This is a genomic window from Pigmentiphaga daeguensis (assembly GCF_039523035.1).
Taxonomy (GTDB): Bacteria; Pseudomonadota; Gammaproteobacteria; order Burkholderiales; family Burkholderiaceae_B; genus Pigmentiphaga; species Pigmentiphaga daeguensis.
On sequence record NZ_BAAAEN010000030.1, the window covers coordinates 1 to 55,421 of the forward strand.

A 55,421-nucleotide genomic window follows, 5' to 3' on the forward strand; every position below is an offset into this window, starting at 1 on the left:
ACTGGTACATGGACGGCAAGATCAAGATCGACGAGCTCATCACCCACACCCTGCCCCTCGAACGCATCAACGAGGGATTCGACCTCATGAAGAGCGGGCAGTCGATACGCTCGGTCGTGCTGTACTAGAGCCGCGATGCCGGGGGCGCCGCCAGCCACGGCGTCCCCAGGCTGCCCACGTCATCGCATCCAAGCAGCGCCAGGACACGGTCGATGTCCTGGCGGACCAGGTCCAGCGCGGCCGCCACGCCCGCTTCTCCGGCCGCGGCCAGCCCGTACATGGGCAGGCGTCCCATCAGCACGCCACGCGCGCCCGAGGCCAGCGCCTTGACCACGTCGCCCCCACGGCGGATGCCGCCGTCCAGCAGCACGGGCCGATCGCCCGCGGCTTGCGCCACCGCGGGCAGCGCCTCCAGGCTGGCCGGCGCGCCATCGAGCTGGCGTCCGCCGTGGTTGGACACGATCATGCCGTCGACTCCCTCGGCGCAGGCACGGCGCGCGTCATCGGCGTGCAGAATGCCCTTGAGCCACAACGCGTGCGGCCAACGCCTGCGCAGCCGGCGCAAGGCCTCCCAGTCGAAGCCCGCGTCCATGCGCCGCTGCAGCAGCGCTGCCTGCGCCTGGGCGTTTCCCGCCGCGGCCGAGGCCAGGTTGGCCAGTTGCGGCACGCCATACCGCGCGACCTGCATCAGCCAACGGGGATGCGTCGCCACGTCCCATAACGTACGCGCCCGCCACCGCATGGGCAGGGAAAAACCATGACGCAGGTCGCGTTCGCGCCGGCCGCTGACCGGCACGTCGGTGGTCAGCACCAGATGCCGGTACCCCGCGGCCAGCGCCCGCTCGACCAGGCTGTCGGCCAGACCGCGTTCGATCACGTACAACTGGAACCACGGGTTGCCGCCCGCCCGCGCGACCGCTTCCAGGGTGCTGCAGGATGCCGTCGACAGCACGTACGGCACGCCGGCGCGCGCGGCGGCCCGGGCGGCCGCGACGTCGCCATCGGGCCAGAACAGCCCGGCCAGGCCGATGGGGGCAATGCCGACCGGCGACGACCACGTCTGGTCCAGGATCCGCACGGACTGGCTCCGCTCGCCGACGTCCCGCAAGGCCCTGGGCAACAGGAACACGGACTCGAAGGCCCGGCGGTTCGCACGCAGGGTCAGTTCCTCTTCGGCGCCACCATCCAGGTAGTCGAACACCATGCGCGGCAACCGGCGCCGGGCCAGGTGCCGCAGATCGCCGGCGTTCAAGGCGCGGGCCAGCGCCCGCACGGCCGTGCTCATTCGCCCGGCTTGAATTCGATGCGCCGGCCGACGTCGGACCAGTGGCGCAATTCGCTGGCGACGAAGGCGGGAAAATCCCTGGCGCCAGGGCCGTCCACGGTAGCACCGTAGTCTTTCCACAAGGCCTGGATCCTGTCCGTAGCCAAGGCCTGCGAAATCAGTCCACGCATGCGCTCGACCACCTCGGGGGCTACTTTGGGGCCGAAGATGCCGTACCAGGTCGTCACGGAAAGATCCGGCACGCCGGCCTCGGCCAGCGTGGGAACCGACGGCAGCGCGGGAGAACGCTGGGCCGACGTGACCGCCAGCGCGCGCAGGGCGCCGCCGTGGATCTGGGTCAATGCGGTGGGCATGGTCTCGAACATCAGGTCGATCTGGCCGCCCAGCAGGTCGGTCAGCGCCGGCGCGCTGCCCCGGTAGTGCACGGCCTGCATCTTGGCGCCGGTCAGCAGCTTGAAGTGCTCGGTGGACAGGTGATGCAGCCCGCCCTTGCCCCCGGTGCCGTAGTTCAATCCCTGTTCGGAATTCCGACCGGCGCGGATCAGATCGGCCAGCGTCTTGAACGGCGACTCGTTGCGCACCAGCACCACGTTGGGCACGGTGGCGATCAACCCGATGGGCGCGAGATCGGTGGCCGTGTCGTAGGGCATCTTGGGATACGCGATGGGCAGGATCACGTGGTGGATGGCGCCGAAAAGGAAGGTGTGTCCGTCGGGCACGGCCTTGGCCACATTGTTCGCGCCTATCATGCCGGCCGCGCCGCCGACGTTCTCGACGATGAAGCGGCCGCCGGAGATTTCCGACATGGCCTGAGCCAGCGGCCGCGCCAGCGTGTCCAGCGAGCCGCCGGCGCTGGCCGGCACCACGAGACGTACCGGCTTGGCGCCGGGCCAGGCACCCGCGGCGCCGGACAGCGCGGGCATGAGCAGAACCGCCAGGGCCAGCAGGCGGCGAAAGGCAATGCGCATGAGTGTCTCCTCTTGTTCTGGATCGGATGGTGCCGCGCTGGCGCTACCCCTTGCCCTTGCCCGCCGAACCGGGCAGCTTGGCGATCTCGGCGATGGCTTCGTGGTCGGGCTCGAACCCCAGGCCAGGCCCGTGGGGCAGCTCCAGCCATCCGTCGCGCGGCTCGGGAATGTTGCGATAGAGCTTCTTCATCATGTCGACGGCCACGAGGTGCCACTCGACCCGCCCGCCGTGCGCCAGGCCGGCGTGCAGGTGCATGTTGTGCAGCGGGAACGCGCCGCCGTTGGCCACCGGCACGTTGTACGCCTCGGCCATGCCCGCGATCTTGGCCGCCTGGGTATAGCCGCCGCTGATGACGACGTTGGGCTGGGCGTAGTCCACCGCCCCGGCCGCGAGCATGTCGCGGAAGCGGTAGGCCAGCCCCTCGTTCTGGCCGGCCGCCACCGCGATGCCGGTGCGGCGGCGCAGGTCGGCCATCAACCGCACGTCGTTCTGGGTCACGGGTTCTTCGAAGAAGGCGATGCCGCAGTCGCGCACGGACAGCGCGAGCTTCTCGGCATGGAAGCCATCCAGGCTGCAGTTGGCGTCGATGTAGATCGAGGGCCCGGCCCCCACGGCCTCCCGTACGGCCGCAACGCGGCGCGCGTCCTCGCGGATGACCTCGTCCAGCGGCCGGGGTTCGTCGCGCCGCTGCAGCGCGCCGTGTCCCACCACCATCTTCAGGTGCGAGAAGCCATCGGCCACACAGGCGCGCGCCGCCTCCGCCAGCGCGTCACGGTCCAGGAAGTTGAAACCGAAGGTCGTGTAGACCGGCACGCGCGATCGGGCGCCTCCCAGCAGCTTCCAGACTGGCAGTCCCAGCGCCTTGCCCTTGATGTCCCACAAGGCCACGTCCAGCGCCGCCACGGCGTGCATGCCATAGCCGGTCTGCCCGCGCGGACACAGCAGCCAGTACAACTTGTTCCAGGCCGCCTCGTGGTTCATCGGATCCAGGCCCACGAGCGCCGGCCCGGCCACCGCGTTGATGATGTGGGCCGCCACCTCCTCTTCCGTGATCGCGGTCAGGCCATGGCCGACGAGCCCATCGTCGGTCTCCACCTCGACATGGCAGGCCGACAGCGAGGTCGAACGGCGCACGCCTCCGGCCGCATAGTCCAGGGGCACGTTCAGAGGCGTGGCATGTACGCGAGCGATCTTCACCGGCATATCCTTGTGTCATGGCATGGTTGCGGCCGCGCACACGCGGCGCGACCCCAGGCATGCTGACAAAGGGCGGCGGCTCCCGCCATTGCTATTTTTTTCACGCAGGTTTCGCGTTTCGCGCATGCCTCCCGCGGACTCAGGCTGGCAACGGCTCCCGCTGCGCCGACTCGGCCAGGAACTCCGCCACCGACAGCGCCGCCGAGGAGATGTCCGGCGCGTGCCGATGGCACAGCACGAACTGACGCCGGGCCCAGGGCTCGGCGATCTCGACCTGGCGAAAAGCCTTGCTGACCGCCAGCCACCGGGCCACGCCCTGCGGCACCAGTCCCACGCCAAGCTCGGCCTGGATCATGGCCAGCATAGTGTCGAAGCTGCGGGCTCGCACTCGCACATTGAGCTTGCCGTCGCGGCTGGCCGCCAGCCGCACCAGCAGCATGGACAGCGCCGAGTCCTCGTTCAGCCCCACGAGGTCGCAGAGGAGGATGTCGTCGAAGCCTACCTGCCGGCGGCGCGCGAGCGGATGGCCGCGATGCGTGACCAGCACCAGCCGGTCCTCGCGATAGGGGCGAGTGCGCATGGTCGCCGGGGGCGCGCTGACGCCGGCCTCGTAGATGCCGACCTCGGCCGTTCCCTGCACCAGGGCCTTGATCACGCCGTAGCTGGTGCCCTCCTGCGTCTCGATGTCGATGTCCGGGAACGCCTCCTGATGGGCCCGGATATCCGCCGGCAGGAACTGCAACGCCGCCGACGTACAGGCCGCCACGCGCGCCAGGCCCTTGTGGCCTTGCGCATGGGCCACCGCGTCGTTGTGCATGCGCTCGACCGACTGCATCAGCGCGCGGGCGTGGGCAAGCAGGCCCCTGCCCGCGTCGGTGGGCACCATGCCGTGGGGCCGCCGTTGGAACAAGGCCACGCCGAACTGCGCCTCCAGTTCCGCGATGCGGCGCGAGGCGGCGGTCACGGCCAGGCACTGCCGCCCGGCGGCGCGCGAGATGCTGCCGTGCTCGACCGTGGCGATGAAAAGGCGGATGGACGTCAGATCGAAGCGAATGCGGTCCAGGGCGAGGCGCCGGAGCGCGCCGGGCTCGTCCTTCGCGATGTACCGCGCGGCGGACCCGGGCGGGGTGTGCGGAGCTTTGCTCATGGCTGGCTTGTCGATGGGCGGCGATTCCTGTTAGCCTCGCGTGCCGGGACGCGAGCCGCCGGCTCCTGCGAGCCGGGCCCTCAAGCGTACCCGAAAGACTCACCGCCCCCGCCGCCGGCCATTGCGCCGGGCGGCCGCAAGGACCCCACATGCCCGAACTGATCAGCCTGCACCAGTGCTTCGGCGGCCAGCAGCGCTTCTACCGCCACGACTCGTCCACCATCGGCCTGCCGATGCGCTTCTCGGTCTTCCTGCCCACGCATGCCGAAGCGGGGCCCGTGCCGGTGCTGTTCTACCTGGCCGGCCTGACCTGCACCGAGGAAACCTTCATGATCAAGGCCGGCGCGCAGCGGTTCGCGCAGCAGCACGGCATCATGCTGGTGACGCCGGACACCAGCCCGCGTGGCGCGGGCCTGCCGGGCGAGACCGACAGCTGGGATTTCGGCGCCGGCGCCGGTTTCTACCTGGACGCGACCCAGGCGCCCTGGAATCGCCATTACCGGATGTACAGCTACATCGTGGACGAGTTGTTCGGGCTGGTGACGTCCGAACTGCCGGGCGATCCGGCGCGCGCCGGCATCTTCGGCCACTCCATGGGCGGCCACGGCGCGCTGGTGCTGGCCCTGCGCAATCCCGGCAAGTTCCGCTCGGTATCGGCATTCGCTCCCATCGCCCATCCGGTCGACTGCCCGTGGGGCCACAAGGCCTTCGGCAACTATCTCGGCCCCGACCGCGAGACCTGGAAGCAATACGACGCCACCGAATTGATGCGTGCCGCGCGGCAACCTTTCCCGGGAGGCATCCTGGTCGACCAGGGGCTGGCGGACCAGTTCCTGGAATCGCAGTTGCGGCCCGAGGCTTTCGAAGCCGCCTGCCAGGAGGCAGGCCAGCCGCTGGAGCTGCGCCGCCACGCGGGGTACGACCACGGCTATTACTTCATCTCGACATTCATGGAGGACCACATGGCCTTCCATGCCAGGGCCCTGGGCGCCTGAGCGCCCGGCCGTCCGGCATGGACGGCCGCCCCGTCCTCAGGACGCGGCCAGGGTGGCCCCTTCCCCGAAGCACAGCAGGAAACGGGTACCCCGGTGCAGTTCGTCGGTGCTGGACGTCACGGTCAGCCGCCATCCCTGGATGTCGCACACCCGCTTGGCAATCGCCAGGCCGAGGCCGCGCTGGACGCCGGCCGCGTCCGCGACGGGCATCTGGCTGTCGCGCAGGCGGCCACTGTAGTAGCGCTCGAAGACGAATGGCAGGTCGCTGGCGGGAATGCCGGGGCCGTTGTCCGCGAGGGCCAGGCATTCGCCGGTCCAGCTCGCGGTCAGCGTGGCGGGCGCCGCGTGGTCGATGGCATTGCGCACGAGATTGCGCAGCACGATCAGGAGCCCGTAGCGATCCAGCCTGGGCACGGCGGTCTCGGGAACGTCGTTGGCCAGGACCAGTCCCGCGCGGTGGGCGCGTTCGGCCAGGCCGCTCCAGGCGTCGTCCAGGCAGGCCCTGAGCGAGACCTCGGTGCGCGGTCCGGCCTGGGCGCTGCTGATGGCGCGTGCCGTCTCCAGCGTCGACGCGATCTCGTCCACGGCATTCACGATGCGCGTCAGGCGCAGGCCCGCCTGCGCCGACGGCTCGGCTTCCAGCGCGATCAATTCGGCGTCGGTCCGGATGCTGGTCAGCGGCGTGCGGATCTCGTGGCTGAGGTTGGCCGAGAACTCGCGCTCCTGGGCAATGGACTGGTCCACCTTGTCCTGCATGCGATTGAAGGCTTCGATCAGGCGGCCCGCCTCGTCGCTGCGCACGACTTTCATGCCGGGGCTGCCTGGCGCCCACGACTCGATGCGGTCGGTCACCTCGACCATCGAGCCGACCACCCGGCCGGCCAGCGCCCGGGCGGTCCAGTATCCCAGCAGCGTGCAGGCCAGCCAGAGCCCCAGCAGGATGGCGCCGAACTCGTAGACGCGGTGCTCGTTGTCGGTCGCGTCGTAGCGCAGGTACACCCGCCCTTTCGTCGAATCCGCCACCGCCACGTGCCAGACCTGGCCCTCGGTGTTGAGCTGGTACTGGCCCGGGCCCAGCCGGGCCAGCACGCGCGGCACGTCGCCGTTCGTTCCTACCCAGGCGTGCAGGCTGGGGCCGAGCAGGATGTCGCTCCCGGTCCACACCATTTCGCCGGCCTCGAGGCGATGCACGAGACGCTCGGCCTCGGTCATCACGATCTGGTCGACGATGCGGTCTTCCTGCTGGTCCAGCACCAGATAGGCAACGACGGCCTGCACGCCCACGAACAGGGCGATGGCGAGCGTCAGCGCCCAGATGACCCGCTGCTTGAGCGTGGCGGGGCCGGCCATCAGTCGTGCCCCGGCCCGCCGGACAGGCGGTACCCCACGCCGTGCACCGTCTCCAGTCCGTCGAAGCCCGCTTCCGACAAGGCCTTGCGCAACAGGTGGATCTGGCTGCGCAAGGCGTCCTTTTCCGGCACGTCGCTGCCCCACAGGGCGCTTTCCAGGTCGGCGCGCGACACCACCCGGCCGGGGTCGCGAATCAGCACCTCGACGATGCGGCTCGCCTTGGGCGTCAGCCGCACCGGCCGCTCCGCCACGCGCACTTCGCGGGTACGGGCGTCGTAGGACAGCGCGCCGAAGCGGCGCACCGGATTGGCGACCTGGCCCGAGGCGCGGTTGAGCAAGGCCCGCACGCGCGCCTCGACCTCGGCCAGCGCATAGGGCTTGGTGACGTAGTCGTCGGCGCCATGGGAGAACGCGTCGAGCTTCTGCTGCAGCTCGTCGCGCGCCGTCAGCAGCAGCACGGGAGTGGCCTGGTGCAGTTCGGCGCGCAAGCGGTGCAGCACCGTCACCCCGTCCAGTCCCGGCAGGCCGATGTCGAGCAGGACGGCATCGAAGGCATCGGCCCCGAGCCGGTACAGCGCCGATGGGCCGTCGTAGGCGACGTCGACGACGTAGCCCTTGGCCTCGAAATAGGCGCACAGGTTGGCCGAGATCGTCATGTCGTCTTCGACGATGAGCACGCGGGGATGGGGCGTCGTCATGGAAACCGGGGAAGCGCGGGTTTCCAAGTGTAAGCCGCTTTGCCCCGGCCGATGGTAAGGTCGCGGCAAAGCCGCCATCGCAAGGAAGCTTCATCCATGACATCGCTCGTCCGCGCATCGCGCCTGCTCTGGCTGGCCTGCGCCGCGTTCGCCACGGCGGCGCAGGCCGCCGCGCCCGATCCGGGCATCGACGCCAATCCCGAGGCGCAGACCGCCTACCTGCCCAAGCAGGCCGTCATGGGCCGGCGGTTCATGGCGGTCACTGCCCACCCGCTCGCCACCCAGGCCGCCTACCGCGTGCTCGAGCGAGGCGGCAGCGCGGTCGATGCCGCCATCGCCGCGCAGATGATGCTGGGCCTGGTCGAGCCGCAGTCCTCGGGACTGGGAGGCGGCGCCTTCCTGGTCCACTACGACGCCCGCCTGGGCCGGGTCACGGTCTTCGACGGCCGCGAGACGGCACCGGCCGGGGCCACCGCCGACCGCTTCATGCAAGGCGCCCGGCCCATGCGCTTCGCCTTTGCTGTCGACAGCGGCAAGTCGGTCGGCGTGCCCGGCCTGCTGCGCGCGCTGGAACTGGCGCATCGCCGGCATGGCAAGCTGCCCTGGCAGTCGCTGTTCGACGACGCGATCGACCGCGCGCGGCGAGGATTCCCGGTTTCGCAGCGCCTGGCCGCGCTGCTGCGGGACAACGACCGGCTGGCCGTCCAGTCCGCCGCGCGCGCCTATTTCTTCCATGCGGACGGCTCGGCCCTGCGCGAAGGGGAGCAATTGCGCAATCCCGCGCTTGCCCGCACGATGACGCGCATCGCCCGCGAAGGCGCCGACGCCTTCTACCGCGGACCGCTGGCCCGCGCCATGGTCGAGGCGGTGCGCGCCCACGAACGGCCAGGGGACCTGTCCATCTCGGACCTGGCGCGCTACGAGGCGCGCGAGCGCGAGGCGCTGTGCCGCCCCTACCGCCTCTACGTGATCTGCGGCGCGCCGCCGCCGGGCTCAGGCGGACTGGCCGTGCTGCAGATGCTGGCCGTGCTGGAGGCCACGCCCATCGCGCGGGCCCAACCCGAGTCGCTGGCCGCGGTGCATTATTTTTCCGAAGCGGGGCGGCTGGCCTATGCCGATCGCGACCGCTACGTGGCCGATCCCGATTTCGTGGACGTGCCGGTAGCCGCCCTGCTGGACCCAGCGTACCTGGCCCGGCGCGCGGCGCTGATCTCGGCCGACCGCTCGATGGGCCGGGCCGAGCCGGGCGAACCCGTGCACGGCGCGCTCGCCCGCCATGGCGCCGACGACACGCCCGCGCTGCCCTCGACCACCCACCTGTCCATCGTGGACGCCCAGGGCAACGCCGTCGCCATGACGTCCACGATCGAGCAGGCCTTCGGCAGCAAGATCCTGGTGGGCGGCTTCCTGCTCAACAACGAATTGACGGACTTCGCGCTGTCGCCGCGCGACGATCGCGGCGTGCCGGTGGCGAACCGGGTCGAGCCCGGCAAGCGCCCGCGCAGCACCATGGCGCCCACCATCGTCCTGCGCGCCGGCGGCGAAACCCCGCGGCTGCGGCTGGTGGTGGGCTCGCCCGGCGGCAGCGCCATCGCCAACTACGTGGCCCAGGCGCTGCTGGCCAACCTGACCTGGGGCCTGGACATCCAGAGCGCCATCGACCTGCCCCACTACGGCAGCCGCAACCACGCCACGGAACTGGAAAGAGACCCCAGGCTGGAAAGCCTGGCTCCCGCCCTGCGCGCCATGGGGCACCCGGTGTCGGTCTCGTCCATGCCCAGCGGGCTGCACGGCATCGAGGTCCTGAGCAACGGACTGCTCAGGGCCGGCGCCGATCCGCGGCGCGAAGGCACCGCATCGGGACGCTAGGCGCTCGCCCCAAACCCGGGCACGCGGGGAACCAATTTGGTGAAAATGGCGTCCATTCTGGTCCGGTTGGCGCCGCATGGCTACATCCAGTAGTACATGTATGCCGCCGGAGCCCCCTAGGGGCGGCCATAGCCTCTAGAATCTCCGTTTCAGCATTCCAGGCCACGCCGGACGTCCAAGATCCGTGACTGACTCCTCCCTTTCTTCCCCAAGGGTGCGCTCGTTTGCCGCCCGCATGCTTCTCCCGGCCCTGGCATTGTCGGCCGGCCTCCTGGCCGCCGCTCCCGCCAGCGCTTTCGATTTCTTCGATGTCGCCCGCCGCGCCAAGGAACTCGCCGGCGAAAAATACAAGGCGCCCACGAGCCAGCTTCCCAAGGAACTGCGCGACCTCAAGTACGCCGAATACCAGCAGATCCAGCCCAAGCGCGACAAGTATCTGTGGGCCGACGGCCGCACCGCGTTCCAGATCGCCTTCCATCACCAGGGCATGGCCTTCGACCTGCCGGTCAAGATCAACGAGATCGATGCCGAAGGCGTCCGCGAGATCAAATACGATCCCGCCGACTTCGATTTCGGCCCCCGCCAGGTCGATGCCAAGCTGCTGCGCGGCCTGGGTTTCGCCGGCTTCCGCGTCCTCTATCCGCTGAACGATCCCGCCAAGCGCGACGATGAACTCGCGTCCTTCCTGGGCGCCAGCTACTTCCGCGTGGTCGGCAAGGGCCAGGTCTATGGCGTATCGGCCCGCGGCCTGGCCATCGACACCGCCGTGCCCTCGGGCGAGGAATTCCCCCGCTTCCGGGAATTCTGGATCGCGCGGCCCGCCAACAGCGACAAGCACATCGTGATCTACGCGCTGCTGGACTCGCCCCGTGCCACCGGCGCCTACCGGTTCACCATCACCCCGGGCGAGGACAGCCTGGTCGAGGTCCGTTCGCGCGTCTACCTGCGCGCCCCGGTCGCCAAGCTGGGCATCGCCAGCATGGCCAGCATGTATCTATATGGCGCGGCGCAGCCTTCCGGCACCGCCAACTACCGGCCGGAACTGCACGACTCCGACGGCCTGGCCTTCCACGCCGGCAACGGCGAATGGCTCTGGCGCCCGCTGAACAATCCCCGCCGCCTGGCCAACAGTTCGTTCATGGTCGAGAATCCGCGCGGCTTCGGCTTGCAGCAGCGGGCGCGGGATTTCCGCCAGTACGAGGACCTGGACGACCGCTACGACCTGCGTCCCACGCTCTGGGTCGAGCCCGCGGGCAACTGGGGCAAGGGCCGGGTGGAACTGGTCGAGATTCCGACCGCGGACGAAACCAACGACAACATCGTCGCGTTCTGGGTGCCCGAGCACCAGCCCAAGCCCGGCACGGCGCTGGAAATGAACTACACCCTGCGCTGGACACGCAACGAGGCGGGGCTGCAGGACCCCAAGCTGGCCCGCGTGCTGCAGACCCGGCGCTCGGTGGGCGAGACGCGCGGCACCGACCTGATCCGCCGACCCGACGGCAGCACCGCGTTCCTGATCGACTTCTCGGCCCCGGCTCCGGCCAAGCCCAAGGATCCTCCGCTGCCTGTTTCCCTGAACTTCTCCACCGGCGGCAATGCCGACGTGCTCGAGAACAGCCTGCGCCGCAATCCGGTCACCGGCGGCTGGCGCGTCACGCTGAGGATCAAGGTCAAGGATCCGACCAAGCCGGTGGAGATGCGCGCGGGCCTGGTCAACGGGCAGAACGCCGTTTCCGAGACCTGGAGCTACCAGTTGCCAGGCTATGAAACGGGTGAGTGATTCCATGTCCGCAGCGATCGACGAAGACGCCCTGCGCGCGGGCGAGGCCGATGCCCAGGAGCGCACCCTGCTCGAGGCCTACGGCCCCGAACTGGACGAATACGGTGTCGTCCGCCGCGACGAAGCCGGACGCGTGTGCGTACAGACCGCGCCAGCCATCAAACGCTCGTCCATGGTGCCCGAACCCTGGGTCACCAATCCCTTCGTGCGCGGCTGGCGCCGCGTGCAGGGCCGGATGCACAAGACGCGCGCCGAGCGGCTCGCCCGCCCGCCCGAGCCGCGCTGGAAGATCGCCGGCAGGCTGCGCCGGCTGACCCTGCTGGTGGCCGTGGTGGCGCAGACCGCCGTTGCCACCTGGTACATGAAGGCGGTCCTGCCCTACCAGGGCGGGCAGATCCTGGAAGTCGCGATCCTGCTGCTGTTCGCGCTGCTGTTCTGCTGGGTCTCGGCCGGTTTCTGGACCGCGCTGATGGGTTTCCTCCAGTTGCTGATGGGACGCGACCGCTACAGCATCTCGGCCACCGTGGCCGAAGGCGTGCCCATATCCGCCGGCACCCGTACCGCCCTGGTCATGCCCATCTGCAACGAAGACGTGGGCCGGGTATTCGCGGGGCTGCGCGCGACCTACGAATCAGTCGCGCGGGCCGGCGTCCTGGACAAGTTCGACTTCTTCATCCTGAGCGACAGCTACAAGCCGGACAACTGCGTGCAGGAACAGCGCGCCTGGGTCGAGCTGTGCAAGACGGTCGAGGGTTTCGGCCGTATCCATTACCGGCGGCGCCGGCGGCGCGTCAAGCGCAAGAGCGGCAACATCGACGATTTCTGCCGGCGCTGGGGCGGCGAGTACGACTACATGGTGGTACTGGACGCCGACAGCGTGATGAGCGGCGAATGCCTCAAGCGCCTGGTCGTGCTGATGGACGCCAATCCCGAGGCCGGCATCATCCAGAGCGCCCCGCGCGCCTCGGGCATGGACAGCCTGTACGCGCGCGTGCAGCAGTTCGCCACCCGGGTCTACGGTCCGCTCTTCACGGCCGGCCTGCATTTCTGGCAGCTGGGCGAGTCCCACTACTGGGGCCACAACGCCATCATCCGCCTGGAGCCCTTCATCCAGCACTGTGCGCTGGCGCCGCTGCCCGGCAAGGGCAGCTTCGCCGGCGCCATCCTGTCGCACGACTTCGTCGAGGCCGCGCTGATGCGGCGCGCCGGCTGGGGCGTCTGGATCGCCTACGACCTGCCTGGCAGCTACGAGGAACTGCCGCCCAACCTGCTGGATGAACTGCAGCGCGACCAGCGCTGGTGCCAGGGCAACCTGATGAACTTCCGGCTGTTCCTGATCAAGGGCCTGCACCCCGTACACCGCGCCGTATTCCTGACCGGCGTCATGTCCTACCTGTCGGCGCCGCTGTGGTTCCTGTTCCTGGCGCTGTCCACCGCGCTGCTGGCGGTCCACACGCTGACCGAGCCGCAGTATTTCGTCACGCCGCACCAGTTGTTCCCGATCTGGCCGCAGTGGCATCCGGAGGAGGCCATCGCGCTGTTCTCGACCACGGCGGTGCTGCTCTTCCTGCCCAAGATACTGAGCGTGCTGCTGGTCTGGGTGAAAGGCGCGCAGGGCTACGCGGGTTCGGGCAAGCTTTTGTGGTCCATGCTGCTGGAGGTCTTGTTCTCCATGCTGCTGGCGCCGATCCGCATGCTGTTCCATACCCGCTTCGTGGTGGCGGCGTTCCTGGGCTGGAAGGTGCAATGGAAATCGCCGGCCCGCGCCAACAACGAGACGCCCTGGCGCGAAGCCTTCCGGCGCCACGGCCTGCAGACGCTGCTGGGCGTGTGCTGGGGCCTGCTGGTCGCCTGGCTGAATCCGAACTTCCTGTGGTGGATGATCCCCATCCTGGCTTCGCTGCTGCTGGCCATCCCGCTGTCGGTGATGTCCAGCCGCGTCAGCCTGGGGCAAGGCGCCTTCGAAGACGGGTTGTTCTGCATACCCGAGGAAACGTCTCCGCCGCGCGAGCTCCATGACACCGCGCGCTACAACGAGGAAAACCAGGCCCGTCCCGCGCCCGGATTCATGGATGCGCTGACGGACCCCGCCGCCAACGCGCTGGCGCGCGCCTTCGCCACCGGCCGCCACCTGCCCGGCCACCCGCTGATCGAGGCGGCGCGCGCGCGGCTGGTCGACGAGGTACTGGAAAAGCATCCCGAACACCTGCCGGATCCCACGCGCATGCGATTGCTGGACGACCCCGAAGTCCTGGCCCGCGTGCACCGGGCGCTGGCCCGGCCGGCGGCCCAGGTCCGCGCGGCCTGACCCCCTTTCCCAGGACGCTGCCATGCAAGACGGAAAACGAAAGACGACGACGCGGCGACTGCTGGGCGCCTGCCTGGCGGCCCTCGTGGCCCTTGGCGGAGCCAGCGCCGCGATGGCACAGACCGCGGCCGACATGGACGCGCGGCTCGATACGCTATTCGGCGAACATGCGCCCTATCGCGGGTTCTTCGACAAGCTGAAACAAGCCGTCGCAACCGGGGACAAGGCGGCGGTCGCCGCGATGGTCGACTATCCTTTCCGGACCCGCGTGGAAGGCAAGGCCGTGACGATACGCGATGCGGGCCACTTCATCGCAGACTACGACAGCATCGTCACGCCCAAGGTCAAGGATGCCGTCTCGCGGCAGGCCTACCCTGAGCTCTTCGCCAACTGGCAGGGCATCTCCATCGGCTCGGGCGAAATCTGGTTCGGCGGCGTCGGCAAGCGCAACGACGTGAAGATCACGGCCATCAATCACTGAGGCACAGGGGCCGGCCCGATCCCGCGCCTACTCGCCGCCGGCTTCGCCCGGCCCCGGCAGGCCTTTCCGCCCACGGGCTTCGCGCCTGAGTTCCTTCGGCGTCGCGGCCCGCAGCCTGCGCATGACCGCCGTCATGTGGCTGTGGCTGGAAAACCCGGCGGACCGGGCGATCTCCGCCAGCGGCAGCGACGTCGTGGTGACCAGGCGCTCGGCCCGCTCCAGCCGGAGGCGCAGGAGATATTGGTGCGGCGGCTGGCCGGTCATCTGCCGGAAAGCCCGCAGGAAATGGCTGGGGGACAGGCCCGCCACCCGGGCCAGCACTTCGACGGACATGTCTTCCGCCACGTGAGCCTGGATATGGTCATGTACCCTGCGCCAGGCGGCTGGGGCCATGCCGCCCGCCGGCCTGGCCCGGCCGCGCCCGGCCAGCGATGAATGATGCCTCAGCAGGGACGTCGCGAACAGCGTGGACAGGGCATCCAGGCAGAGCGGATTGGATGCTTCGCCGCGCTCCAGTTCCGCCTTGAGCATCTTCGCCAGCGGCATCATCCTCGCATCCACGGTGCCCAGGGGCGGCGGATGCAGCTCGAAATCGGTCCGGCCAAACTCGAGGCCCGCCAACCGCGCAAGATGCCTGGGCTCCAGGGCGACCAGCAGGTTTTCCTTGTCGACCAGCCACCGCGCGGAAAAGTCCGAGCCGGTCGGAATGATTTCCAGCGCTCCCGCAGGAGCAAGGCCGGCGACTCGGCGATCACTGTTGAGCGAGACCTGGCGCCCCGGCTGCGGGGTGAACAGGACCAGCGCCATGTGCGACAGCGGGCGCAGGAAGATCTCGTTCGGGCCGACGCGGGTACGGGTAGCTGCGACCCCGCCCGATTCGTACTTCGGCCCCCAATGATCCGGAATGTCGCCAAGCAAGACCGCCATCTCCCACCCCTTGTCGCCGCCCCGCCGATCGCCCTGTCAAAAACTCATCATTCTCGTACATTCCGACTATTTTCCATCCCATTTTAACGAAGCATCAGGTAAGTGGTTGCTACCATTTCTGCCGATGGAGAAACGCGGTTCTCCAGGACATGCCGATATTCGTGGCGGCAACTAGAGAGAAAGAAAATGACGATGCGATTTCACACGGCTCGCAAGGCCGCCTGCTTGCTTGCCCTTGTCGCCCTGGGGGGATGCGCCGCCCTGGACAGGATGGAGCGCGAGAACTTCCAGCGCGCGTGCGACAACCTGGGCATCGCGCGCGGCACGCCGGCCTACGACCAGTGCATGCTGCAGCAGCAGGCGATGGAGAACGCGAACACCCAGAAAATGCTCGACCGACAGACGGAACGAGAGGCACTGAAGCACCGCCACTGACACCGACGGATCCGGGACCGGCCATGAGTGCGGCCTTGCGCTACGCTTATCGACGCAATGTCCTGACGCTCAAGGCCGCGGGCGAGGATATCGTCTTCCCCGGGCGCATCGTCCAGGTCGTCGCGTTCGAGCGGTCGCTGGCGGTGCTGGTCGAGCCCGACCGGCGGCACGGCGGCGAGAACGTGTATGGCATCGGACTCGACGGAACGATTCTGTGGCAGATCCCGCGGCTATCGTATCCGTCGCAGGCCGGCCCTTATGTCGGCATGGCACCGCGCGGCGATGACCTCGCGGCCTGGAACGCGCAGGGGACGACCCTGATCCTGCGGCCGGTCACCGGCAGGCTGCGGGACGTACAGGCATCCGCTCCGGCCGCTCCCGAGCGGCCGCGCCTGGCCGGCGCCGCGTTCGCGCGCGAGCGCGGCGCCGGCCGCAGGCTTTCCTGAACGCAGATGCGCCAGGCCGGACACGGCGTGATCAAACAGGCAGGTCGATGTCCAGCATCAGGTAGGACAGGGACTTGCCGTGCGCGTCGCGCGCCAGCGAGATCGTCACGCCGCCGCCCAGCGCCCCTTCGATGACGAAGTTCAGCGCGCGCAGGCGCGGCAGCTCGTAGCGCGTGACCGGCCCGCTGGCCAGGTGCGCATAGGCGCGCATGACGCGCTCCTCGGTCAGTTCCCGGCGCAGGATGTCCCAGGCTGCCTGGTCGTAGGCGATGACCGAGACGTTCGAGGTGTTTCCCTTGTCGCCGGCGCGCGAATGAGCCAGTTCGTGGACCTTGGTGCTCACGGGACGCTACTCCTGTTCTGTTCGTTCACGGCCGCTCCTCGATGACGACCTCGGGATGGACCAGATGGCGCGGCAGCAGCAGCGAACGCACGCCGATGACCTCGCGCAGCGCCTCCAGCGTCCCGCCGCCGCCCGCCGGACCGTTGACGTTGAGCGTGCGCATCTCGAACCCCACCGCCTGCGCGGCCTTCTTGTCCGGACTGCGCGCCGCCACGCGCAGCCGCACCTCGTAGGGCTCGGACCGTCCCGCACCCATGCCGTGCAGGCTGCTCATGCCTATGTAGTCCACCCGGATCTCCGGATACGAGAACCCCCGCAGCTTCAAGCGCTCGCGCACGATCTGCTCGGACAGACGGGCCCGGGCCACCGCGTTGGGGCCGGCATAGCCGACTTCGCCTTCGCCTATCCAGCCATCGTGGTAGCCCACCACGACCTTGTAGGTATCGGTGCGCGGGGCCGCGCGCGTGCCGCGAAAGCCCACGCGGTCGGGACCCAGTTGCTCGAACTCGGCCTCGGTGATGTCCAGCACGCAGTCCGGCGTGATGTAGCGCGCCGGATCGTGGATCTCGTACAGCGCCTGCTCGGTGCATGTCGCCACGTCGAGGCGGCCGCCCGAGCCGGCGACCTTGCCGAGCCGGACCGAGCCGTCGGCATCGACGTCGGCATAAGGAAAGCCGATGCGCGCCATGTCCGGCACGTCCTTCTTCCCCGGGTCGGCAAAACAGCCTCCGGTCAATTGCGCCGCGCACTCCAGCAAGTGGCCGGTGAAGGTGCCGGCCGCCAGGCGGGGATAGTCGTCGTAGGACCACCCCAGTCCATGCAGCATGCAGCCCACGAACATCGACGGATCGGCCACGCGCCCCGTCACCACGATCTGCGCGTCCCGGGCCAATGCCTCGCGGACGATGTCCGCGCCCAGGTAGGCGTTGGCCGCGGCCATGCGTGGCAGCAGCGACTCCACCGGCTCGCCGGTGTCGAGCAGCCGGAGCTCGGGATGCGCGCGCACGATCTCGGTCACGTCGTCGCCCACCACGGCTGCCACCACCGGCGGCGGCAGCCCCAGCGACAGCGCGTCGCGCCGGATGACGCGCGCCGCCCCCAGCGGATTGGCCGCGCCCATGTTGGTGACGATGCGGATGCCCGCCTGCATGCAAGCGGGCATCACCATGCGCAGGCGGTCCCGCATGTAGGGCGTGTAGCCGGTCTCGGGATCCTTGATCCGCGACAGCGTCTCGCGCGCGATGGTCCGTTCGGCCAGGCACTCGAAGACGAGGTAGTCCAGCTCGCCGCGCTCGGCCAGCTCCAGCGCCGGCTCGAACCGGTCGTCGGAAAATCCCGCACCGGCGCCGATGCGCACGCGCGTCTTGGTCATGGGGTCACTCCGGCTGTATGTTGGCCGCGCGGATGATGCGGGCCCATTTGTCCGACTCCGCCGCCTGGAAGGCGGCCAGCTCGGCCGGCGAGCTGGTGGAGACCTCGGTACCCGTCTTGGCCATCAACTGCGCCATCTCGGGAGAACGCACGGCGTCGATCAACAGCTTGTTGAGCGTGGCCGTGACTTCCCGGGACGCGCCGCGCGGCAGATAGGCGGCGGTCCAGTACGACATCTCGTAGCCCTTGAGGCCGGCCTCGTCCAGCGTCGGCACCTCGGGCAGCATGGACAGGCGAACCGGGCTGGTCGCGGCCAGGGCGCGCAGCTTGCCGCCCTGCACCAGCGTGATCGCCGAGGTCGTGTCGACGAACACCACGTCGATCTGCCCGCCCATGAGATCGTTCAGCGCCTGCGGATTGCTCTTGTAGGGCACGTGGGTCAGTTCGACGTTGGCCATCTGCTTGAACAATTCGCCCGCTACCTGGCTGGACGAACTGCCGCTGCCGAAGTTGAGCTTGCCTGGCTGCTTGCGCGCGAGCGCGATGAAGTCGGCCACGTTGCGCGCCGGGAAGTCGGCGCGCACCACCATGATCTGGTAGCCCTTGCGCAGCAGCGCGACCGGGGTGTAGTCCTTGACCGGGTCGTAGGGCAGGTGCTTGAACAGATGCTGGTTGGCCGCGTGCGTGGTATTGGTCGTCAGCAGCATGGTGTAGCCATCGGGCTGCGCCGTGGCGACCGCCTGGGCCGCGATGAAGCCATTGGCGCCGGGCTTGTTCTCCACCACGACGGTGACGTTGGCCGCCGCGGTCATGGCCTGGCCCAGCACCCTGGCCACCTGGTCGGTGCCGCTGCCGGCCGCGAACGGCACCACCATGCGTATCGGCTGCGAAGGATAGGACTGGGCCGAAGCAGGACCGGCCACCAGCAGGCATGCAAGCACGGCAAAGGGAATCAGGCGGGTGTTCATGGCGTCTCCGGGGTTTTTCGGGCCAGTGTAGGGAGGCGGCCATGATATGAGAAGTGCATTTATCATATTGATTTAATGCATTTTCATCATTGATCAGGCCGCATGCGATCGACCCTGACCGTGCATGAACTGGAAGCCTTCCTGGCCGTGGCCGAGCTGCGCAATTTCCGCCTGGCCGCCGAACGCGTCCATGTCTCCCAGCCGGCGCTGAGCCGGTCCGTCCAGTCCGCCGAACACAAGCTCGACGCCCGCCTGTTCGACCGCAACACGCGACGCGTGGAGCTGACCCGCGAGGGCGAGGAACTGCTGCCCATCGCCCGCCGTATCGTGGGCGAATTCCATGACTCGCTCAGTGACCTGTCCGAATTCGTGGCCGGGCGCCGGGGCCGCATCGCCATCGCCTGCCTGCCTTCCGCCGCCGCCGCGCTGCTGCCCCGGGCCATGTCGGTGTTCCAGGCGACGCATCCGCGCGTCACGATCGCGCTCGAACCCGTATCGGCGGAATTCGTGCGGACGCGGGTCCTGGACGGCAGCGCGGACTTCGCCATTTCGGTGGCGCCGCCGCGGCAGGACGGCCTGGCGTTCGAGCCGCTGATCAGCGACGAATTCGTCTGCGTGTGCAGCCGCGGCGATCCCCTGGCTTCACGCCGGCGGGTGTCGTGGTCGGTGCTGGCGGAAAGGCCGCTGGTCGCCAGCGGGCCGGCCAGCAGCATCCGCCAGATCGCCGACCGGGTCATGGCGCAATGCGGCCTGGCCGTCCAGGCGCGCTATGAATGCGCCAACATTTCGGTCGTGGGGGCGATGGTGGCGGCCGGGCTGGGAATCGCCGCCATTCCGCGGCTGGCGCTCCGGCTGATCGACATGTCGGCGCTGGCCGCCATCCCGCTGGCCAGCCCCGGCGTCTCGCGCGAGATGGGCATCCTGACGCGGAGCGGCCGGTCGCTGCCGGCCGCCGCGGGCAGCTTTCTGGAAGTACTGCGCCGGCAGGTCTGAATCCGGATCAGGCTGCGGCGGCCGGCGCGGCGGGGCTGGCCCGCGCCTGGCTACCCGCCTCCCAGAAACCCAGCCCCACCGCCAGCAGCAAGGCGTGGGTCCAGGCCAGGCCCGCCGCGCTGCCGAACACCATCGGCGCGACCAGCCCCGAGACCAGCGCGAACAGCGCCATCTGGATGAAGCCCTGCATCGAGGCCGCGAGCCCCCGCATCTCGGGGAAGATGCTGAGCGCGATCACCGTCATGCTGGGCGAGGCCAGCGACAGGCCGAAGGTATAGAACAGGAAGGGCAGCACGGCATACGGCACGGCAGCCGTGAACAGGCTCGTATAGATCACGGACAGCACGACGCCGAACCCCATGACCAGGAATCCCAGCCGGACCATGCGCTCGGCCGGGATGCGGTGCGCGTAGCGGCTCGCCATGGCCGAGCCCAGCATCAGGCCGCCGACCATGGGCACGAACAGCCAGCCGAACGCGGTCTCGGGCAGGTGCAGGATGTCCATGATGTAGGCCGCGGCCGAGCCCACGTACAAGGGCAGTCCACAGAACGCCAGGCCTATCCCCACGGACATCAGCACGAACCGGGGGCTGGTCACCGAGCGCCGGTAGTTGGCGGCGATGCTGCGCAGGTCGAACGGCGTGCGCCCGGCCGGCGGCAAGGTCTCGTGCAGCACCTGCCGGCTGACCACCCACAGGCCGGCGCCGAACAGGGCCAGCGCCCAGAACACCGAACGCCAGCCGAGCGTGGCCTGCAGCCAGCCGCCCAGGACCGGCGCCAGCGCGGGCGCCACGCCGAACACCATGGTGATCATGGCCATCATCCGCTGCGCCTCGCCGCCCTGGAACCTGTCCTGCACCATGGCGCGCGCGATGACCATGCCAGCGCCGGCGCACAGGCCCTGCAGCACCCGCACCGCGACCAGCATGCCTATGCTGGTGGACAGCGCGGCCAGGATCGAGGTCAGCGTGAACAGCACCAGCGACACCAGCATCACCGGGCGCCGGCCGAACGAATCCGACAAGGTGCCGTAGAACAGGGTCATGACGCTCATGCCGGCGATGTACAGGCTGAGGGTCTGCTGCACGGCCAGCGGCGACGCCTCGAAGGTGACGCCGATCGCGTGGAACGACGGCAAATAGGCATCGATGCCCAGCGGTCCGACCATGGTCAGCAGCGCCAGCACGATGGTCAGGGCATGTTTGGGCATGGGGGACCTATCGGAATGGCCGCCTATTCTACCTGTTTCACGCGGACCGATTAAGGGTTAACCCTTAAATTCCACGCATCACGGCAACTTTACGTCACACACCGTTACGCATCTAAGGGTTATGTTCTTACTACAGAACAACGACGCAGCCCGCCCCCGCGCCGCTGCGCAAGGCCCCCCTCGCCGGGCGGCGCCCGTGTCAAGCCCTCGCTTTGCGCTCGCGGAAGGCCCACTCTCGGAGAAATCCATGACCGATCCTTCCACCTATCCCGTCCATCGCCGGGGCCGCGTTCCGCTACTGATCTTCGGCATCGCGCTCGTCCTGATCGGCCTCGTGCTCGGCGTCGGCGGCGCGCGCCTCGTCTCGCTCGGCGGCTCCTGGTACTACCTCATCGCGGGCCTGGGGCTGGTCCTCTCCGGCCTGGGCTACGCGCGGGGTTCGCGCGCCGGGGCCTGGCTGTTCGCGCTGGTTTTCATCGGTACGCTGATCTGGTCCTTCTGGGAGGTCGGGCTCGACTTCTGGCAACTGGTGCCGCGGTTGATCGGCGTGATCGTGCTGGCGCTCGTGGCCGCGCTGCTGCACCCGCTGCTGCGTCCCGTGGGCGAGCCGGGCGGCAACAAGGGGGCCTACTCGCTGGCCATGCTGTGCGTGCTGGCGCTGGCCGGCTTCGGCTTCCTGATGTTCCAGCCCCACTTCCCCGTGAGCGCCACGGGCGACACGCCCAGCGCGGTGCCGGCCGCCGCCTCGGGCGGCGACTGGGACCACTACGGACGGGATGCGGCGGGTACCCGCTACGCCCCCTTCTCCCAGATCGACAAGAGCAATGTCGGGAACCTGCAGGTCGCCTGGACCTTCCGCACCGGCGAACCGGCGATCAACGGCGCCGAGGACCAGAACACGCCGCTCCAGGTGGGCGATACGGTGTACCTGTGCACGCCGCACAACCAGGTTTTCGCGCTGAACGCCGAGACCGGCGAGCAACGCTGGAAGTTCGATCCCAAGGCCAGCTCGCCGGTCTGGCAGCGTTGCCGCGGGGTGAGCTACTACGACGCCAGCGCCTCGATGACGGATGCCGCCGCCGACGCCAGTTGCCGCCAGCGCATCGTCCTCAGCACCATCGACGCCCGCCTGATCCAGCTCGACGCCAGGACCGGCAGGCCATGCGCGGCTTTCGGCAACCAGGGCACGGTGGACCTCAAGGCCGGCATGGGAGAGGTCAAGCCCGGCTACTACTTCCAGACCTCCGCGCCCACGGTCGCGCGCGACCTGATCATCATCGGCGGCTGGGTGTACGACAACCGCGCGGTGGACGAACCCTCGGGCGCGGTGCGCGCCTTCAGCGCGAAAAATGGCGAGCTCGTCTGGGCCTGGGACCTGGGCAACCCCGCCATCACCAAGCTGCCGCCCGACGGCGGCTCGTACACGCGTGGCACGCCCAATGTCTGGTCCACGCCCGCCTACGACGACAAGCTCGGCCTGCTGTACCTGCCTACCGGCAATTCGCCGCCGGACTTCTGGGGCGCCCACCGCAGCAAGGCGGCCGAGGAATACGCCTCGTCCGTCATCGCGCTGGACGTCGAGACCGGCCGCGAACGCTGGAAATTCCAGACCACCCACCACGACCTCTGGGACTATGACGTGGGCACGCCGCCGACGCTGTATGACCTGCCCGACGGCAAGGGCGGCACGGTCCCGGCGCTGATCCAGGCCACCAAGCGCGGCCAGATCTTCCTGCTGGACCGCCGCGACGGCACGCCGCTGGCCGACGTCAAGGAAGTGCCCGTGCCGCAGGGGGCGCAGGAAGGCGACTGGACCTCGCCCACGCAGCCCTACTCGGTCGGCATGCCCGGCATCGGGACCAAGCCCTTCACCGAAGCCAGCATGTGGGGCGCCACCTTCTTCGACCAGCTGTGGTGCCGCATCGAGTTCCGCAAGATGCGCTACGAAGGCGACTTCACCCCGCTGCGCGCCGACCGCCGCACGCTGATCTACCCGGGCTACTACGGCGGCATGAACTGGGGGGGCGTCTCGGTGGTGCCCGCGCTCGACTACCTGGTGATCAACGACATCCGCATGCCGCAGTGGGCCCGCCTGATCCCGCGCGACGAAACGCCGGACCCGACCAAGGCCGCCTCGGTCCACGAAGGCTATGCGCCGCAGGAGGGCACGCCGTACGGCATCTCGAAGAACGGCTTCATGTCGCCGCTGGGCGTGCCCTGCCACGCGCCGCCCTACGGCACCATGACCGCCATCGACCTGAAGACCCGCAAGACCGTCTGGCAGGCGCCGATGAGCACGCTGCAGGACACCGGCCCCCTGGGCATCAAGACCGGCCTGCAGATTCCCATCGGCATGCCCACGCTGGGCGGGCCGCTGACCACGGCATCGGGCCTGGTGTTCTACGCCGGCACGCAGGACTACTACCTGCGCGCCATCGACGTCCTGACCGGCAAGGAGTTGTGGAAGGGCCGGCTGCCGGTGGGCGCGCAGGCCACGCCCATGACCTACATGTCGCCCGAGAGCGGCCGGCAGTTCGTCGTGATCTCGGCCGGCGGCGCGCGGCAATCGCCGGACCGTGGGGATTACGTGATCGCTTACGCGCTGCCGAAGCAGCCGTAGCTGAGCTAGACTGCCGACGCAGGCCCGGCCCGCGCCGGGCCGGGGTTCCGCCACCGGCAGGACGCCGCGTGGCGGTCTTCGTCGATGCAGGCTCATGACTCCCTTTCACGGCAAACTCAAGATCCGGCACCTGGAAATCGTGCTGGCCATCGCCGATTCCGGCAATCTCTCCAAGGCGGCCCAGCAGTTGCACAGCACCCAGTCGGCGCTGTCGCGCGCGCTGGCCGAGATCGAGGAACTGCTGGGTGGCCGCCTGTACGAGCGCACCGGCAAGGGCATGGCCTGCACGCCGCTGGGCGAGGCCATGTGCCGCCACGGCCGCGTGTTGCTGGGCGACCTGCGCAAGGCCGAGATGGACCTGGCCGCCATCGGCCGGGGCGAACAGGGCAGCCTGGTGGTGGGCTGCTTCTCGCTGTTCTCGGGCTGGCCGCTGACCGACACGGCGCGCCGGTTCCGCGAACGGCACCCCGACATCGCGCTGACCATCACGACGGGCAACCACGACGACCTGCTGGCCGACCTCGACAGCGGCGCGCTGGACGTGTTCCTGAGCCGGGCGCGTCCGACCATGAATCCGGACATCTACCGCGCCGACCCCATCATCACCGATCCGGTGGCGCTGACCTGCGCGCCGCACCATCCGCTGGCCACCGGCCACGCCACGCTGGCCGATTGCGTGGCCTACCCGTGGATCACCGCCCTGCCCGGCAGCCGGATCCAGCGCGAGCTGGAAAGCAACCTGTCGCAGGCGGGACTGGCGCTACCGGCGACCATAGGCGCACTGTCGCTGGAGTTCGGCCGCGACTTCATCCGCGATGCCCGCCATCTCTGGATGCTGCCGGGCTGCGTCGCCGCCGCCATGCAGGCCCGCGGCGAAGTGCACGTGCTGCCGGTGGAGCTGGGCCTGTTGCCCGCTCCCATGGCGGCGATCTGGCGACGGGACCGGCCCGGCAGCCGCCACATGCGCGCCTTCGCCGACGCGCTGGCCGAGGTCGTGGAGCAAGCCGGCCTGCCCTACGGCCCCTGAGGCCGGGACGCCTTGCGCTTTTCGCATGGATTCGTCCGAATCCCGCATAGCCACGCGGTGGCCTTCGTCACTAAGATGCCCGGATCAGCACACGGGAGTCCGCCCCCCCATGGCATCCACCCTAGACGTCCAGCTTCCCCAGGGTACGGTACGCGGCCTGCGCGGCCCGGCCGTGAACCGCTACGGCGCCATTCCCTACGCGCGCCCACCGGTGGGCGCCTTGCGCTTTCGCGCGCCCGAGCCCGCCGACTGGAACGGCCTGCTCGACGCCACGGGCGTGGGCACGATCGCGCCGCAACGGCCGGCCCGGCTGCGCGACGTCATGGGCGACCTGGACGGCGAACAGTCCGAGGACTGCCTGCACCTGACGATCTGGACGCCCGCGGCAGACGGCGCCCCGCGGCCGGTGGTGGTCTGGATACACGGCGGCGCCTGGCAGAGCGGCGCCGGCGCCCTGCCCTGGTATGACGGCTCGCGCCTGGCCGAGGAAGGCGACGTGGTCGTGGTCGCCATCAACTACCGGCTGGGCGCCCCGGGCTGGCTGTGCCTGCCCGGGCTGCCGGCCAACCTGGGATTGCTGGACCAGGAAGCCGCCCTGGAGTGGGTGGTCCGCCATATCGGCGCGTTCGGCGGCGACGCCGGACGCATCACGGTGATGGGGCAGTCGGCCGGCGCGAGCTGCATCGCCGCGCTGTGCGGGCGCCAGCCGCGCTTCCACCGTGCCATCCTCCAGAGTGGCGCACTGGGCCGGGGCTTCCGCAGCCTGGAAGACGCTTACGCGCTCGGCCAATTGTTCATGGAAGCGGCCGGCGCGGCCGACCTGGAGGCGCTGCGCGCGCTGCCCATCGAACGACTGCTGGACGCCCAGCAAGCGCCTTCGGTCCTGTCCGCGCTCTCCGCCGGAAACTACGCCGGCCCCCTGTTCACCGTGGTCGCGGACGGCACGGTCGTGCCGCGCGATGCGCAGGCACGCATGGCCGACTGGGCCGGCGCCCGCGACGTGCTGGTCGGCACCACGCGCGACGAGATGGCGGCCTTCCCCGGCTACGGCACCGATGCCGATAGCCGCGCGGTAGGCGAAGCGGCATTTGGCGCCGGCTCGCGCCAGTGGGCCGACGACGCGCGGCGCGCGGGCCGCCAGGCCTGGTCGTACCGGGTCGACTTCGGCCCTACCGAGCGCTTCGGCGCCTGCCATTGCATCGAACTGCCGCTGCTGTTCGGCACGCTGGAGGCCTTCGGCCCGGCCCCCATGCTGGCCGGCGCCGATCCCGGCCACGTACGCGACCTGTCCGCGCGGATGCGCGCCGCGTGGCTGCGCTTCATACGCGGCGGCTCTCCCGGCTGGGACCCTGCCCCGGCGATGCAGATCTTCGATTGACCTCCTTCACTGCGAGACCATCACCATGACCGCTTTCCTCAGGCAGGCGCTGTGCGTCCTGTCGCTGCTGGCCGCCGGCCCCGCCCTGGCCGCCTGGCCCGACAAGCCCGTCCGCATCGTCGTGCCCAACACGCCGGGCGGCCCGGTCGACGTCACCATGCGGCTGCTGGCCACCGAGCTGTCCAGGAAATGGGGCCAGCCCGTCATCATCGAGAACAAGGCCGGCGCATCCGGCATGATCACCGGCGCGGCGGTCGCCTCGTCGCCGCCCGACGGCTACGTGCTGGGCACCATGCTCGCGGCGACCATGACCATCGTGCCCTTCGCGGTGGACAGGATGCCCTACGATCCGCGGAAGGACCTGGCCCCCGTCACGACCGTGGCGCGCACGCCCTTCATCTTCCTGGTCCCGAAGGACAGCCCCTTCAAGACCTGGAAGGATTTCGTCGACGCAGCGCGCCAGCGCGAGCTGAAACTGGGTTCCTACTCCATCGGCACGGGCTTCCACGTGGGCTGGGAACGCATCGCGCGCCAGGCCGGCATCAAGGTGCTCTACGCTCCCTCATCCTCGGCGGCCAAGACCCAGGGCGACCTGCTGGGCGGCATCCTCGACATCTCGTTCGATGCGCCTTCCAGCGCCAAGGGCCTGATCGACAGCGGCCGGCTGCGCCCCCTGGCCATCACCAGCGCGCAGCGCTTCAGCGGACTGCCCGACGTCCCCACGCTGGACGAGTCGGGCCTGAAGGGTTTCTCGACCGAACCCTGGTTCAGCCTGATGGCACGCGCCGGCACGCCCGACGACGTCATCGCGAAGATCCAGCGCGACGTCGCGGCCGTGCTGGCCACGCCGGCCATGCACAGGCAGATGGAAATGCTGGGCCAGGTGCCGGTGGCCGACACGCCGGCAGAATTGGCCGAGACCGTGCGCAAGGACCGCGCCGCCATGGAGCCGCTGGTCAAGGAGCTGGGCATACGGCTGCAGTGACGGCCGGCTGGCCCGCGGCACCGGAAGCCCGTACCATCACGGCTTTACGATGGCCGCCCGCATGACCTCGCCGCAACTCAACCGCATCCGCCTGCAACACATCCGCTGCCTGCTCGCCACCGCGCAGCACGGCAACATGCGCGCCGCGGCCGAGTTCCTGTCCATCACCCAGCCCGCCGTCAGCAAGATCATCAAGGAGCTGGAAGAGATCGTCGGCAAGCCGCTGGTGGTCCGCCAGCGCCACGGCGTCGCCCTGACGCCCGCGGGCATGGCCTTCGTGCAGCATGCGCGCCAAGGCGTGATGGCGCTGGAGATGGCGCTGGGCGAAGCCCGCGACCCCGAGGGAGACGCCGTCAAGCTGGGCGTACTGCCCTCGCTGGCGGTCGACCTGCCGCACGAGATCCTGCGCAGTTGGCGCGCGCGCGGGCGCCACGGCCCCGTGCGCCTGGAGACCGGCATGAATCCGGAGTTGCTGGCGCGGCTGCGTCAGGGCGAGCTGGACGTGGTCGTGGGCCGGCTGGCCGAGCCCGACCACATGCTGGAACTGCGCTTCGAGCCGCTGTGGAGCGAGCCGCTGGTCGTGGCCATGCGGCCGGAACACCCGCTGGCGCGCACCGAGTGGCAGGCCTGGCAGGCGCCGGCGCACCCGGTGATCCTGCCCTTGCCCGGCACCAGCATCTACCAGGCGGCCGACAGCTTCCTGGGCCAGTTGCGCTCCGGCGCCAGCCATGACCGCCTGGAAACCCTGGCCATCCCCTTGGCCCGCAATTTGGCCTTGAACAGCGATGCCCTGTGGTTCGCCTCGCTCAGCACCGTCAAGGCCGACCTCGAACAGGGCGTGCTGGTGGCGCGCCGCGTGCCCGGGGCCGCCACCGAGGCGGTCGGACTCTTCACCCAGGCGCAGCCGGGCACCAGCCGACCGCTGGCCGGGGACATGGCCGACACGGTGCGCGGCGTGGCCGTGCGCTGGCGGGCCGCGTGCGAAGACCTGGGCTGGGATCCCGCCTAAAGGCCGGCTGGGTTCCAAGATATTCCCTACCGTTATATCACGGCGGCATATTCTTCACTTGCCCCTGGACCGGGGCGTGACTACAGTTGCCCCTGCGAACATTCCCACAAACGGTACAGAGACATGAGCAATCCCCTTCTGCCTCCCTCGACGACCGGCGTCTTCGTGCAGCGCGACAGCGACGCGCACCCGCCCGCCTACACCCCCGGCTACAAGACCAGCGTGCTGCGCTCGCCGCGCAAGGCGCTGATCTCCAACGTCGGCACGCTGTCCGAGATCACCTCGCCCGTCTTCCGCCCCGAGGAACTCGGCCCCAAGGACAACGACCTGATCACCAACTTCGCCAAGGACGGCCTGCCCATCGGCGAACGCGTCATCGTCCACGGTTTCCTGCGCGACCAGTTCGGCCGCCCCGTCAAGAATGCCCTGATCGAAGTGTGGCAGGCCAACGCCAGCGGCCGCTACCGCCACAAGAACGACACCTACATCGGCAGCCTGGACCCCAACTTCGGCGGCTGTGGACGCATGCTGACCGACGAGAACGGCTACTACATGTTCCGCACCATCAAGCCCGGGCCCTACCCCTGGCGCAACCGCATCAACGACTGGCGCCCCTCGCACATCCACTTCTCCATCCTGGCCGACGGCTGGGCCCAGCGCCTGATCACGCAGCAGTACTTCGAAGGCGACCCGCTCATCCCGCACTGCCCCATCCTCAAGACCATCAGCAACGAAGAGCAGGTCCGCGGCCTGATCGCCATGCAGGACATCGGCAACTTCATCGCGCTGGACAGCCGCTGCTACCGCTTCGACATCACGGTGCGCGGCCGCACCGCCACCTGGTTTGAAAATTGATCGAGGGCAGGACCATGAGCACCCAAATCACCTTCCTTCCTGAAACCGCCTCGCAAACGGGCGGCCCGTACGTGCACATCGGCCTCGCTCCCAAGCAGGCCGGCTTCGACATCTTCGAAAACAACTTCGACAACAACCTGGTCAAGCCCGAGACCAAGGGCGAGCGCATCCGCCTCGAAGGCCAGGTGTACGACGGCAGCGGCACCGTGCTGCGCGACGTGCTGGTCGAGATCTGGCAGGCCAACGCCGCCGGCAAGTACGCCCATCCCGCCGACACGCAGGACAAGCCCATCGATCCCGCCTTCCGCGGCTGGGGCCGCACCGGCGCCGACTTCGACACCGGCTTCTACAGCTTCGAGACCATCAAGCCCGGAGCCGTCCCCGGCGCCAGGGCCGGCACGATGCAGGCCCCGCACATCTGCCTGATCCTGTTCGCCCGCGGCATCAACCTCGGCCTGCATACCCGCGTCTACTTCGAGGACGAGAAGGAAGCCAACGCCAAGGACCCCATCATCAACGGCATCGAATGGGAAGTCCGCCGCGACACGCTGATCGCCAAGCGCGAGGAGCGCGACGGCAAGGTGGTGTATCGCTTCGACATCCGTATCCAGGACACGCCGGACGGCGGCAAGGAAACGGTGTTTTTCGACGTCTGATCCAGCCGTCGCGAGTGGCCCGCCGGCAGGCGGGCCCCTGAATGCCCTCGATTCGGACGCTCTGGCGTCAAGAACGAGGGCATTTTTTGTAGCCACAAGGCTACGAAAATATGGCTTTCACAAAATTTTGTAGCCCATTGGTTACAAAATAGAATCGATGTTTGTGCCTCTGAGGCTACAGGAATGCTAGGATAGGCCAATATTGAGGCCCAGGGGCTACAAAATGACAACACTAGGAGATGTCGCAAGCATGTTGCGGTCGGCCCGCAAAGATAGCGGTCTGTCCCAGGAGGAAATGGCGCAGCGGGCCGGCGTGGCCCGCTCCACGCTGGCTCGCATGGAAACCGTCGCCCGCGGCGACATGAGCGTTTCTGCGCTAGTCCGATTGCTGGAAGCGGCCGGCTATGACCTGAAAGTGGTCAAGGCAGGCCATATCCGCACCTTGGACGATATCCTTGCGGAACAGCGCCAGCGAGGCGACTCATGAGGCTGGACGTCCACGTGCTCGGCCAACGCGTGGCCAAGCTCTTTCGCGAAGGCGACGAATACGTCTTGCAGTATGAACCCGGAACGCCGGACGACGCCTTCGTCAGCCTGGCCATGCCCGTGCGCAACGAACCCTGGCGCTGGCCGCGCGACCTGCATCCCTTCTTTCGCCAGAACTTGCCCGAGGGCCATCTGTTGAGCGTGATCCGGGAGGTCTTCGGACCACTCATGGATGGCACCGACCTGTCATTGCTGGCCATAGTCGGTGCCTCCGGAATCGGGCGCGTGGCGGTAACGGCCGAAGGTGCTGCGCCCGGTGCGGAACTCACGCCTCTGAACATCGAGGAATTACTCACCGCGGACAATACGGCTCAACACTTCGACGCCCTGGTCCGCCAGTATGCACGCAGCGCCATATCAGGCGTCGTGCCCAAGTTCCTCGCCCCGGCTTTCTCCACGAGCGGCGATGCGCCATCCCTGGGCAAGACAACGCTGCGCACGCCACGACACATCATCAAGGGCTCCGACGACGGCACTCCGTTCCTCGGATTCAACGAATTCCACAGCCTTTGGGTCCTGCGCCGCCTGAACGTCGTACCGGTCGTGCATACGCGGATGTCCGACGATGGCCGGGTCTTGATCGTCGACCGATTCGACCTGGACCAGACGGGCCGGCCCGTTCGTGGCGTCGAAGATGCCTGCAGCCTGCTCGGCCTGCCTCCCCACGAGAAATACGCGCCATCCACCGAACGCGTGCTCCACGCCACGCGCGCTTATATCCCGCCTGCCAACTCGAGATTCCAACTTCTTCACCTGGGCTGGCATCTGCTGGTGAACTATGTCGTCCGCAACGCCGACTGCCACGCCAAGAACATCGCCCTGTACTACACCTCGCGCGACGACGTGGCCTACACGCCCGTCTATGACGTGGTGACCACCCAGGCCTACCCCCAGTTCAGCAACAACGCGCCCGGCCTGTCCATCGACGGACGCAAGACCTGGACTCCAGGCAAAACGCTGGAGCGGTTCTTCGCGGCCCGGCTCGGCATACCTCCCAGCCAATACAAGGCCATGGTGGAACAACTATGCGAATCGGCCGTCGAGGTGGGCCGGGAAGTCATCGAGGCAGCCCGCAACGAACCGCGCTGGAGGTGGATCGCCAAGCAGATGGTGCACGCATGGAACGACGGCATGTGCGCGCTCCGGAGCCCGAGGATGGATGGGAAATATCGTGGCCTGGATGCCGCCATCGAGGAGGCCGGCTACGAAGCGGCCGACACGCCTCGATCCGCTGGCGAAGTCATCGGCCGCTCTGAATTGCTGGCTCGCCGCCGCACCTAGGGAAGCTGCGTCAGCCTGTCTGTGCCAGCCAGTCATGCACCAGGTCCGCGATGTCCAGACTGTTGCGGTCCATCATCAGCATGTGCGAGTTGCCCGGCATACCCAGTTCGGGCAGGGACATCAGGCGCACGTCGCCGTGGGTGGCGGCGAAGTCATGGATGCCGGCGCGCATGCGCGGCCAGCGCGGGTCGGTATCCATGTTGTCACCCATCACGACCAGCGTGGGAACGCGGTAAGGGCGATGCGGCTCCAGCGCGGGGATGCTGGCCGGCTCCAGCGCCACCACGGCCCGCACCAGGTCCGGGCGGGCGTGGGCCGCGCGCAGGCCGAACACGCCCGCTTGCGAATGGCAGACCACGATGGCCGGGCCGGTCTTCTCCAGCAAGGCCAGGTAGCCGGCCAGCACGGCCGCGTCGGTGCTGGTCCAGCGGGGCACCATCTGGCTGACCAGTCCGTCGAAGGCCTCCACCGGGAAGCGGGTGTTCGCATAAGCTTGTGAAGCGCGCCGTCCGGCTTCGCCGGGCTGGCCGATGCGGAAACGCTCGTAGATGTCCTCGGCGGTCTGGATGACGGGCGCCTCGGGCCAGACCTCGGGCACGCGCGCAAAGCCCGAGCGTCCGCGTTCGACGGCATCGCACAGGTAGCAGTCCCAGCCCCGCCGCAGGAAATAGTGCAGCCATCCCGGCCGGCCGTCCGGGGTGGTCTCCCAGGCCGCTCCCGTCATGCCTCCGCCGTGCCAGAACAGGATGGGCGCACGATCGGGCGCGGGGTCCGCCAGGAAGTATTGCGCGTACATCTGCTCGACGCGATAGTGGCCGTTGGGATCCACCCGCACGGGTTGCCCGCCTTCGGCCATCAGCAGTTCGCGCGTCGGCAGGCCCCGCAGCTCGATCTCGCGCCCGCCGACGTGGAAAGCGCCCATGTCCCGCAGCCGCAAGGGGCCGGCGCGCCCGGGCCGGACGTCGCCGGCGGCATGGTGCATGCTCATTCCGCGCGAATCTTGTTGGCCTGGATGATGGTTTTCCACTTCTCGTTCTCGCCTGCGATAAACCGGGCCAGGGCCTGCCGCGAGCCTGGCGCGACGTCCACGCCCAGTTGCTGCATGCGCGTCTGCACCTCGGGCGCCTTCAGCGCCGCCACGAAGGCCTGGTTCAGGCGGTCCAGCACCGCGTCGGGCGTGCGCGCCGGCGCCATGATGCCGAACCACGGGGTGATCAGGAAATCCGGGACGCCCGCCTCGGCGAAGGTCGGCACGTCGGGGATGGAAGGCGAACGCTTCTCGCTGGCCACCGCCAGCGCGCGCAGCTTGCCCGAGCGGATGCTGGGCAGCGACGCGGGCAGGTTGTCGAAGTACATGTCGACCTGCCCGCCAAGCAGGTCGGCCGCGACCTGGCCCGCCCCCTTGTACGGAATGTGCGTCAGCTCGATGCCGGCCTTGGTGTTGAGCAGTTCCGTCGCCAGGTGCGCCGAAGTACCGATGCCGGACGAGGCCGAGTTGAGCTTGCCCGGGTGCTCCTTGGCATAGGCGATCAGCTCGGCCACCGACTTGGCCGGCACCTTGGGATTGACGACCAGCACGCTGGGCACGGTGCCGATCATGGCGACCGGCGCGAAGTCCTTCACCACGTCATAAGGCGCCGGCGTATAGAGCGAGGGCGCGACCGCGCAGCCGAACGCGCACATCAGCAGCGTATAGCCGTTGGGTTCGGCGCGCGCCACGGCCTGGCCGCCAATGTTGCCGCTGGCGCCGACCCGGTTCTCGACGATCAGGGGCTGCCCCAGCGTCTTCGACAAGGTCTCGCCCAGCACCCGCGCCAGGATGTCCGGCGTCCCGCCGGGAGGATAGGGCACGACCACGGTAATGGGCTTGGCGGGAAAGTCGGCGGCCGCGACGGCGCCGCATGCTGCCATGGCGGCGATGCCGGCGGCCAGCGCCGCGGTCCAGCGGCGCGCGCGCGAATTCGGGGTACGGTTCATGGTGTCTCCAGGATGGGCCTTTTGGCGGCCGGATGCCGCGCACTATAGCCAGCGGCCCCGCTCGCCGGCCAATGCCGGGATCGCAAGACATCCATACCAGAATTGCTATAGTGTTTCCCGATCATGCCCACCAGACATACCCCTGCCGACCGCGCGAAACTGCCCAACCTGCGCCGGATGGACATGAACGCGCTCTTGACCTTCGACGCGCTCATGAAGACCCGCAGCGCCACCGCGGCCGCCGCGCTGCTGCACAAGACCCAGCCGGCGATCAGCCGCGAGCTGGCGCGGCTGCGGCGCACGCTGGACGATCCGCTGCTGGTGGTGACGAAAGGCCGCTTCACGCCCACCGAGCGCGCGCTGGAACTGCATGCCGTCGTGCGCGACGCGCTGGACCGCATCGAGCACGCGCTGAGCCCGCCCGAGGACTTCGATCCCGCCGGGGCCACCGGTACCGTCAACATCGGGACGGGGGCGCACATCGAACTGCTGCTGGGCGCGCCGCTGCTGCAGCGCCTGCGCGCGGCGGCGCCCCGACTGATCGTCCGCTTCCAGTCCGTGCACGGCGACTTCATACCCGACGACCTGGACGCGGAACGCATGGACATCGCCATCGGCCTCTTCAGCGAGGTTCCCCGGCGCTTCCATTCCATGCGTTTGTTCGCCGACCGCCGAGTCTGCCTGCTGTCGGCCACGCATCCCATGGCGCGGCGCAAGCGCCTGTCGCTGGACGAGCTGGACCGGCTGCAGTGGTTCGCCTTCGCGCAGATGTATGGCCGGCCCACCAACTTCGACCGGCTGCTCAAGCCGCGCCACCGCGACCTGGCGTTCTCGGCGTACCTGTCGGGCTTCGGCATCACGCCCTACGTGCTGCTAGAGACCGACTACGCGACCACCCTGCCGGCCTGCGTAGCCGAGGTGCACCAGCGGCACTTCCCGCTGGCCTCGATCGAACTGCCCGCGCCGCTGCGCGATATCGAGTTCTTCATGGTGTGGTCCAAGCGGCAGCACACCTCGCCCCTGCACACCTGGGTGCGGGGCGAGATCCTGCGGGTGCTGGAGGAAAGAACGGGCCGCGCTATTCCAGGAAATTCCCCGCCGCGAAAACGATAGGCGGTGCGTCCGGGTCGAAGCTCACGCCGATCGGGTCGCCGCCGGCCGCCACGATGTCCAGTTGCTGCTTGAACATGCGCCGCAGCAGGACCAGGCCGCGATCGGAGGTCGCCAGGTTCTCTTCCGAATGCCAGGCGATCGGCCCCTGGCTGACCTGGGCCTCGTAGTCCCCCGGCATGCGCTGGTGTTCCTCTTCGGTCAGTTCCTCCCACAGCTTGCCGTTCATGCGCGACCGCGAACGCGCGATGTCGCCCGCGCGGCGCACCCGGCCCGCCGTGTAGATCCGGAAGCTGGTGTCGTCGATGGGCAGGACCCAACCCAGCGACTCCACGGTGCCGTAGTGCGCCAGCCGGGGGCTGGGGATCACCCGCAAGGTGGGCAGCGCGGCCTCGCCCACGCGGCGCAGCGTCTTGCCGTCGTCCAGCCGCCGTACCGCCGTGGCGCTGACGCCCGCGTCCGTGTAGTCGAACGTGACCTCGGGCATCACACCCATCTGCGGCACGAATTGCGTGCCGCTGAAGCTCGAGTGCAGGATCGCGACGTGGAAGGGATCGACCACGTTCTCGAAGTGCTGCAGCCAGTTGCAGGGAATGATCTGCGGACCGCCTCCGCCTATGCTCTGGTCGTTGGCCTCGATGAACTCGCCCTGGGCCAGGTTCTCCAGCGCGGCGTAGCGCGGCAGGACCGGTTTCCTGGCAGGCGGCCCCATGTAGGCGAAGATCAGGCCGTAGCGTTCTTCGACGGGATACCAGGGCTGGCGGATGCGGTCGCGCGACAGGCCGCCCTGCGGCTCGCAGGGCTGGTCGGTGCAATGGCCCTGCACGTCGAACAGCCATCCGTGATAGCAGCAGCGTATGCCGCCGTCCTCGACGCGGCCGTAGTACAGCGAGGTGCCGCGATGGGCGCAGTGCGGATACAGCAGCCCGGGCCGCCCCTGGCGGTCGCGGAACAGGATCAGGTCCTCGCCCAGCGCGCGCACCTTGCGCGGCACCTCGCTCGCGTCGGCCGACACGCCGATGGGATGCCAGTAGCGGCGCAGCAGTTCGCCCATGGGCGTGCCCCGGCCGACCTGCGTCAGCGTGGCGTTGTAGGTGGCGGGCTTGCGCTCGTAGGCGGTGCCGGCATCCGGCAATGTCGTGGTCGTCATGTTCCCTCGTCCTCGTGTCCTGGTTTCAGTTCTTCAGCGTCACCCCGGCGGCATCCACCAGTTGCTTGAAACGGGCGTAGTCGGCGCGGGCATTGGCGATGAATTCATCTGGCCGGTTGGCCACCGGCCGGAATCCGAGATCGACGATGCGGGCGCGCACATCGTCCGTACGGGTGGCCGCCTGCAGGCTGGCCACGAGCTTGTCGCGCACCGCGGGCGGAATACCGGCGGGCGCGTAGGCGCCTATCCAGCCTTCGAGCTCGAAGCCTTTGAGCCCTTGCTCCAGAAACGTGGGAACGGCGGCGAGTATGGGCGCGCGCTGCCGCCCCGGCACGCCCAGGACCTTCATCTTCCCCGCCTGCGACATGTTGCGGGCGGTGCCCGGATTGGCCCAGGCCAGGTCCAGCCGGCCCGCTTCCATGTCCTGGTGGGCGATGGACTCGGTCTTGTAGGGCACGTGTATCAGCCCCGGGATGGCTTCGTGCCTGAGCAGCTCGCCGAACAGATGGGCGATCGTGCCGGTGCCCCAGGTGCCGTAGGTCAGGCTCGGGTGCTTCCTGGCATAGTCCTTCAGCTCGGCCAGGTTCGAGTACGGCGCCGAGGCGGCGGCCACCAGCACCGGGCCGGAGCCGATGGCGAGCTGCGACAGCGGCTGGAAATCCCTGGCCGCATCGTAGGGCAGCTTGTCGTGAAGGATGGGATTGTTGATGTGCGTCGTCTGCAAGGTGATGAGCAACGTATAGCCGTCGGGCGGCGCCTTGGCGACGGCGTCCGCGGCCAGGATGCCGCTGGCCCCCGGCTTGGGGTCCACCACCACCGGCTGGCCCCAGGCCAACCGGAGTTGTTCGGCATAGGCCCGGGCCAGCAGGTCGATCGGGCTGCCGCCCGGACCGTAAGGAATGATGCGCACCGGGCGCGAGGGAAAGCCGCCGGCGCCTGACGGCTGGGCATGCGCGGCGCCGGCCGCGAGCCAGGCCAGCGACGCGGCGGCAAGCGCTCGCAGGGCAATGCGGACGTGGGCTTGCCACGCACGGCGGATACAGGACATGGTGGTCTCCTCCGGGCCTGGAGCGCGATGGATCCGCCACGGCCCTTTATATGCAAACGCAACGATATTAAAATTAACGACATATCATTGCATTGTCAACGACATGCAAAGTCGCCCCGCCGCGCGCGGCCGCCCCTATCATTGGCGTTTCGCCTTCCCGCCCCAGCCATGCCCGCCGCAAAGAAGAAGCTCGCATCCTTCAAGACCCTGCCGGCCTTCCAGCTCGAGATGCTGGCCGCGCTCGTGGCCAGCCGCAACGAACTGCGGCACCAGCGCCGCTTCGGGCTGCGCAGCGTCGAGTGTCATGTCCTGGGCATCGTCGGCGCGCAGGCGCCCATCTCGTTGCGCCGGCTGTGCGCCGAACTCGGACTGGACAAGAGCCATGGCAGCCGCCTGGTCGCCAAGCTGGAAGAACGCGGGCTGCTGGAACGCTGCGACGACCCTGCCGACAAGCGTTCGTTCTATCTCCTCCTGACACCGCAGGGCGTGGACATGCACGCGCGCATCCATGCCGATGCGGTCGAGCGCAACGCCGAATGGCTGGAGGGGCTGTCCGCCGCCCGGCGTGGCGTGTTCCTCGAATGCGTCGCGCAATTGACTGCCCATTCCCAGGCCATGCTGGCACGGGAAGAAGCCGCGTCGGGGCAGCCGGCATCCCCGCGCCAGGAGGCCGGGGACGGCATCGAGACCCGCGGGCTCCTGCTGGTCGAACGAGCCAGGCTGCAGCAGTTGCACGAGCAATTGGCGGCGCTGCTGGCTCGCGGATAGGCCCGGCGCCATCTCGCGCATTTCGCCGGTAAATGCCGGGTATTTACGCTATTCGTTAGATTCCGCCCGGACCCCGGTAATACCGTCTCCTGGCCGGTGCCCGCCCGCGCGGGCCTGGAAGAACGGCCGCGAGCCGCCCAGAACGATGGAGACGATGATGCCCCTGAAAGTCCTTCCGGCCGCCGCGCTGCTGGCCGCCGCCTGTACCCTGCCCGCCTTCGCCCAGGCCCCCGTCAAGATCGGGTTCCTGGGCGAGTTCTCCGGCCCGCAGGCCGGCCTCGGCCAGGACATGTACGACGGCTTCATGCTGGGCATCCGGCAGGCCGGCGGCAAGCTGGGCGGCGTCCCCGTGGAGGTGCTGCGGGAGGACACGCAACTCAAGCCCGACGTGGCGGTGCAGGTGGCGCGCAAGCTGATCGAGAAGGACAAGGTGCCCATCATCGCCGGCATCACCTTCTCGAACATCATGATGTCGGTGCAGCCGCTGGCCACGCGGCGGGAGGTCTTCGTCATCGGCACCAATGCCGGACCTTCGCCGATCGCCGGCGACAAGTGCTCGCCCTACCAGTTCATCGTGTCGCGCCAGGGCGACCAGCAGGCCGAAGTGCTGGGCAAGTACGCGACGCAGCGCGGCTACAAGCGCGTGGTCATGATGGCGCCCAACTACCAGGCGGGCAAGGACGTGCTGGCCGGCTTCCGCCGCTACTTCAAGAACGAGGTCGTGGAAGAGATCCACACGCCGCTCGACCAGTTCGATTTCTCGGCCGAACTGTCGCGCGTCGCGGCCCACAAGCCCGATGCGGTCTTCGCGTTCTACCCCGGCAGCCCCGGCGTGAACTTCCTCCGCCAGTACCGCCAGCTAGGGCTGGCTGACCGCATCCCGCTGATGTCCGTCGCGGTGGTCGACGGCGTATCGCTGCCCGCGCTGCGCGAAGCGGCGCTGGGCGTGCTGCTGGGCAGCACCTGGGGCCCCGACCTGCCAGCCGAGGCAAACCGCCGCTTCGTGTCCGCGTTCGAGGCAGCCTATGGCCGCACGCCATCGGAATACGCCGCCACCAGCTACGATGCGGCCCGGCTGCTGGATGCGGCGATCGGCGCGGTCAAGGGCAACGTCGCGGACAAGCCCGCCTTCATGGCGGCGCTCAAGGCGGCCCGCTTCGACTCGGTGCGCGGCAACTTCAAGTTCGGCAACAACCATTTCCCCATCCAGGACCTGCACGTGTTCCAGGTCGTGCGCGACAGCGAGCACCAGGTCGCCCTCAAGACGGTGGAAACCCCGATGAAGGGAGTCCAGGACGCCTACCACGATGGATGTACCATGCGCTGACGGCGGACATGCCCTGAAGGCAGCTGCCGGGCCATGAACCTGAACACCCTGGACCTGAACCTGCTGCTTGTCTTCGACGCGGTGCTGCGCACCGGCAGCACCACCCTGGCCGGCGAGGAGCTGGGCCTGACGCAGTCGGCGGTCAGCAACGGACTGCGCCGGCTGCGCGCCGCCTTCGACGACCCCTTGTTCATCAAGACCGCGCAGGGCATGAGCCCGACGCCGATGGCCGAACGCCTGGCGCCGTCCCTGCGCGAGGGCCTGGACAGGATCCGGCAAGCCATCGACGACCGCGAGGATTTCGTGCCGGCCGCGTCGCAGCGCCAGTACGTCCTGTATGCCAGCGACACCGGCCAGCGCGTCTTCCTGCCCCGGCTGCTGGGTCGGCTGCGGCGCGAGGCCCCGGGCATACAACTGGTCACCTTGCAGGCCTCGCCCCGCGATGCGCCGCGGCTGATGGCCGCGGGCGAGATCGATCTCGCGCTGGGCTTCTTCCTGCATTTCCAGGCGGGTTTCTACCGCCAGAAACTGTTCAGCGACCACTACGTCTGCATGGCGGCAGCCGACCATCCCGCCATACGCGGTCCGATGACGCTGGCGCAGTACATGCACGCGCCACACGTGGTGTACCGCCCCGCCGTGGGCAGCCACGCGTTCTTCGAGGACGTCATCGACAAGCTGTTCTCCGAGCACAACCTGCGCCGCCAGGTGGTGCTGCAGGTCACTCATGGCCTGGGCCTGCCGGAAATCATCGCCGGCACCGACATGCTGGTGGCCGTTCCCGCCAGCCTGGCGCAGGCCTGCGCGGGCAGTCCCGGCGTGCGCTTCCTGCCGCTGCCGTTCGATGCGCCGCTGGTGGACATCACCCAGCAGTGGCACGAACGCTTCCACCGCGACCTGGGCCACGCCTGGCTGCGGCGGACCATTGCCGAGCTGTTCCAGGACGGCGGCGCCGCGCCCGCGTGAGCGCGGGCATTTGCGGCGGGAATCCGGGGTATTTCCACTATTCGTTGGCCGCGGCGGCGGCGCGCCGGTAGCGTGATGGCTTTCCAACGTCCACGGAAATACCGCCATGTCCGCGCCGTCCACCTCTCCCCTCATCCGCAACGCCTGGTATGCCGCCGCCACCTCGGCCGAGGTCGGCCGCACGCTGCTGGGGCGTCATCTGCTGGGAACGCCCGTCGTGCTGTACCGGACCGAGGCCGGTGAGCCCGTCGCCCTGCTCGATGCCTGCGCGCACCGGCAATTTCCCCTGTCGCGCAGCGCCCTGGTGGGCAACGACATCCGCTGCGGCTATCACGGCTTCACGTTCGACAGCAGCGGCGCATGCGTCCACATCCCCTCGTCCCCGCGCATTCCGCGCGATGCGCGCGTCCAGCGCTTCCCGCTGATCGAACGCCACGACATGCTGTGGATATGGCCGGGCGATCCCGCGCTTGCCGATTCCGCGCTGGTACCCGCCTGTCCTTGGCTGGACGGTTCGGCCAAGGTCTCGTACTACGCCCACCTGCGCGCACACTATCAGTTGCTGATCGAGAACCTGCTGGACTTCTCGCACGTGCCCTACGTCCATCACGACCAGCAGGGACACCCGGAACTGGCCCGCGTCATTCCCCGCGCGCGCGAGCACGGCGACACGGTGGTCAGCACGCGCATCATGCGCGAATCCAGCACGCCACCGCTGTGGTCGGACGTGATGGGGCTTCCCCTGGGTGCGCCCATGGACCATGACCAGCGCTTCGAATTCCGCGCGCCTTCCGCCGTCTGCATCCGCCAGGCCGTCTGGGCTTCGCAGGCCCCGGAGCAACGCTACCCCTTTTCGACTACCCATTTCATGACCCCCGACGGCTGCGGCGCCACGCACTACTGGTCGTGGGTGTCCCTGGAATGGGAAGGGGTGGATCCGGCCACGCTCGAACGCATGGACCGCGGCGCGCGGGAAGTGGCGGACCAGGACGTGGTGGCGCTGGAAGCCCAGCAGGCCTTGCACGACCGCCTGCGCGACGGCGCGGTGGCCCATGGGGTGGTCAGCGTTCCTTTCGATGCCGGTTCGCTGCTGACCCGCCAGGTGCTGGCGCGCATGGCGGAGCGGGAACGCGCGGCGGCACGAACCGGCGAAGCGCTTTCCCGCGTCAGTTCTCCTTCGTGACGACGCGTGCAGAACGGCCGGGCCGCTCAATCCATCCGGCACTCCTGCGCGAAGGAGTCGTGGCTGCGTTCGAAGATGACCCCCTTGCTGGAAAGTGCCGCCTTCCCGTCCGCCCCCTTGACCACGTCCACCCGGTAGAACGGTGAGATCGGGAACTGGTTGGTGTTGAACGCAAAGTACCCGCGCACCGACTGGAAGTCCGCCGCCTTCAACGCCGCGCGGAACGCCGCCTTGTCCTCGACATTGCCGCCGGTGCGGCGCAGCGCCGAGGCGATCAGGCGCGCGGCATCGTAGGACTGGGCCGCATACAGAGAAGGCTCGCGGCCGTACTTCTTGCGGAAGGCGCCGGCGAACTCGCGGTTCGCGGCATTGTCCAGATCCGGCGCGTAGGGCGAACTCGTGACCGCGCCCAGCGCCAGGTCGCCCAGGGCCGGCAGCGTGGAGCCATCGATGGTCGAGACCGAGATCATCGGGATCTTCGTCATCAGGCCGGCCTGCTGGTACTGCTTGGTGAAGTTCACTCCCATGCCGCCCGGGTAGAACGTATAGATCGCATCCGGCTTGGCCGCGGCCAGGTTGGAGATCTCCACCGAATAGTCCGGCTGGTTCACCCGGCTGAAGGCCTCGCCCAGGATCTCGCCCTTGTAGGTGCGCTTGAACCCTTCCATGGCGTCCTTGCCCGCCTGGTAGTTGGGCGCCAGCAGATAGACCCGCTTGAAGCCCATGCGGTTGACCAGTTCGCCGGCCGCTTCGTGCAACTGGTCGTTGTTCCACGACGTGGAGAAGAAAAAGGGCGAACAGCCCTTCCCCGTGATCGGCGTCGGGCCGGCGTTGGAGCCGACCAGGAAGACCTTCCCTGACGTGATGGGCCGATGCACGGCCATCATGACGTTCGAGAACACGATGCCGGTCACGATGGGGACCTGGTCCCGCACCAGCAGCTGGCGCGCGATCTGCACGCCCTTCTCCGGCTTCATCTCGTCGTCCTCGCGCAGGACCTTGACCTCGACGCCGCCCAGCCGGCCGTTCTCCTGGTCCACGGCCAGCATGAAGCCGTCGTACTGGTCGGCGCCCAGCGCCGCGCCCGGGCCCGAGAAGGTCGACAGGAAACCGATCTTCACCGGCGCCGCGGCGGCTGCGCCGCAGGCGAACAGCGCGGCCAGAACGAGGGATCGCGATACGTGCATGGTCATGCTCCTGCTCCTGGGGGGTGGCCGGCTTCGGCCTGGGTTTCCGCCGCGATCATCCGCTTGACCGCGCGCCGCATGTGGATACGGGCCGCGTCCGAGACGATGTCGATCAGGCCCTGTTCGCCGCGGTCGGTCAACATGGCCTGCTGGGCCTCGACGATGGCCTTGTCTTCGCGGAACGCCGTGTCGATCTCGTGGAACAGCGCATTGGTCGCGGTGGGGTCGTCCTGGCGATAACCGTTGGCCGCCGACCAGAAATAGAAGCAGGTAGTCTCGGTTTCCGGCGTCAGCCCGTGGAAGATGCGCAGCGAAAAACCCGGCTGGTTGCGGTTTTCCACCGCGCCCTTGCCGCTGTCTATGCCGCCGGTCCACTGCAGCACCGTGCCAGGGGCGATGTACTGGAACTCCATCCACCGATCGATGCGATCGGCCAGGGACACCGCCTTGGTGTAGGTAGGAGGCGGTGCGGAGTCCATCAGCCAGCGGATGAAGTGCAGGCCGTCGTCAGTGGGTGTGACGGTCATCCTGGCCTCGACGTGCGCCTTCGGATTGCCGCCGATGGTGTTCTTGTGGACGAAGGCCAGGTGGGTCAGGTCCATCAGGTTGTCCACCAGCAGCATGGAGCTGGCCTTGACGTGATAGACCTGGCACTTGTGCGGCCAGGCGGCGTGATCGTTGTGGAAGGGGTAGGAGACGATGCGGGCGGGATCGGCCTGCTCCGGCTCGCCCAGCCATATCCACACGAGCTCGTCCTGCTCGACCACCGGGAACGACTGCACCCTGGCCTTGGGCGGGATCGAGGCCTGGCCGGGAATGCGGACACAGGCGCCCGCCGCGTCGAACACCATGCCGTGATAGCCGCACTCCAGGCCCTCCGGCACGACCTGGCCGAACCGCAGGGGCGTGCCGCGGTGGCAGCACCGGTCGAGCAAGGCAGCCACCTTGCCCGTGCCCGGATCCCGGAACAGCACGACGGGAACACCGCACAGGGTGCGGGGGAAGGGCGCCGCCTCCACCTCGCTCGCCCAGGCGGCAACGTACCAGGCATTCTTGACGAACATTTCGCCTCCTTTGGCGGACGATGAGGAAACTTTTTTACGGAATCATGTTCTTTATTTTCCAATCAGCGTATACGTAAAATTTGAATAAAACAATTTTTTGCTTATTTATTACGCATAAACCCCTATTTTTGTATACGTAACGTATCCGAAGAATGAGGAACGAAGGTTCTGGACCATAATTGCCGCTTCCCTGCCTCCCGCTCTCACATGGACATCGATCCCAACCTGTCGCAAACAGAAAGAGCCGTCTACGGACTGCGCGGCCTGATCGTTCAAGGCAAGCTCAAACCCGGCGACCGGGTGCTGGAACAGGCGCTGGTCGACGCCTTCGGCGTGTCGCGCACGCCGGCCCGCGCCGCCATGCAGCGCATCAGCGAGGAAGGACTGATCTCCCTCCAGCCCTCGGGCGGCTATGTGGTGTCCAGCTTCACGGAAGACGATGTGTTCGACGCCATCTCGATCCGCGGCACGCTGGAGGGCATGGCGGCGCGCATGGCTGCCGAGAAAGGCGCGCCGGCGCGCGTCCTCAAGGCCATGCACGAATGCCTGGAAGAACTGGATGCGGTGGTGGGATCGTCCGATGTCGCCGGGCGCCAGAACGACTACGTCGTCCTGAACGACCGGCTGCATGAACTGATCTGCGGCGCCGCGCAAAGCCCCATGGTGGCCCGGGCGCTCGAGCGGCTGGTGGCCATTCCCTTCTCGGTCAACAACTCGTTCACCGACGTTCCCGCGTCGGCGAAGGCCGGCGTGCGGGACATCCTGCGCGGCGCGCAGGAGCAGCACCGCAACATCGTCGACGCTATCGAGAATCGGGAAGGCACGCGCGCACAGGCGCTGATGATCGAGCATTCGCGCTCGACGTGGAAATACCTCGACCTGATGCTGCACCTGCCGGAGCCGGGCACGCTCCCCGGCGGGCTGGAAGCGGCGCTGCGCGCCCGCCGGACCTGAAGGCGGGCGCGGCCGCGGCTGTCTACAGGGCGCGGTCGCCCAGTCCCACCTTGGCGTAGATTTCGTTGATGTGCCGCTTCACGTCCTCCGGCGTGTCGTCGGTGGCGGGCTTGTGCGCCCAGCCGGCCTTCTCGCGCGCGTAGCGGCCGATGACTTCGTCCTGGTCGGAGGTCGCGCCGCTGATGCCGTAGGCGCCCACCATCTCGTCGCCCTTGAACACGGGCGCGCAGCCGCCGGAGACGACGATCTGGCCGCCGGTGAATACCGAGGCATTGATCAGCATCTGCGGATTGCGTTCCTTGAACCATTGCTGGATGAGCAGTCCATCCTGGAAGCGCGGGCTCATGGAACGGAAGGCCGCCACGGTATAGGCCTTGGCGCGCGCCGTGTCGGGGGTGATGAAGCCCGCGTCGTCCATGCGCTCCAGCGCGATCAGGTGCCCTTCGGCGCTGACGACCGCGATCGACACCGGCACGCCCATCTCCAGCGCCTTTTCCTGCGCCGCGCGCATGAACTCCCGGCATTCGGCCAGTTGGATTCTTGCCATGCTTGTCTTGCTCCTGTGGTGATGATGAGGCCCGCGTGGGGCTATTCCAGCTTGACGCCCGCCGCCTGCATGACCTCGGCCCACTTGTCGACCTCGGCCCGGATGTAGCGGGCGGTTTCCTCGGGACCGGCCTTGACCGGTTCGATGCCTTGCGCGCGGAACTGCGCCCGCAGGTCCGGCGTATCCAGCGCGGACTGGATGGCCGCGGACAAGCGCCGCCCGACCACCTCGGGAGTGCCTGCCGGTGCCGCCAGGCCGAACCAGACCGAGGTGTCGAAGTCTTTCAACCCCAGCTCCGACAAGGTCTTCAGGTCGGGCAGCGCGGCGATGCGGTCCTTGCTGGCCGCCGCCAGCGCCACCAGCTTGCCGGACTGGATGTGCGGCAGCGCGGTGGACGCGGGCGCGAACATGATGGCGACCTGCCCGCCCAGGAGATCGGCCATGGCCGGCGAACTGCCCCGATAGGGCACGTGCAGCAACTGCACGCCCGCCTTGCTGGCGAACAGTTCTCCCGCCAGGTGCGGCGAGGTGCCGTTGCCCGACGAGGCGAAGGTGATGCCGCCGGGCCGGGCCTTGGCGGCGCGGATCAGGTCGTCCACCGACTTCAGGCCGCGGGACGGATGGGCGACCAGCACGTTGGGCACGTTGCCCACCAGCCCCACCGGCGCGAAGCTCTTGACCACGTCGACCAGGTCGGGGTTGCGCGAACTGGAGTTGATGGCGTTGGCGATGGTCACGACGAACAGCGTATAGCCGTCGGCGGGCGCATTGGCGGCGGCGCGCGCCGCGATGTCGCTGCTCGCGCCTGGCCGGTTCTCGACCACGACGCTCTGGCCCAGCTCCGCGGCCAGCTTGCCGGCGACCAGGCGCGTACCCACGTCGGTGGAACTGCCCGGCGGAAAGCCGACCAGGATCCGGATGGGCTGGGAAGGGTATTTGTCCTGCGCGCCGGCCGCCGCCGGCACGCACGCGGATGCGGCCACGCAGAACGCGGCCAGCCATGTGCGGTGATTCATCGTGTCTCCCTGGACCGGGGCCGGTCCGCCCGGCCACTCTCATGATGGATGGCCGTATTACACGATCGGCTCACTTATAATTCAAACGAATATTTCTTATCCAGAAATGAGCTGATCTCATGAATTTGACGGTGCGGCAGTTGCAGGCCTTCGTGCTGGTCTCGCGTCTCGGCAGCTTCACCAAGGCGGCCCACGCCATGCACGTCACGCAGTCGGCACTCAGCCTGCTGGTACGCGAACTCGAAACGGGACTGGGGACGCGGCTGGTCGACCGCACCACGCGCAGCGTCAGCGTCACGGCCGTGGGCCGCGAATTCCTGGCCAGCGCCGAGCGCATCCTGGACGACATCGGCCATGCCATCGCCAACGTCGACCAGTGGGTGGCTCATCAGCGCGGGCGCGTGGTCGTGGCTGCGCCGCTCGTGCTGTCCGGCACGCTGCTGCCGCCGCTGGTCGCGGACTTCCGGGCGGCCCATCCCGGCATCGAGCTCGTCCTGAAGGACTCGCTGCCGGACGAGGTGCTGCCGCAGGTCCGCAGCGGCGCGGCCGACCTGGGCATAGGAACGTTCCGGCGCACCGAGGCCGAGTTGCGGCACACGCAATTATTCGAGGAATCACTGGTCGCGATATTTCCGGTGGACCATCCGTTCGCCCGAGCACGGCGCCTGCCCTGGCGCCGGCTGGAACAGGAGCGCCTGCTGACGCTGCCGCGCGGCAGCGTATTCCGCGAGCTGGCCGAGCGGGGCTGCAATGCGGCGGGCATGGCGCTTGATCCGGCGGGGGAAGCGACCTACGTCGGCACGCTGATCGGACTGGTCTCCGCGGGACAAGGGGTGGGCATCGTGCCCGGCTACGCGACCGCGCTGGCCGACCGGCGGGTCATCGCCTGGAAGCCCTTGCAGGACCCGGTCGTGCGGCGCGAGGTGTCGATCGTGCACCGCGCCACCGTGGCGGTCTCACCCGCGGCGCAGGCCTTCATGGAGTTCGTCCTGGGACACGCCGGCATCCGGCGGCTGCGGCGCGCGTCCGCCAGGGATTGACAAGGACGCCGTTCAGTCCGTCTCGCCGTCGTCGAAGCGTGCGAGCAGCCGGGTCAGCAAGGGCTTGATCGCACGCAATTCCTCCAGGTGCGCCGCCGACAGTTCCTCCAGCAGTTGCTCGGCATGCGCGGTCAGCACGAGCCGGACCTTGCGTCCGTCCTCGGGGTCCGCCATGCGCGCGACCAGGTCCATGCGCACCAGCCGCCCGGCCAGCTCCGCGGCCGAATGCGGCTTGATCAGCAGGCGCTCGGCGATCTCCCCCACGTACAGCCCGTCGCGCCCCGGCGCGCCCTTTATCGCCAGCAGCGCCTGATGCTGCTGCGGCGCGAGGCCGATGGCATGCGCCGCGTCCTCGCTGAATGCGATGAACCGGCGCAAGGCATAGCGGAACTCGGCCAGCAGCGCATAGTCGGCCGTCGACAGGCTGGGCCGCGCGGCGCGCGACGAGGAAGCGATCTTCTTCACCCGGGGCATTCTAATATATGTCGTGGTACGATATATATGGCGATCCCGAGCCCGGGGCGCCCCTTCCCTGCCTCTTCATCATGTCTCATTCCGTACCCTCTACCCGGCTCGGCGATTTCACGACCGACCGCCGAGTCCTGCTGCTCATGGCCCTGGCCGCCGCCATCGGCCTGTGCAGCGTCGGCGCCGCATGGCTGCTGCTGCGGCTGATCACGCTGTGCACCAACCTCGCCTACTACGGCCGCCTGTCGCTCGAAGACCTGCCCATCGCCGGCACGCCGCTGGGCTGGACCACGGTGTTCGTGCCGGTGCTCGGCTGCCTCATCATCGGCTTCATGGCGCGCTACGGTTCCGAGAAGATCCGCGGCCACGGCATTCCCGAAGCCATGGAAGCCATCCTGATCGGCCGCAGCCGCATCCAGCCCAAGGTGGCGGTGCTCAAGCCGTTGTCGTCGGCGGTGTCGATCGGCACCGGCGGCCCGTTCGGCGCCGAAGGGCCGATCATCATGACGGGCGGCGCCATCGGCTCGCTGCTGGCGCAGATGGTCCACATGAGTTCGGCCGAACGCAAGACGCTGCTGGTGGCCGGCGCCGCTGCCGGAATGACGGCCATCTTCGGCACGCCGGTGGCCGCGCTGCTGCTGGCGGTGGAGCTGCTGCTGTTCGAATGGAAGCCTCGCAGCTTCCTGCCGGTGGCGGTGGCCGCCGTGGTCGCTGCCGCCGTCCGCCCGCTCGTGATGGACGGCGCGCCGCTGTTTCCCTATGCCGGCGCGGTCGACGTCTCGGCCGCGCACGTGGCCGCCTTCGCCGCGCTGGGCATCGCCGCCGGACTGGGATCGGGCGTGCTGACGACGCTGGTCTACGCCGCCGAGGACGGCTTCGCCAAGCTTCCCATCCACTGGATGTGGTGGCCCGCCATAGGCGGCGTGGTCATCGGGCTGGGCGGCCTGATCGAACCGGCCGCCCTGGGCGTGGGCTACGACAACATCCGCCACCTGCTGGCCGGCGACCTGGCGCTGCACGCGGTACTGCTCCTGCTGGCGGTCAAGGTCGTCATCTGGGCCGTGGCGTTGGGTTCGGGCACCTCAGGGGGCGTGCTGGCCCCGCTGCTGATCTTCGGCGGCGCGCTGGGCGCCCTGGCGACGCCGATCATGCCCGATGCCTCGCCCGGCTTCTGGGCCCTGCTGGGCATGGCGGCGATGATGGGCGGTACCATGCGCGCGCCGCTCACCGCCACGTTGTTCGCCGTGGAGCTGACCGGCAACTTCGGCGTGATGGTGCCCGTGCTTACCGCCTGCGCGTTCGCCTACGGCGTGACGGTGCTGCTCCTCAAGCGTTCGATCCTGACCGAGAAGATCGCCCGGCGCGGCCATCACGTCACCCGCGAATATCATGTGGACCCGTTCGATCTCGTGCGGGTGGCCGACCTGATGACACGGCAGGTGGAAACGCTGCCAGCCTCGATGACGGTCGGCGAAGCGGTGGAACACTTCACCACGCTGGAGCGCCGCCACACCAGCTACCCTGTGGTCGATGCGCAGGGCGTGGTCGTGGGCGAGGTCACCCGCGCCGACAGCCTGGCCTGGACGGTCGAGCAGGAGAACCGCGACCAGCCCATGGGCGAACTGCTGGCCGACCGGGAACTTCTGGTCGCCTATCCGGACGAACTCGCCAGCCAGTTGGCCGACCGCATGGCGCTCGCCGGCGTGGGACGGGTGCCCATCGTCGACCGCGCCAACGGGAAGCTGGTGGGGCTCGTGGGCCGCAAGGACCTGTTGCGGCTGCGAGCGCTGCGCCTGGCTGAAGAGCGCGATCGCATGGCCTATTTCCGATGGAGCGCGGACACCGGTCACCAGTCCACTCACGACATCCGATAAGACATGCCCATCTCGAAGATGGTGGCGGCGCTGGCCTGCGCCCTCTGCATCGCCGCCGCCCACGCCCAGCCCTCGCCCGCCGCCGTCCCCGTTCCTGCGCTGCCCGCCCGCGCCTGGCTGCTCCTGGATGCGACCAGCGGCCAGGTACTGGGCGCGCACGATCCGGACAAGCGCATCGAGCCGGCCTCGCTCACCAAGATGATGACGGCCTACGTCGTGTTCCAGGCCCTGCGCGACCATGCCGTCGGCCGCGACACGCGGGTCACGGTCTCGACGCGGGCCTGGAAGGTGGCGCCGGGAAGCTCCCGCATGTTCCTGGAACCCGGCAAGCAGGCCACGATAGACGAGTTGCTGTACGGGCTGCTGGTGCAATCGGGCAACGATGCCGCGATCGCGCTGGCCGAGGGCGTCGCCGGCTCGGTCGAGGCTTTCGTCGAACGCATGAACCAGGAGGCGGGGGAACTGGGCCTGGCCTCGACCCACTTCTCCAATCCGCACGGCCTGCCCGATCCGCAGACGTATTCGACCGCGCGCGACCTGTCCGTGCTGGCGGCCCGGATCGTGCGCGACTTTCCCGACCTGGCCGGTACCTACGATGCCACCCGGCAGTACACCTACAACGGCATCACGCAGCCCAATCGCAACCGCCTGCTGTGGCTGGACGCCAGCGTGGACGGCATGAAGACGGGCCATACGGAGTCGGCGGGATACAGTCTCGTGGCGACCGCGCGGCGCGCCAGCGGCAGTATCCAGCGGCGGCTGATCTCGGTCGTGGTCGGCACCGCCTCGGACCGCAACCGCACCCGGCAGAGCCGCGAACTGCTGGAGTGGGGTTTCCGCAATTTCGAAACGGTGCGGCTTTACGCGGGCGGCGACGCGGTCGGTTCGCCGCGGGTCTGGAAAGGCACGCGCTCGGCCGTGCCCATGGGGTTCCAGCGCGACACCTACATTACCGTGCGCCCGGGAGCACGGATAGAGCGCATCCTGCATCCGGCCTCGCCCCTGATCGCACCGCTGGCGGCGGGACAACGCGTGGGCGAACTCGAGGTGCGCGTCGACGGCGAACCGGCCCGTCGCCTGCCGCTGGTCGCCCTCCAGCCAGTGGCGGCGGCATCGTGGTTCGGACGCGCCTGGGACGGGCTGCGCCTGTGGCTGCACGGGCTGGGCGCCTGAGGCCCGCACGGATTTTGCAGCGGATGCCCCGCATGGTAGGCTGGGCAAAAACAAGGCAGCGGGCCTCGCGGTCCCGCTCCATGGCAGATGACATCCGTTCCAGCGCAGTCCCCTCCGTCCGATACGCCGGCCGGCCAAGCCCGGCGCGGCGGAACGATCTCGATACGCATCGGCCTGCTTGCCCTGGTCGTCGTCTGTACGCTCCCCGCCACGCTGGTGGCGGGCCTCGCGGTGTACGAGACCTACGCGCTGCGCAAGACCCGCATCTACGAAACCACCGTCCTGGCCGCCCGCAGCCTGGCCGCCGACCTGGACCAGGAAGTGGAAGGAATCGGCTCCGGCCTGCGCGTGCTGGCAAGCTCCACCGACCTGGTGCGCGCGGACCTGGCCTCGTTCCACCAGCGGGCCATCGACGCGCTCAAGTACCAGGACATCGACCGCTACGTCCTGACGGACACCCGCGGCAACGAGGTGCTGGATACCTCGGAGCCCTATCCCGGCGTCCTCCCGCCGCCCGTCAGGCTACCCGACCTGCCCCAGGTCTCCAGCGGCGGCAGCCATCCGCTCGTTGCAAGGCTGGGGCCGCCTCGGGAGGGCCGGGGCCTCACCATCATCGTCGGCGTACCCGTCCTGATCGACGGCGAAGCGCGCTATCTGCTTTTCGCCGACCTGGGTTCTGACCGCCTAAGCGCCCTGATGACCCGCCACGCCCTGGGCGAAGGCTGGGTGGCCGCCCTGCTCGACCGCGACGCGACCATCCTGGGACGGACCCGCGACGAAGCGCGTTTCGTCGGGCAGCGGGCCGTGTCCTCGCTGGCCGACGCCGTGCGCCATGAACGCGAAGGTACGCTGCAAAGCCTGACCAAGGAGGGGATTCCCGTCCTGACGGCGTTCAGCCGCCTGGCCACGACCCAATGGACCGTCGCCGTGGGGGCGCCCGCCGCGGCCTTCACCGCCGACCTATACCGGGCCATGGCCTGGGTGGCGGGCGGCGGCCTGCTGGCCATCCTGTTCGGACTGGGCCTGGCCTATCAGTTGGCGCGCCGGATCGAACAGGCGGTAGGCAACCTCGTGGAACCCGCCCTGGCGCTGGGCGCCGGCCACCGTGTCAGCGTGGCGCCACCACACTTCAAGGAAACGGCGGCCGTGGCCGATGCCATCGAGCACGCCGCCGGTACGCTCGAGCAAGCCCGCCAGCTTGCCTATTACGACCCGCTCACCCAGTTGAGCAACCGGGTCCTGTTCGCGGAACTGGCCCGGCGCGCGATCGCCGCCGCGCAACGGTCCCGGGCGTCGCTGGCCCTGGTCGCCGTGGACCTCGATCATTTCAAGACCGTCAACGACGTCCATGGCCACGGCACGGGGGATACCGTGCTGCAGATCGCCGCGCGCCGCATGGCCGACGCCGTGCGCCATTCGGACGTGGTGGCGCGCTACGGCGGCGACGAGTTCATGGTGCTGCTGGACGGCGCGGGCCCGGCCGCCGCCGAGGCCGTGGCCAACAGCCTGGTGGCGGTGCTGTCCGAACCCTATCCGGGCGTCTCGCCCCAGGTAGGCGCCTCGGCGGGCATCGCGGTCTTCCCGCACTCCGGCACCTCGCTGGAAGAACTGATCAGCCGCGCCGACGCGGCGCTGTATGCCGCCAAGTCGCGCGGCAGGAACCAGGCGGTGCTCGATCCTGAAGCCCAGGACAGCGCCCCGGAACGCTCGCTGTTCTGATCCTTCTTACATCCGGTTGCCGGCGCGGCCGCCGTCGCCTGCTACCGTTGGCGGGAAGCGCCATGCCTCGCGCGGGCGCCGGCAACCGGAGCAGCCATCATGAAGACCGCCGCCTTCGCATGCCTCGCAGCCGTGCTCATCGCCGGCTGCGGCACGCCGTCCAGGGAACACGACACGCCAGCCGCCAGCCCCGTCGTCGACGGGCACAACGCCCGCAACGCGCTGGACTGGGACGGCGTCTACGAGGGCACGCTGCCCTGCGCCGACTGCCCCGGCATCCGGACCCGGCTCACGCTGCGCCAGGATGGCCGCTACGAGCTGGAGACCCAGTATCTCGACCGCCAGCCGCGCGTCGACCGCGTCGAGGGCAGCTTCACATGGCAGCCCGACGGCACCCGCATCACCCTGGACCAGGCCGCGGGCGGCAGGCAGTACTTCGTGGCCGAGGGACGGCTCATCCAGCTCTACATGGACGGCACGCGTCCCCAGGGGCCGCTGGCCGGCAACCATGAATTGCAGAAGGTGGAAAATACCGGCCGCTAAGCGGCCGTGTCATCGTTTGTCCTTATACTTTCGCCTGGGCAGAGCCGCTTCGACGGCCACAAGAACAACCACCGGGAACCGCCATGTCTTTTGCCAGCTTGCTTGGACGCATCGCGCTCTGGGCCGCGCTCTACGTGGCCTGCGCCTATCTGTCGTTCGCCCTGGACGATCCCGTCACCCAGGTGTCCTTCGTCTGGTTCCCCGCCGGCGTCGCTGTCGCCGCCTTCTTCGCCATGCCGCGCGCGGCCTGGGCGGCCCTGACCGCCGCGCTGTTCGCCGCCGACCTGGCGCTGTCCGCACTGACCGGCCATCCCCTCATCCCCTCGGCCTGGCTCGCCGGCCTGTCGCTCGCCTCCACGCTCGGCATCGCCTGGCTGTCGCAGCGCTATGCGCAGGGGCGGGACGACTTGCACGCGGTGCTCGGATGGGTGGCCGTCACCTTCGTGGTCAGCGCCGTCGCCGCGGTTTGCGGCAGCGCGGGACTGGCGCTGATCAAGCACGAAGTCCTGTGGGAAGCCGTCTCCGACCTGGCGTGGATATGGTGGGCCGCCACCGTGACCGGCGTGCTGTTCGGCGTCTCGGTGCTGATGGGATTCATGGGCTTTCGCACGATCGAGGCGCCGCCGGGTCCCATCGGCCGTACCGTGGGCATTGCCGCGTGGCTGCTGCTGGCGGCCATGACCTGGTACGTGTTCGGCGTGCACCGCCCGTCCATGTCCGAGGCGCCGCTGCTGCTGGGACTGGCCTGCATTCCGCTGGCGCTGGCCACCGTGGCCACGCTCAGCGGCGGCAACCGCATGGGTTCGCTGGCCGTGCTGACCATGGCGGCCATCGTCATCTATCACTCCAACGCCGGGCGCGGCCCTTTCTTCCTGCGCGGCTTCCTGCCGGGCGAGCCCCTGCTGCTTGCCCAGTGCTATCTCGTGTCGGTCGCCATGCTGCAGGTCTTCGTGCGGGTGCTGACCCGTGGCATCCGGCGCCCGCGCACGGCCGGCGCGGACGGCACCGGCGGCCGCGAGACCCTGTACCGGCTGGATCTCGCCTCCGGCACCATCGTCTGGGACGCGCCGCCCGACGCCCGCCCCGGCCCCGGGACCCTGGATGAAGTGCTGCGGCAGGTCCATCCGGACGACCGCCAGGGCTTGCGGGACCGCCTGCGCGCCGCCGACGGGACGCCGGGGCTGGAGCGCCCCTTCCCCTTCCGCCTGGCGACCGCGCCCGATCAGTGGACGACGGTCGTCGACCTGAACCGGGGGGCCATGATGGGGCCCGACGGCGCTTTCATCATCGGCAGCTGGCGGCTGCCCACCCCGCACCACGGCGCATAAGGGAAACCATGATCCAGCTTGCCCTGCTTCTGTTCGGCGCCGGCTTCGTCCGCAGGAACATCCACCTGCTGCTACTGATCGGCTTCGCCTGGGCCGCCCTGGGCGTGGTCATCACCCTGGACGGCGTGGACGGCGCGCGCTACTTCCCGCTGACGCTCTTCGGCGCGCTGCTGCTGGTGGAAAGCCTGGTCACGCTGACGGTCGCCGGCAGCGGCATGGGCGCCCAGAAGGCCGTGCTGGCCTTCAAGGGCGGCATCTTCCTGCTGGTCGCGCTGCTGATCCTGGCCGGCGGCTCCATCAGCAACCTGCTGCTGGCCATCATCCTGGGCCTGGCCTACTTCGTGCTGGGCGTGTTCCAGATCGCCTCGGCCTGGGTGCTGCGCTACGACCGCTGGCGCCTGTCCGTGCTGGGCGGCTGCGCCCAGGTCCTGTTCGGCCTGTTCCTGTTCCAGCCCTATCCCACCCACTACGCCGGCACGGTCTCCTACTTCATCGGCGTCACCATGCTGGTCGCCGGCATCAACACCATGCGGGTGGCCGCCCGCGCCCGCAAGCTGAGCGAGCAGTCATCCATGTTCGACCTGCTGGCGCCGGCCGACCTGCGCGGGGCCGGCGCCAGCCCGCCGCCTGCCCGGCAGCCGGCGCCGGCGGGCCCCTTGACCGTCCACGTCTGGACCCCCGAAGGCTCGGCCAAGGACAAGACCGTGTCGCGGCCGGTATTCAACCGCTACATCGCCGCCGTCGACGTGCAGGGCGTGATATCGACCGGACATGCCGCCATGGAAGTGCCGCCGTCGACCTACATCAGCCTGTATCCCGCGGTCGACATCGACCGCTCGCCCTCCGAGTTCTTCAACGTATTGAAGGCGGTCAAGGAAAACGACGTGCCGGGCAAGTTCCAGCCCGACTACGCGACCGAGTCCAAGGCCTGGTGTCCGTCGAACTGGCAGGTCAGGTTCGAGCGGTACGACTACGGGAAACTCCAGGCCTTCTGGCAGCGCTACCGCGACCAGGAAATCTATAACCTCACGCGGCGCAACTGCTCCAGTTCGGTCTCGTACGCGCTGGAGTCCGCCCTGGACGGCGTGCTGGACGACCGCAGCCGCAGCGTGCGGCAGGTGCTGCGCACCCTGCTGATGCCCGAATTGTGGATTGCCGCGCAGGTGCGCCAGCGCGCCCAGGTCATGGCCTGGACCCCCGGCCTGACGCTGGACTACAGCCGCGCGCTGCGCGCGGTCGTCCATCCCGTCCAGCAATCCTGGTTCTCGCGCTTCCTGGCGGCCGCCACGCGCATGACCTCGCGCAGCGGCGCCTGAGCCGTGCCTGGGGGGCGGCCCATCGGACCGCGCTGTCTATATGACAAGAAGGACCGGGCTAGGGCTGTCCCGTATACCCTGCCCCTTGAAAGCCCCCTGTCCCATCCCTATAATTAGCACTCGATTGCATAGAGTGCTAACAACGCTGCCTGGGCAGCGTCCCGGCCTCCGGCAACAGGCTCAAGCGCCGCGTTTCGACGCGGCACCGGCCGAATAACGGCTTTCCAGCCTCTTTTTCTGACAAATAGACGTCAACTTCGAACATCAGGAGTTTGTATGGCCCTCCGTCCCCTGCACGATCGCGTGATCGTCAAGCGCCTGGACAACGAGCGTAAAACCGCGTCCGGCATCGTCATTCCCGACAGCGCTGCCGAAAAGCCCGACCAGGGTGAAGTGCTGGCCGTCGGCCCGGGCAAGAAGACCGAGGACGGCAAGGTGCTGCCGGTCGACGTCAAGGTCGGCGACAAGGTCCTGTTCGGCAAGTACGCCGGCCAGGCCGTGAAGGTCGACGGCGACGAACTGCTCGTCATCCGC

51 protein-coding genes and 1 pseudogene (1 of these 52 running past the window's edge) are annotated in these 55,421 nt (G+C 68.7%); 32 read left to right on the top strand and 20 right to left on the bottom strand.

The genetic code is table 11. The annotated features are described in order from the left end of the window. Positions 1-128 (top strand): annotated as a pseudogene (locus tag ABD104_RS26060) (S-(hydroxymethyl)glutathione dehydrogenase); the annotation flags it as partial. On the opposite strand, the gene ABD104_RS26065 reads toward ABD104_RS26060, so the two are convergent. The 4 genes from ABD104_RS26065 to ABD104_RS26080 all read right to left on the bottom strand — a co-directional run bounded on the left by ABD104_RS26065 (position 125) and on the right by ABD104_RS26080 (position 4,598). Further along, positions 125-1,285 carry an alpha-hydroxy acid oxidase gene (locus ABD104_RS26065; RefSeq protein WP_087839753.1) on the bottom strand — a complete coding sequence of 387 codons (1,161 nt, stop codon included), beginning with the start codon at positions 1,283-1,285 and terminating at the stop codon, positions 125-127. The pseudogene ABD104_RS26060 and the gene ABD104_RS26065 overlap by 4 nt on opposite strands. Further along, on the bottom strand, positions 1,282-2,253 hold the full coding sequence (locus ABD104_RS26070) for a Bug family tripartite tricarboxylate transporter substrate binding protein (RefSeq protein ID WP_343928476.1): 972 nt from the start codon (positions 2,251-2,253) through the stop codon (positions 1,282-1,284). The genes ABD104_RS26065 and ABD104_RS26070 overlap by 4 nt, the downstream gene beginning before the upstream one ends. Positions 2,254-2,296: 43 nt before the next feature. Next, positions 2,297-3,451 (bottom strand): mandelate racemase/muconate lactonizing enzyme family protein, encoded by a 1,155-nt coding sequence (locus tag ABD104_RS26075; RefSeq protein ID WP_343928477.1) that lies wholly within the window; start codon positions 3,449-3,451, stop codon positions 2,297-2,299. 139 nt (positions 3,452-3,590) lie between these two features. After that, positions 3,591-4,598: a LysR family transcriptional regulator gene (locus tag ABD104_RS26080; RefSeq protein ID WP_087839755.1), complete on the bottom strand. Its 1,008-nt coding sequence runs from the start codon at positions 4,596-4,598 to the stop codon at positions 3,591-3,593. A gap of 149 nt (positions 4,599-4,747) precedes the next feature. On the opposite strand from ABD104_RS26080, the gene fghA reads away from it, so the two are divergent. After that, positions 4,748-5,593, top strand: coding sequence for an S-formylglutathione hydrolase (gene fghA, locus ABD104_RS26085; protein WP_087839756.1), 846 nt, complete (start codon positions 4,748-4,750; stop codon positions 5,591-5,593). 36 nt (positions 5,594-5,629) lie between these two features. Here the strand turns inward: fghA and ABD104_RS26090 are convergent, their stop codons facing one another. Together ABD104_RS26090 and ABD104_RS26095 are read right to left on the bottom strand one after the other, a co-directional pair. Continuing rightward, positions 5,630-6,943 (bottom strand): sensor histidine kinase, encoded by a 1,314-nt coding sequence (locus ABD104_RS26090; RefSeq protein WP_087839757.1) that lies wholly within the window; start codon positions 6,941-6,943, stop codon positions 5,630-5,632. Further along, positions 6,943-7,641: a response regulator transcription factor gene (locus ABD104_RS26095; RefSeq protein WP_338616131.1), complete on the bottom strand. Its 699-nt coding sequence runs from the start codon at positions 7,639-7,641 to the stop codon at positions 6,943-6,945. The genes ABD104_RS26090 and ABD104_RS26095 overlap by 1 nt, the downstream gene beginning before the upstream one ends. Before the next feature lie 96 nt (positions 7,642-7,737). On the opposite strand from ABD104_RS26095, the gene ggt reads away from it, so the two are divergent. The 4 genes from ggt (at position 7,738) to ABD104_RS26115 (ending at position 14,079) form a co-directional block, all read left to right on the top strand. After that, entirely contained in the window at positions 7,738-9,510 is a 1,773-nt protein-coding gene (gene ggt / locus ABD104_RS26100; protein WP_087839759.1) for a gamma-glutamyltransferase, read from the top strand. A gap of 235 nt (positions 9,511-9,745) precedes the next feature. After that, on the top strand, positions 9,746-11,290 hold the full coding sequence (locus tag ABD104_RS26105) for a glucan biosynthesis protein G (protein WP_087839760.1): 1,545 nt from the start codon (positions 9,746-9,748) through the stop codon (positions 11,288-11,290). Positions 11,291-11,294: 4 nt separating this feature from the next. After that, positions 11,295-13,598, top strand: a complete 2,304-nt coding sequence (mdoH, locus tag ABD104_RS26110; RefSeq protein WP_343928478.1) for a glucans biosynthesis glucosyltransferase MdoH — start codon at positions 11,295-11,297, stop codon at positions 13,596-13,598. Positions 13,599-13,620: 22 nt separating this feature from the next. Next, positions 13,621-14,079: a hypothetical protein gene (locus tag ABD104_RS26115; RefSeq protein ID WP_087839762.1), complete on the top strand. Its 459-nt coding sequence runs from the start codon at positions 13,621-13,623 to the stop codon at positions 14,077-14,079. A gap of 27 nt (positions 14,080-14,106) precedes the next feature. On the opposite strand, the gene ABD104_RS26120 is transcribed toward ABD104_RS26115, so the two are convergent. Next, positions 14,107-15,006, bottom strand: a complete 900-nt coding sequence (locus tag ABD104_RS26120) for an AraC family transcriptional regulator (protein WP_343928479.1) — start codon at positions 15,004-15,006, stop codon at positions 14,107-14,109. 192 nt (positions 15,007-15,198) lie between these two features. Here ABD104_RS26120 and ABD104_RS26125 point away from each other — a divergent pair, with 192 nt between their 5' ends. Together ABD104_RS26125 and ABD104_RS26130 are read left to right on the top strand one after the other, a co-directional pair. Continuing rightward, on the top strand, positions 15,199-15,441 hold the full coding sequence (locus ABD104_RS26125) for a hypothetical protein (RefSeq protein ID WP_338616137.1): 243 nt from the start codon (positions 15,199-15,201) through the stop codon (positions 15,439-15,441). A 23-nt stretch (positions 15,442-15,464) separates the two neighbouring features. Then, on the top strand, positions 15,465-15,887 hold the full coding sequence (locus ABD104_RS26130; RefSeq protein WP_343928480.1) for a DUF7957 family protein: 423 nt from the start codon (positions 15,465-15,467) through the stop codon (positions 15,885-15,887). A 31-nt stretch (positions 15,888-15,918) separates the two neighbouring features. Here ABD104_RS26130 and ABD104_RS26135 read toward each other — a convergent pair whose 3' ends face one another. The 3 genes from ABD104_RS26135 to ABD104_RS26145 are packed head-to-tail and all read right to left on the bottom strand — an operon-like array spanning position 15,919 to position 18,569. Beyond that, positions 15,919-16,230, bottom strand: coding sequence for an AtuA-related protein (locus ABD104_RS26135; RefSeq protein WP_087839766.1), 312 nt, complete (start codon positions 16,228-16,230; stop codon positions 15,919-15,921). 25 nt (positions 16,231-16,255) lie between these two features. Then, entirely contained in the window at positions 16,256-17,602 is a 1,347-nt protein-coding gene (locus ABD104_RS26140) for an acyclic terpene utilization AtuA family protein (protein WP_343928481.1), read from the bottom strand. A 4-nt stretch (positions 17,603-17,606) separates the two neighbouring features. Then, entirely contained in the window at positions 17,607-18,569 is a 963-nt protein-coding gene (locus ABD104_RS26145; RefSeq protein ID WP_087839768.1) for a Bug family tripartite tricarboxylate transporter substrate binding protein, read from the bottom strand. A gap of 102 nt (positions 18,570-18,671) precedes the next feature. Here ABD104_RS26145 and ABD104_RS26150 point away from each other — a divergent pair, with 102 nt between their 5' ends. Continuing rightward, complete coding sequence (locus ABD104_RS26150) at positions 18,672-19,562, top strand: LysR family transcriptional regulator (RefSeq protein WP_087839769.1); 891 nt, start codon at positions 18,672-18,674, stop codon at positions 19,560-19,562. 7 nt (positions 19,563-19,569) lie between these two features. Here the strand turns inward: ABD104_RS26150 and ABD104_RS26155 are convergent, their stop codons facing one another. Then, positions 19,570-20,772, bottom strand: a complete 1,203-nt coding sequence (locus ABD104_RS26155; RefSeq protein ID WP_343928482.1) for a multidrug effflux MFS transporter — start codon at positions 20,770-20,772, stop codon at positions 19,570-19,572. 247 nt (positions 20,773-21,019) lie between these two features. Here ABD104_RS26155 and ABD104_RS26160 point away from each other — a divergent pair, with 247 nt between their 5' ends. From ABD104_RS26160 to ABD104_RS26200, 9 genes are all read left to right on the top strand, one after another. Then, the gene (locus ABD104_RS26160) at positions 21,020-23,392 is read left to right on the top strand and encodes a membrane-bound PQQ-dependent dehydrogenase, glucose/quinate/shikimate family (RefSeq protein WP_343928483.1); all 2,373 of its coding nucleotides are present in this window, start codon (positions 21,020-21,022) and stop codon (positions 23,390-23,392) included. 94 nt (positions 23,393-23,486) lie between these two features. Then, complete coding sequence (locus ABD104_RS26165) at positions 23,487-24,419, top strand: LysR family transcriptional regulator (RefSeq protein ID WP_132980634.1); 933 nt, start codon at positions 23,487-23,489, stop codon at positions 24,417-24,419. Between the two features lie 109 nt (positions 24,420-24,528). Then, the gene (locus tag ABD104_RS26170) at positions 24,529-25,797 is read left to right on the top strand and encodes a carboxylesterase/lipase family protein (protein ID WP_087839773.1); all 1,269 of its coding nucleotides are present in this window, start codon (positions 24,529-24,531) and stop codon (positions 25,795-25,797) included. Between the two features lie 25 nt (positions 25,798-25,822). After that, positions 25,823-26,782, top strand: coding sequence for a Bug family tripartite tricarboxylate transporter substrate binding protein (locus ABD104_RS26175; protein ID WP_087839774.1), 960 nt, complete (start codon positions 25,823-25,825; stop codon positions 26,780-26,782). A 61-nt stretch (positions 26,783-26,843) separates the two neighbouring features. Next, complete coding sequence (locus ABD104_RS26180) at positions 26,844-27,791, top strand: LysR substrate-binding domain-containing protein (RefSeq protein ID WP_165963352.1); 948 nt, start codon at positions 26,844-26,846, stop codon at positions 27,789-27,791. A 123-nt stretch (positions 27,792-27,914) separates the two neighbouring features. After that, positions 27,915-28,646, top strand: a complete 732-nt coding sequence (pcaH, locus tag ABD104_RS26185; protein ID WP_087839776.1) for a protocatechuate 3,4-dioxygenase subunit beta — start codon at positions 27,915-27,917, stop codon at positions 28,644-28,646. A gap of 14 nt (positions 28,647-28,660) precedes the next feature. Beyond that, positions 28,661-29,302: a protocatechuate 3,4-dioxygenase subunit alpha gene (gene pcaG, locus ABD104_RS26190; RefSeq protein WP_343928484.1), complete on the top strand. Its 642-nt coding sequence runs from the start codon at positions 28,661-28,663 to the stop codon at positions 29,300-29,302. A 223-nt stretch (positions 29,303-29,525) separates the two neighbouring features. After that, positions 29,526-29,789 (top strand): helix-turn-helix domain-containing protein, encoded by a 264-nt coding sequence (locus ABD104_RS26195; protein WP_087839777.1) that lies wholly within the window; start codon positions 29,526-29,528, stop codon positions 29,787-29,789. Continuing rightward, positions 29,786-31,129 carry a type II toxin-antitoxin system HipA family toxin gene (locus ABD104_RS26200; RefSeq protein WP_087839778.1) on the top strand — a complete coding sequence of 448 codons (1,344 nt, stop codon included), beginning with the start codon at positions 29,786-29,788 and terminating at the stop codon, positions 31,127-31,129. Before ABD104_RS26195 ends, ABD104_RS26200 begins: the two co-directional genes overlap by 4 nt. A gap of 10 nt (positions 31,130-31,139) precedes the next feature. Here ABD104_RS26200 and ABD104_RS26205 read toward each other — a convergent pair whose 3' ends face one another. Both ABD104_RS26205 and ABD104_RS26210 read right to left on the bottom strand, forming a co-directional pair. Then, a complete protein-coding gene (locus ABD104_RS26205; RefSeq protein WP_087839824.1) occupies positions 31,140-32,111 on the bottom strand; it encodes an alpha/beta hydrolase in 972 nt (323 codons plus the stop codon). A 2-nt stretch (positions 32,112-32,113) separates the two neighbouring features. After that, a complete protein-coding gene (locus tag ABD104_RS26210) occupies positions 32,114-33,106 on the bottom strand; it encodes a tripartite tricarboxylate transporter substrate binding protein (RefSeq protein ID WP_343928485.1) in 993 nt (330 codons plus the stop codon). A 123-nt stretch (positions 33,107-33,229) separates the two neighbouring features. Between ABD104_RS26210 and ABD104_RS26215 the strand changes: the two genes are divergently transcribed. After that, positions 33,230-34,219, top strand: coding sequence for a LysR family transcriptional regulator (locus ABD104_RS26215; protein WP_087839780.1), 990 nt, complete (start codon positions 33,230-33,232; stop codon positions 34,217-34,219). On the opposite strand, the gene ABD104_RS26220 is transcribed toward ABD104_RS26215, so the two are convergent. After that, positions 34,185-35,366, bottom strand: a complete 1,182-nt coding sequence (locus ABD104_RS26220; protein ID WP_343928486.1) for a Rieske 2Fe-2S domain-containing protein — start codon at positions 35,364-35,366, stop codon at positions 34,185-34,187. The two genes, ABD104_RS26215 and ABD104_RS26220, sit on opposite strands and share 35 nt — an antisense overlap. Positions 35,367-35,391: 25 nt before the next feature. After that, a complete protein-coding gene (locus tag ABD104_RS26225) occupies positions 35,392-36,414 on the bottom strand; it encodes a Bug family tripartite tricarboxylate transporter substrate binding protein (protein WP_132980639.1) in 1,023 nt (340 codons plus the stop codon). A 168-nt stretch (positions 36,415-36,582) separates the two neighbouring features. On the opposite strand from ABD104_RS26225, the gene ABD104_RS26230 reads away from it, so the two are divergent. The 4 genes from ABD104_RS26230 to ABD104_RS26245 all read left to right on the top strand — a co-directional run bounded on the left by ABD104_RS26230 (position 36,583) and on the right by ABD104_RS26245 (position 40,658). Continuing rightward, complete coding sequence (locus tag ABD104_RS26230; RefSeq protein ID WP_165963354.1) at positions 36,583-37,182, top strand: MarR family winged helix-turn-helix transcriptional regulator; 600 nt, start codon at positions 36,583-36,585, stop codon at positions 37,180-37,182. Between the two features lie 157 nt (positions 37,183-37,339). After that, entirely contained in the window at positions 37,340-38,509 is a 1,170-nt protein-coding gene (locus ABD104_RS26235) for an ABC transporter substrate-binding protein (protein ID WP_087839783.1), read from the top strand. 33 nt (positions 38,510-38,542) lie between these two features. Next, the gene (locus ABD104_RS26240) at positions 38,543-39,475 is read left to right on the top strand and encodes a LysR family transcriptional regulator (protein ID WP_087839784.1); all 933 of its coding nucleotides are present in this window, start codon (positions 38,543-38,545) and stop codon (positions 39,473-39,475) included. 106 nt (positions 39,476-39,581) lie between these two features. Beyond that, a complete protein-coding gene (locus tag ABD104_RS26245; protein WP_343928487.1) occupies positions 39,582-40,658 on the top strand; it encodes a Rieske 2Fe-2S domain-containing protein in 1,077 nt (358 codons plus the stop codon). Positions 40,659-40,684: 26 nt separating this feature from the next. On the opposite strand, the gene ABD104_RS26250 is transcribed toward ABD104_RS26245, so the two are convergent. Beyond that, positions 40,685-41,851 carry an ABC transporter substrate-binding protein gene (locus ABD104_RS26250; protein WP_343928488.1) on the bottom strand — a complete coding sequence of 389 codons (1,167 nt, stop codon included), beginning with the start codon at positions 41,849-41,851 and terminating at the stop codon, positions 40,685-40,687. Continuing rightward, complete coding sequence (locus tag ABD104_RS26255; RefSeq protein WP_087839791.1) at positions 41,848-42,909, bottom strand: aromatic ring-hydroxylating dioxygenase subunit alpha; 1,062 nt, start codon at positions 42,907-42,909, stop codon at positions 41,848-41,850. Before ABD104_RS26255 ends, ABD104_RS26250 begins: the two co-directional genes overlap by 4 nt. 207 nt (positions 42,910-43,116) lie before the next feature. Between ABD104_RS26255 and ABD104_RS26260 the strand changes: the two genes are divergently transcribed. Continuing rightward, positions 43,117-43,863, top strand: a complete 747-nt coding sequence (locus ABD104_RS26260; protein WP_087839792.1) for a GntR family transcriptional regulator — start codon at positions 43,117-43,119, stop codon at positions 43,861-43,863. A gap of 22 nt (positions 43,864-43,885) precedes the next feature. On the opposite strand, the gene ABD104_RS26265 is transcribed toward ABD104_RS26260, so the two are convergent. Together ABD104_RS26265 and ABD104_RS26270 are read right to left on the bottom strand one after the other, a co-directional pair. Then, a complete protein-coding gene (locus tag ABD104_RS26265; RefSeq protein WP_279815402.1) occupies positions 43,886-44,410 on the bottom strand; it encodes a GlcG/HbpS family heme-binding protein in 525 nt (174 codons plus the stop codon). Positions 44,411-44,451: 41 nt separating this feature from the next. Further along, positions 44,452-45,426 carry a tripartite tricarboxylate transporter substrate binding protein gene (locus tag ABD104_RS26270; RefSeq protein WP_343928489.1) on the bottom strand — a complete coding sequence of 325 codons (975 nt, stop codon included), beginning with the start codon at positions 45,424-45,426 and terminating at the stop codon, positions 44,452-44,454. A gap of 119 nt (positions 45,427-45,545) precedes the next feature. Here ABD104_RS26270 and ABD104_RS26275 point away from each other — a divergent pair, with 119 nt between their 5' ends. Next, entirely contained in the window at positions 45,546-46,466 is a 921-nt protein-coding gene (locus ABD104_RS26275; RefSeq protein WP_343928490.1) for a LysR family transcriptional regulator, read from the top strand. Between the two features lie 12 nt (positions 46,467-46,478). Here ABD104_RS26275 and ABD104_RS26280 read toward each other — a convergent pair whose 3' ends face one another. Then, positions 46,479-46,931, bottom strand: a complete 453-nt coding sequence (locus ABD104_RS26280) for a MarR family winged helix-turn-helix transcriptional regulator (RefSeq protein ID WP_343928491.1) — start codon at positions 46,929-46,931, stop codon at positions 46,479-46,481. An 80-nt stretch (positions 46,932-47,011) separates the two neighbouring features. Here ABD104_RS26280 and ABD104_RS26285 point away from each other — a divergent pair, with 80 nt between their 5' ends. The 7 genes from ABD104_RS26285 to groES all read left to right on the top strand — a co-directional run. Further along, the gene (locus ABD104_RS26285) at positions 47,012-48,808 is read left to right on the top strand and encodes a chloride channel protein (RefSeq protein WP_343928492.1); all 1,797 of its coding nucleotides are present in this window, start codon (positions 47,012-47,014) and stop codon (positions 48,806-48,808) included. Positions 48,809-48,811: 3 nt separating this feature from the next. Further along, the gene (locus ABD104_RS26290; protein ID WP_343928493.1) at positions 48,812-49,981 is read left to right on the top strand and encodes a D-alanyl-D-alanine carboxypeptidase family protein; all 1,170 of its coding nucleotides are present in this window, start codon (positions 48,812-48,814) and stop codon (positions 49,979-49,981) included. 87 nt (positions 49,982-50,068) lie between these two features. Next, positions 50,069-51,700, top strand: coding sequence for a diguanylate cyclase domain-containing protein (locus ABD104_RS26295; protein ID WP_343928494.1), 1,632 nt, complete (start codon positions 50,069-50,071; stop codon positions 51,698-51,700). 99 nt (positions 51,701-51,799) lie between these two features. Next, a complete protein-coding gene (locus tag ABD104_RS26300; RefSeq protein WP_087839797.1) occupies positions 51,800-52,243 on the top strand; it encodes a copper resistance protein NlpE in 444 nt (147 codons plus the stop codon). 83 nt (positions 52,244-52,326) lie between these two features. Then, entirely contained in the window at positions 52,327-53,571 is a 1,245-nt protein-coding gene (locus ABD104_RS26305; protein ID WP_087839798.1) for an MASE1 domain-containing protein, read from the top strand. Between the two features lie 8 nt (positions 53,572-53,579). After that, on the top strand, positions 53,580-54,887 hold the full coding sequence (locus tag ABD104_RS26310) for an HdeD family acid-resistance protein (protein ID WP_087839799.1): 1,308 nt from the start codon (positions 53,580-53,582) through the stop codon (positions 54,885-54,887). Positions 54,888-55,163: 276 nt separating this feature from the next. Continuing rightward, positions 55,164-55,421, top strand: partial view of a co-chaperone GroES gene (gene groES, locus ABD104_RS26315; RefSeq protein WP_087781765.1) — the 5' portion only. It continues 30 nt past the right edge of the window; only the first 258 of its 288 coding nucleotides appear in the window; the start codon lies at positions 55,164-55,166; the stop codon falls past the right edge of the window.

Excerpts from the sequence above, each read along its gene's own strand:
- ABD104_RS26095 (WP_338616131.1), bottom strand. The coding sequence starts at position 7,641 with ATGACGACGCCCCATCCCCGCGTGCTCATCGTCGAAGACGACATGACG.
- ABD104_RS26265 (WP_279815402.1), bottom strand. The coding sequence starts at position 44,410 with ATGGCAAGAATCCAACTGGCCGAATGCCGGGAGTTCATGCGCGCGGCG.
- pcaH (WP_087839776.1), top strand. The coding sequence starts at position 27,915 with ATGAGCAATCCCCTTCTGCCTCCCTCGACGACCGGCGTCTTCGTGCAG.
- ABD104_RS26295 (WP_343928494.1), top strand. The coding sequence starts at position 50,069 with ATGACATCCGTTCCAGCGCAGTCCCCTCCGTCCGATACGCCGGCCGGC.
- ABD104_RS26230 (WP_165963354.1), top strand. The coding sequence starts at position 36,583 with ATGCCCGCCGCAAAGAAGAAGCTCGCATCCTTCAAGACCCTGCCGGCC.
- ABD104_RS26125 (WP_338616137.1), top strand. The coding sequence starts at position 15,199 with ATGCGATTTCACACGGCTCGCAAGGCCGCCTGCTTGCTTGCCCTTGTC.
- ABD104_RS26210 (WP_343928485.1), bottom strand. The coding sequence starts at position 33,106 with ATGAACCGTACCCCGAATTCGCGCGCGCGCCGCTGGACCGCGGCGCTG.
- ABD104_RS26130 (WP_343928480.1), top strand. The coding sequence starts at position 15,465 with ATGAGTGCGGCCTTGCGCTACGCTTATCGACGCAATGTCCTGACGCTC.
- ABD104_RS26150 (WP_087839769.1), top strand. The coding sequence starts at position 18,672 with ATGCGATCGACCCTGACCGTGCATGAACTGGAAGCCTTCCTGGCCGTG.
- ABD104_RS26175 (WP_087839774.1), top strand. The coding sequence starts at position 25,823 with ATGACCGCTTTCCTCAGGCAGGCGCTGTGCGTCCTGTCGCTGCTGGCC.
- ABD104_RS26240 (WP_087839784.1), top strand. The coding sequence starts at position 38,543 with ATGAACCTGAACACCCTGGACCTGAACCTGCTGCTTGTCTTCGACGCG.
- ABD104_RS26080 (WP_087839755.1), bottom strand. The coding sequence starts at position 4,598 with ATGAGCAAAGCTCCGCACACCCCGCCCGGGTCCGCCGCGCGGTACATC.
- ABD104_RS26270 (WP_343928489.1), bottom strand. The coding sequence starts at position 45,426 with ATGAATCACCGCACATGGCTGGCCGCGTTCTGCGTGGCCGCATCCGCG.
- ABD104_RS26205 (WP_087839824.1), bottom strand. The coding sequence starts at position 32,111 with ATGCACCATGCCGCCGGCGACGTCCGGCCCGGGCGCGCCGGCCCCTTG.
- mdoH (WP_343928478.1), top strand. The coding sequence starts at position 11,295 with ATGTCCGCAGCGATCGACGAAGACGCCCTGCGCGCGGGCGAGGCCGAT.
- ABD104_RS26305 (WP_087839798.1), top strand. The coding sequence starts at position 52,327 with ATGTCTTTTGCCAGCTTGCTTGGACGCATCGCGCTCTGGGCCGCGCTC.
- ABD104_RS26285 (WP_343928492.1), top strand. The coding sequence starts at position 47,012 with ATGTCTCATTCCGTACCCTCTACCCGGCTCGGCGATTTCACGACCGAC.
- ABD104_RS26160 (WP_343928483.1), top strand. The coding sequence starts at position 21,020 with ATGACCGATCCTTCCACCTATCCCGTCCATCGCCGGGGCCGCGTTCCG.
- ABD104_RS26255 (WP_087839791.1), bottom strand. The coding sequence starts at position 42,909 with ATGTTCGTCAAGAATGCCTGGTACGTTGCCGCCTGGGCGAGCGAGGTG.
- ABD104_RS26220 (WP_343928486.1), bottom strand. The coding sequence starts at position 35,366 with ATGACGACCACGACATTGCCGGATGCCGGCACCGCCTACGAGCGCAAG.
- ABD104_RS26180 (WP_165963352.1), top strand. The coding sequence starts at position 26,844 with ATGACCTCGCCGCAACTCAACCGCATCCGCCTGCAACACATCCGCTGC.
- ggt (WP_087839759.1), top strand. The coding sequence starts at position 7,738 with ATGACATCGCTCGTCCGCGCATCGCGCCTGCTCTGGCTGGCCTGCGCC.
- ABD104_RS26290 (WP_343928493.1), top strand. The coding sequence starts at position 48,812 with ATGCCCATCTCGAAGATGGTGGCGGCGCTGGCCTGCGCCCTCTGCATC.
- ABD104_RS26145 (WP_087839768.1), bottom strand. The coding sequence starts at position 18,569 with ATGAACACCCGCCTGATTCCCTTTGCCGTGCTTGCATGCCTGCTGGTG.
- ABD104_RS26200 (WP_087839778.1), top strand. The coding sequence starts at position 29,786 with ATGAGGCTGGACGTCCACGTGCTCGGCCAACGCGTGGCCAAGCTCTTT.
- ABD104_RS26225 (WP_132980639.1), bottom strand. The coding sequence starts at position 36,414 with ATGTCCTGTATCCGCCGTGCGTGGCAAGCCCACGTCCGCATTGCCCTG.
- ABD104_RS26260 (WP_087839792.1), top strand. The coding sequence starts at position 43,117 with ATGGACATCGATCCCAACCTGTCGCAAACAGAAAGAGCCGTCTACGGA.
- ABD104_RS26215 (WP_087839780.1), top strand. The coding sequence starts at position 33,230 with ATGCCCACCAGACATACCCCTGCCGACCGCGCGAAACTGCCCAACCTG.
- ABD104_RS26275 (WP_343928490.1), top strand. The coding sequence starts at position 45,546 with ATGAATTTGACGGTGCGGCAGTTGCAGGCCTTCGTGCTGGTCTCGCGT.
- ABD104_RS26105 (WP_087839760.1), top strand. The coding sequence starts at position 9,746 with ATGCTTCTCCCGGCCCTGGCATTGTCGGCCGGCCTCCTGGCCGCCGCT.
- ABD104_RS26195 (WP_087839777.1), top strand. The coding sequence starts at position 29,526 with ATGACAACACTAGGAGATGTCGCAAGCATGTTGCGGTCGGCCCGCAAA.
- ABD104_RS26155 (WP_343928482.1), bottom strand. The coding sequence starts at position 20,772 with ATGCCCAAACATGCCCTGACCATCGTGCTGGCGCTGCTGACCATGGTC.
- ABD104_RS26235 (WP_087839783.1), top strand. The coding sequence starts at position 37,340 with ATGCCCCTGAAAGTCCTTCCGGCCGCCGCGCTGCTGGCCGCCGCCTGT.
- fghA (WP_087839756.1), top strand. The coding sequence starts at position 4,748 with ATGCCCGAACTGATCAGCCTGCACCAGTGCTTCGGCGGCCAGCAGCGC.
- ABD104_RS26090 (WP_087839757.1), bottom strand. The coding sequence starts at position 6,943 with ATGGCCGGCCCCGCCACGCTCAAGCAGCGGGTCATCTGGGCGCTGACG.
- ABD104_RS26250 (WP_343928488.1), bottom strand. The coding sequence starts at position 41,851 with ATGACCATGCACGTATCGCGATCCCTCGTTCTGGCCGCGCTGTTCGCC.
- ABD104_RS26070 (WP_343928476.1), bottom strand. The coding sequence starts at position 2,253 with ATGCGCATTGCCTTTCGCCGCCTGCTGGCCCTGGCGGTTCTGCTCATG.
- ABD104_RS26310 (WP_087839799.1), top strand. The coding sequence starts at position 53,580 with ATGATCCAGCTTGCCCTGCTTCTGTTCGGCGCCGGCTTCGTCCGCAGG.
- pcaG (WP_343928484.1), top strand. The coding sequence starts at position 28,661 with ATGAGCACCCAAATCACCTTCCTTCCTGAAACCGCCTCGCAAACGGGC.
- ABD104_RS26065 (WP_087839753.1), bottom strand. The coding sequence starts at position 1,285 with ATGAGCACGGCCGTGCGGGCGCTGGCCCGCGCCTTGAACGCCGGCGAT.
- ABD104_RS26115 (WP_087839762.1), top strand. The coding sequence starts at position 13,621 with ATGCAAGACGGAAAACGAAAGACGACGACGCGGCGACTGCTGGGCGCC.
- ABD104_RS26300 (WP_087839797.1), top strand. The coding sequence starts at position 51,800 with ATGAAGACCGCCGCCTTCGCATGCCTCGCAGCCGTGCTCATCGCCGGC.
- ABD104_RS26165 (WP_132980634.1), top strand. The coding sequence starts at position 23,487 with ATGACTCCCTTTCACGGCAAACTCAAGATCCGGCACCTGGAAATCGTG.
- ABD104_RS26245 (WP_343928487.1), top strand. The coding sequence starts at position 39,582 with ATGTCCGCGCCGTCCACCTCTCCCCTCATCCGCAACGCCTGGTATGCC.
- ABD104_RS26120 (WP_343928479.1), bottom strand. The coding sequence starts at position 15,006 with ATGGCGGTCTTGCTTGGCGACATTCCGGATCATTGGGGGCCGAAGTAC.
- ABD104_RS26140 (WP_343928481.1), bottom strand. The coding sequence starts at position 17,602 with ATGACCAAGACGCGCGTGCGCATCGGCGCCGGTGCGGGATTTTCCGAC.
- ABD104_RS26170 (WP_087839773.1), top strand. The coding sequence starts at position 24,529 with ATGGCATCCACCCTAGACGTCCAGCTTCCCCAGGGTACGGTACGCGGC.